Consider the following 55,061-nt stretch of genomic DNA (forward strand, 5'->3'; position numbering starts at 1 on the left):
GGCCAGCCCCCTGGCCCAGCCCCAGCCCAGACCCAGCCCTCAGCCCAGGCCCAGGCCAACCCTCAGGCCAGGCCAGGCCAGCCCCCAGCCTTGGCCAGCCTCAGTCGTCAGCCGCTGGCCCGAGCTACCAGGCAGCCTCCGTCGTCAGCTGCAGTCACAGCCGCCAGCCAGCGGGCACCAGCCACCCCGCCCGCCACCCCGCCCGACCCAATCCCAGCCGCCTGGCATCAGCCCCAGGCATCAGGCACCGACCACTAGCCACCAGACGCGAGCCTCGGACTCGTCGCGGGCCGTGCAGCCGTCCTCCGGCGCGTCAGCGGTGCTGGCGTGCCGACCGGGCAACCAGACAGAGGCGTGCTCTGGCGGAGGTGAGGCCGCTCAGGGCCGGAGCCCCGGCCCGAAGCCCGTCCAGCGCAGCTCCTCCGGCAGGTGGCTCATGTCGTTGTACAGCAGCAAGGCCGGTGGCGAGCCGTCCCGGAACTGGACGACCGTCAGCGCGGTGTTGCCGCAGCTCATCGCCAGCCACCGGTCCGGCGGCGCGCCGAGGGCGTGGCGCACCAGCCAGGCGACCTGGTAGGCGTGCGTGACCAGGACCTCGTGCGACTCGGTTTCGGCCGGGCGTGCGAACCGGGCGGTCAAGGCCTCCGCGAGGCTGGCGCCTGCGGCCGCTTCCGACGCGTCGTAGCCGTCGAAGAAGCCCGCCCAGGCAGGCGGGGGAGAGGCCGGTACGTGCGGCACGTGGTCGACGAGTTCGGGTGCCTCGGTCACCGGGACGGCCGGCAGGTGTTCGCCCAGGATCTGAGCCGTGCGCGCCGCCCTGGCCAGGGGTGAGTGCAGGACGGCGTCGATCGGCGACCTGGCCAGGCGCTCGCCCAGCAGGTGCGCCTGCCGTTCGCCGGTGCCGGTGAGTTCGCCGAACGGGTCCGCCGCGCCATGGCGCACCACGTAGAGGTGCCGAGTCGCCACCGTGAGCCTCCCAGGTCGTCAACATCCGGATGGTAGCAACATCTGAATGACACACCCTTCGGCAAGAGGGGTATCGGATGCGCTGCTGCGGACGGGTGAACTGCGTGGAACTCGTCATGCGGGGCGGGCCCGGTCGTTTGACCATGACTGAGTTGTAGTTGTAGCAACACAGAAATCCGTGTGCGGGGGCGCAGTCGGGGCCGATCGCGAAGGAGACCGGGAGTCGGATGCATCGACTCGATGAAGTGCAGGCCAGGGAACTGACGCTGGCCGCAGTGGGCGCCGTCAACAGGCGTGATCACCTCTGGTCCGTCGACGCCGTGCGGTGCCTCGTGTCGGACGAGCGGACGCGGGTGGTCGCGATCGACACGTGCGCGGCGATCCTGCTGCGCGGTGTTCCGCGCGGGTCGCTCGACCCGTCCGTCCGCATTCCGATCTCCGTGCCGGCGACGCGAGGGGACGCGACCTGCGCGCGGGCCGCCGAGGTGGCCTCGGAGGTGCTGAGCGGGCTGGCGTGCGGTGACGACCGGCGTGTCGCCGGGGTGCTGGGGATCTTGACGGAGGACCAGCAGTTCGACGCGGTGCTGGTGCTGGTGCGCGCCGCGGCGGCGTGGATCGACGCCTACGTGGGCATCGACGGCGACACCGTGGACGCCTACTACGCGATCTCCAAGGCGGAACCCACCTGACGCGCGACCCGGACCACGGAAGTGTTGCCGCCGTTGTGCAGACTCGCCGCGCCGCCCATACGGTCGTCGTGGGAGGTCGGTGATGCGGAGCCAGTACGAATACTTGATGGTGCTGGGTGTGTGCGTGCTCATCACGCTGCCCCTGGAGTGGATGGGACGTGGCGTCTACCGCCGCGGTCCGGCTCTGGTGCGCGCCATCGCGCCCGTGCTGCTCGTCCTCGCCGTCTGGGACGTCGTCGCGATCGTGCGGGGGCATTGGAGCTTCCACCCCGAGGCGACGACCGGGGTCCTGATCGGCGGGGTGCTGCCGGTCGAGGAAGTGCTGTTCTTCGTGGCGATCCCGCTCTGCGCGGTGCTGACCTACGAGGCCGTCAAAGGACATTCGGAACGCTGGTCGCGGGATGGTTGAGGAGTACTCGTTCGCCGCGATGGCGGCGGTTGTCGTGGTGCTGCTGCTGGAGTTCTTCTTGCTGCGCACCGGTTTGTTCAAACGTCCGGCGTACTGGATCACGATGGCGATCGTGCTCGGGTTCCAGGTGCCGGTGGACGGATGGCTGACGAAGCTCGACGCGCCCGTCGTGCTGTACGCGGACTGGGCGATCACCGGGGTGCGGGTGCCGTGGGACATCCCGGTGGAGGACTTCCTCTACGGGTTCGCCATGGTCACCGCCGTGTTGTTGTTGTGGGAACGGGGAAGGCCAGCACGTGAACAAGCTTGAGGTACCGGGGAAGTTCGACCGGGCGGCCCGTGGTTACGACTTCCTCGTCGGGCTGAACCCCGGCTACCACCAGGCGCTGCGCCGGTCCGCGCTCGCGCTCGGCCTGCGTCCCGGCATGCGGGTGCTCGACCTGGGCTGCGGGACGGGCGCCTCGACCGCCGCGCTGGTCGCCGCCGCGCCGGGCGTGGAGATCGTCGCCGTGGACGCGTCGGCGGGCATGATCGCGCGGGCGCGGGAGAAGCGCTGGCCCTCCACGGTGAGGTTCGTGCACAGCCGGGCCGAGGACGTGGACGAGGGCGAGTTCGACGCGGTGTTCGCCGCCTACCTGGTGCGCAACCTGCCCGAGCCGGACCCGACCCTCACCCGGATCAGGGAACTGCTCAAACCCGGCGGAACGTTGGTGCTGCACGAGTACTCGGTGCGCGATTCCGCGGTGAGCACGGCTGTGTGGACGCTGCTGTGCGGGTTCATCGTGCCGGCGGGGTGGCTGGTCACCGGCGACCGCTCGCTCTACACCTACCTGTGGCGCAGCGTGATGGACTTCGACGGGGCGACGGCGCTGCGGGACAGGTTGCGGCGCAACGGCTTCGTCGGCGTGCGCAGCGCGCCGCTGCCGGGCCTGCAACTCGGTGTGGTGCACACCTTCCGCGGCCACGTGCCGGAACAGGAGCAGCGGTGAGGGATCGCAAGGCCGTGCGGATCCCGGCGCCGGCCGGCCGCGCGCAGTTCGACGGAGCGGGACCCGTCGTCGTGGTGGTGGGCGGGGGCATCGCCGGGCTCTCCGCCGCGACGCTGCTCGCCGAACGCGGTGCGCAGGTCGTGCTGTGCGAGCGGGAGGACTACCTGGGCGGACGCGTCGGCGGCTGGAGCACCCGGCTCGCGGACGGCAGCGACGCCACCATGACGCGCGGCTTCCACGCGTTCTTCCGCCAGTACTACAACCTCCGCGCCCTGCTCGACCGCGTCGACCCGGCCGGACGTGCCCTGGTCGCCGTGCCGGACTACCCGCTGCAGCACGCCTCCGGTCACCGGGACGGCTTCGCGAACCTCCCGAAGACCGCGCCGTGGAACGTGCTCGCGTTCCTGCGCAGCAGCCCCACGTTCCGGTGGCGCGACCTGCCCGACGTCAACGCGCGGGCCGCGCTGTCGTTGCTCGACGTGTCGGTGCCGCGGGTGTACGAGGAGCTCGACGGCATCGACGCCGCGACCTACCTGGAGCGCATGCGCTTCCCCGAGGCCGCGCACGCCCTCGCCTTCGAGGTGTTCTCCCGCAGCTTCTTCGCCCACCCGACCCGCATGTCGGCAGCGGAGCTCGCGGTGATGTTCCACATCTACTTCCTCGGTTCCAGCGAGGGGCTGCTGTTCGACGTGGCCGCCGACCCGTTCCCGCACGGGCTGTGGGAACCGCTCAGGCGCCACCTCGCCCTGCTGGGCGCGACGGTGTGCACGGGCACCGAGGTCAGGTCCGTGCTGCCGGGCGAGCACAAGCGGTTCTCCGTCACCATCGGCGACGGGGCGATCGAGGCGGACGCCGTGGTGCTCGCCGCGGACGTCCCCGGCCTGCGCGCCCTCGTCGGTGGCTCACCCGCGCTCGGCGACGCCGCGTGGCGCGAGAAGGTCGGCGCGTTGCGCACCGCACCCCGGTTCCTCGTGTCGAGGTACTGGCTGGACACGCCGGTGGACGCGGACCGGCCCGGGTTCCTCGGCACCGGCGGGCACGACCTGCTCGACAACATCAGCGTGCTCAACCACTACGAGCACGAGGCACGGGCCTGGGCCGCGCGCACGGGTGGCTCCGTGGTGGAGCTGCACGGCTACGCGCTCCCGTCCGATGTGGACGAGGAGGACGCACGCGCCCGGCTCTGGGCGCAGCTCACCGAGGTCTACCCGGAGACCAAGCAGGCAGGGGTGGTCGACGAACGTCACGAGCTGCGCGAGGACTGCCCGCTCTTCCCGGCCGGCGGCTATGCCGGGCGGCCGGGGGTCACCACGCCGGACGACTTCCTCGTGGTGGCGGGCGACCTCGTGCGCATCGACCTGCCGGTCGCGCTCATGGAACGCGCCGCCACCACCGGGTTCGCGGCCGCCAACCACCTGCTGAGCCGCTGGGGCGTCGCGGGCACCGACCTGTGGACGGTGCCGGCCGAGGGCCGCGTCCCGCTGCTGCGCGCGGCCGCCCGGCGCTGGAGGACGCTGTGATCGTCGTGGTGGGAGCCGGTCTGGCGGGCCTGAGCGCCGCACTGGAACTGGCGGCGGCGGGCGTCGAGGTCGCCGTGCTCGAAGCGGGTGACGAGGTCGGCGGCCGCGTGCGGACCGACGTCGAGGACGGAGTGCGGTTCGACCGCGGCTTCCAGATCATGCTGCCCGCCTACCCCGACCTGGCGCGGCTGGGCCTGGACCCGTTTCCGTTGCGGCACTTCAGGCCGGGTGTGTTCGTCCACGACGACGGCAGGCACGACCTGCTCGCCGATCCCCGCAGCGGGCCGTCGGCGTGGGACGGGTTCCTGCGCCAGCGCGTCCTGAGCGCGCGGGACGTGGCTGCCATCGCCCGGTTCTCGGCCCCGGACGCCTTCGGGCCGGTGCGGCCGTTGTTCACCGCGCCGGACCTCACGACCCGCGAGGCGCTGCGGCGGCTGGGAGTGTCCGGCCGCGCGGTCGAGGCGGTGTTCCGGCCGTTCCTGTCCGGTGTGTTCCTTGAACCGGAGCTGAGCACGTCGTCGAGGTTCTTCCACCTGGTGTGGCGCAGCTTCGCCCGGGGCGGTGCCGCGGTGCCGGCGCTCGGCATGGGGGAGCTGCCGAAGGCGATGGCGGAACGCCTGCCCAAGGACGTCGTCCAGCTGGAAACCCCTGTCAGGGCCGTGCACGACAACGGTGTGGAACTGGAGGAGGGCGGCCGCGTCGCCGCCGACGCCGTGGTGGTGGCGACGGACGGCACGACGGCGGCCCGTCTGCTGCCGGGGCTGGTCGAACCCCGCTGGAACGGCGTGACCACGTGGTACTTCCGCCCGCCGCGGTCCCCGCTGCGCGACGGGTGCCTGGTCGTCGACGCGGGCGGCGGCCCGGTCGTGAACACGGCGGTGATGTCGGAGGTGTCGCGCCCGTACTCGCCGCACGCCCCGCTGGTGCAGGCCTCGGTGCTCGGCGACGCGGACGAGCAGGCCGTGCGCACGCACCTGAACCGCTTGTACGGCACGGACACCAGCCGGTGGGAGGTGTTGCGGCGCTACGACATCCCGCGGGCGATCCCGGCGATGACCGCGCCGCACCGGCTGAAGCGGTCCGTCCGCGCGGGCGGCCGCCGGTACGTGTGCGGTGACCACCGCGACACCAGCTCGATCCAGGGAGCACTCCACTCGGGACGCCGGGCCGCGCACGCCGTGCTGGCCGACCTGCGCGGTGCCCGATGACGACGCTGCTGCTGTTCGGTGACCAGCTCGGTCCGCAGTTCCACTCCGGACACGACGAGATCGTGCTGATCGAGTCGGCGGCCGCCCTGCGCCGCAAGCCGTACCACCGGCAGAAGCTGCACCTGGTGCTGTCGGGCATGCGGCATCTCGCCGCCGAGTTCCCCGAGCGCGTCACCCTCGTGCGGGCGAACACCTACCGGGAGGCGATCCGCGACCTGGGCCGGCCGCTGGTCGCCTACCAGCCGGGGTCCGCCGCCGCGCTCGAGATGCTGACCGGGCTAGGGGTGGAGGTGCTGCCCACACCGGGCTTCGCGTTGTCCCGCGACGAGTTCTCCGCCTGGGCGGGGACGCGTGAGCGGTTCCTGATGGAGGACTTCTACCACTACCAGCGCGCCCGCTTCGACGTGCTGATGGAGGGCGAGGCCCCGGTGGGCGGCCGGTGGAACTTCGACGCCGAGAACCGCGAACCACCACCGAAACGCGGGCGGCTCGGCGTTCCGGCGCCCTGGTGGCCGGAGGAGGACGACATCGACGCGCAGGTGCGCGCCGACCTCGACGCGATGGACCTGCCCGCGGTGGGCAGGGACGGCCCGCGCCGCTTCGCCATCACGCGGGAGGAGGCGCTCAACGCGCTGGAAGTCTTCCTGCGCGACCGCTTGCCGCACTTCGGTCCGCACGAGGACGCCGTGCTGGCCAAGGACTGGACGATGGCGCACTCGCTGTTGTCGGTGCCGCTCAACCACGGGCTCCTGCATCCGCTGGAGGTCGTCTACGCGGCGGAGGACGCCTATCGCGCGGGCGACGCGCCGCTGGCGAGCGTGGAGGGCTTCGTCCGGCAGGTGCTCGGCTGGCGTGAGTACGTGTGGCACCTGTACTGGCACCTCGGCCCGGAATACCGGCAGCGCAACAGTTTCCGCGCCACCGCTGAGCTGCCGTCGTGGTGGTCGGAGCTGCGCCCGGCCGAGGTGCGCGCCGCGTGCCTGCGGACCGCGCTGGAAGGCGTGCGCGACCACGGCTGGGTGCACCACATCCAGCGGTTGATGGTGCTCGGGAACCATGCGCTGCAACGTGGTTACGACCCGGCCGCGCTCAACGACTGGTTCGTCACGTCCTTCGTGGACGGTTTCCCGTGGGTGATGCCGGTGAACGTGATCGGCATGAGCCAGCACGCGGACGGCGGCGTGATCGCGACCAAGCCGTACCTCAGCGGCGGCGCCTACCTCAACCGCATGACCGACCACTGCTCGACGTGCTGGTTCGACCCGAAGCGGCGCACCGGGGAACGCGCGTGCCCGTTCACCGCGGGGTACTGGGCGTGGCTCGACCGGCACGAGGACCGGGTGCGCGGCAACCACCGCATGGCACGCGCCGTGCAGGGGCTGCGGCGCCTCTCCGACCTGGACGAGGTCCGGCTGGGGGAACGGGACCGCCAGGTCTACTGACGGTCCACCACTATCCCGACCGCCTCGGCCAGGGACCTCGGCCACCGCACGAACGACGGCAGCGCCACGCCGTCCCACCCGGAACCGGCGACCGCGATCACCGCCCCCGAACGGGTGCCGAGCTCCTCCAGAGGTACGCGCAGCGCCAGGTCCTGCCGGTGCGCCCAGATCAGCACGACCTGGGGGCACAACCGAGCCACCGCGTCGCACAACGCCTCGGCGGGCACCCTCGCGCCGAGGTTTCCCCACCTCAGTTCATGTTCGGACAGCGCCGCGCCGAGCGCTTCCAGAGGAAGCCAATGCTGTTCGTCAGGTGCGCACGACAGCAAGGCCGAAAGCGGTCCCGGACTGCTGGTGCGCGGGATCCCGCGCAGCGCGTGCAGGACGCAGCCGCTCGCCAGGTGCTCGATCTCCACGCCCTGGCCGCTCGTGACGACCAGTTCGCCGAGCTCGACCAGCGCCGGTACGAACACCTCGTCCCACGCGGCCACGACGCCGTGCGCGACGAGGAGCTTCGCGGCGAGGTCGGCCATCGCGGGTTCGTCGAGACGTTTCGCGGCGCCCAGAAAAGCCCGTTGTGCCGTCAGGGCTTCCTCGGGGTCGATCGGGGTGCGCCGGCCGCTGGGCGGAGCCACCGGCTGCTTGCGTGCCAGCACCGCCGCGGCGGACGCCGCGACGCCCTGAGCGGTGAGCGCCACCATCCGGCGCAGCACCTCGATGTCCGCGTCCTCGTAGCGGCGGTGGCCGCCCTCGGTGCGGACGGAAGGCCCCAGGCCGTAGCGCTGGTCCCAGGTCCTGAGCGTGGTGGGGGCGATGCCGAGCATGCCCGCCACGGCTCGTGGCGTGTACGTCACGTCTTACGCGCGCGTTTCGCGAGCAACGCCCTCAACTCACTTTCACCGAGTCCGCCCCAGATGCCGAAGGTCTCGTGGACCTCCAGCGCGTGCGACCGACATTTTTCCATGACAGGGCAGCGCTGGCAGATGGCCTTCGCCGCGGCCTCGCGCTGGTCTCGCGCGGAGCCGCGTTCGTTCGGCGTGTGGAAGAAGTAGGCGCTGTCCATGCCGCGGCACAGACCGGACAGCTGCCAGTCCCACGACTCCACGACCGGCTGAGGCAGACGGGACAGTTCAGGCATGACGAGCACGTCCTCCGGTGAGTCGACCTCGATGGGGACACCATCGTAAAATCGACTCAGAAACGACGCAACTCGGGGGTGTCTAGTCCGGGAACCGACCCTTCCGGCGTAGTTCGTACCGGCGTTCGGCGTAGGCGAGGTCGTCGCGCCACAGCCGTGCCGCGGCCCAGCGCATGACCGGACGCAACGCTCCCGCCGCAGGCTTGGCCAGCGCGAACCCGGGACGGTCCGAGTGCGCGATGGTCGCCTCCACCACCGCTGTGCGGCCGTCGCGGATCGGGGTCGCGTGCGTCTCGACGACGCTGCCCTCACCCTCTCCCTCGACGATGTGCATCACGACGGTGCGCGGCTCGGGGCAGGTGAAGGCGGCGACGACCGGGACGCCGACGCGGCCGGCGAGCCGGAACGTCACCTCCACCAGGAAGCGGTCGTCCTCCTCGGTGGGGGTCTCCAGGACGTGCAGGTTCGCGAACGAGTAGGGGTGGAACCACGCGCCGTGCCACGGGTCGAGGCGGTTCGCGACCACGTCCTCCGGATCGCAGCGGCCGATGAGCGTGGCGACCGCGTCGATCGATCCCGCGGGCGGTCGCTGCGGCAGCACGGGGGCGGACAGGGGCTCCTCGCCCCCGGCCTGGTCGAGGCGGACCCACACCAGCACGCCGTCGTCGTGCGCGGGGAACGGCGTCCAGGCTCCGAACCGGGTGCCGTCGAGCGCGAGGCCGTGCCAGCGGCAGATCAGCTTGCCCTCGGCCACGGCACCGTCGCACAGCGGAGCACCGAGGTGGGGGCACGAGCCGGAACCGGCCATGAGCACGCCGTGGGGCCCGCGCCAGAGCACGACCTCCTGACCCGCGATCGTGCGTCCGCACGGTTTGCCCTTCACGACGTCACGGCTCGCCCCGGCGACGTACCAGTTGCCGGACGGTCGCGCGGTGGCGCGCTTGAGCGCCGCCTCGATCAGCGCGGGCTTGGCGTCCTGCCACGTCGGCCGCTGCTCGCGCCACGGCGGGCTGTCGTAGACCCGCAGCGGGATCCGGTCGCGCATGGTCTTCCTCTCTTCAGGCCGCACGGGCGAACACCGCCCTCGCCAGAGCGGGCAGGGCGACGGCGAGGCGCCTGCCGTTCGACACGACCACGCGGCGCGACAGCACGTCGCAGTCCGCGTGCTCGACGAGGTCGAGGATCCGGCCGTAGAGCCGGTAGGCGGTGAGCACGCACGGCCTGGAGCGCGGCGCGAGCATGCCGATGCCCGGCCAGGCCCGCTCGTAGACCTCGCGCGCCCTGCGCACCTGGTCCCTCAGCGCGGCCCGCACCTGCTGGTCGGCCCGGCCCTCCGCCCGCGCGCGCAGCAGTCGTTCCCGGTCGACGCCGAACGCCGCGAGCTCGTCGGCGGGCAGGTACACCCGGCCGCGGTCGAGGTCCTCGCCGATGTCGCGGATGAAGTTGGTGAGCTGGAACGCGACGCCGAGCGCGGCCGCCGCGGGCTCCGCCTCCTCGCGGGGCACGGTGGTGCCGAGCACCGGGAGTACCTGCAGGCCGATCACGGCGGCGGATCCGTGGACGTACCGTTCGAGGTCGGCGAAAGTGGGGTAGTCGGTGACGGTGAGATCCATCCGCATCGACTCCATGAAGTCCTGGAAATGCCGAACCGGGATGTCGTAGCGGTGCACGGTGTCGACGAGCGCCGCCAGCACCGGGTCGTCCGTCGCCCCGTCCCTCAGCGCGGTCTGCAGCCGCCCGTCGATCGCCAGGAGCTCGGCGGACTTCTCGTCCGGTCCACTGTGGAGATCGTCGACGACGTCGTCCACCCATCGGGCGAACCCGTACAGCGCGTGCACGGCGGGCCGTTGCTCCGCGCTGAGCAACCTGGTTGCCAGGTAATAGGTCCGGCCGTGCTGGGCGTTGAGCTCACGGCAGCGCCGGTACGCGTCGCGCAACGCCGGTGCGGTGACACCCGCGGCGTCCAGTTCGCGTTCAGCCGACATCAGCTGTCCTTTCGCGGAGGAGGTTGCTCCACGCTAAGTCCGGGAGTTGCCCTCCGCACAACGGCGGTGCTCATCATGCAGATACCCCGCCGCGCTGCTTAGCTCGAAAAGCCGAACACCGACCCACTCCCGGGGGAACGCCGATGTCGCTGCTGACCAGCGTGGATGCTCGCACGTCGCAGGTGGACGACTTCCGCGTCCTGCTCGACGGCGCACTGCACGACTTCCTGCTCGCGAGGCAGGACCTCGCTCCTGAGCTCGCCGCCGAGCTGCGGGAGCTGATCCTCGCCGGTGGCAAGAGGATCAGGCCCACGTTCGCCTGGTGGGGATGGCGTGCGGGAGGCGGCTCGCCCCCCGTCGACGCCGTGGTGCAGGCGATGGTGGCGCTGGAACTGCTGCAATGCTGCGCGCTCGTGCACGACGACGTGATGGACCGGTCGGCGACCAGGCGGGGCAAGCCGTCGGTGCACGAGTCCTTCGCGGCGCGGCACCGGCGTGAACGGTGGGCCGCGAGCGCCCGCCAGTACGGCGACTCCGCGGCGATCCTGGTCGGCGACCTCGCGCTCGCGTGGGCGGACGACGCGCTGGTGACCGCCGGCCTGTCCGCCGAGGCGCTGAGCCGCGCCTGGGGACCGTGGCAGGCGATGCGGACCGAGATGATCATGGGGCAGCACCTCGACCTCCTCGCGGTCGCACGGCGCGAGGAGTCGCTGGAGCACGCCGTCCGCGTGGCGGCGCTGAAGACCGCCGCCTACACGGTGGAACGGCCGCTGCACCTCGGTGCCGCCCTCGCGGGAGCCGACGACGACGTCGTGGACTGCCTGCGTGCCTACGGCCACGACATCGGCGTCGCCTTCCAGCTGAGGGACGACCTGATCGGTGTGTTCGGCGACTCCTCGGTCACCGGCAAGCCGGTGGGGGAGGACCTGAGGGAGGGCAAGCGGACGCCGTTGATGTCCATCGCCCTTTCCCGCGCGCAGGGCAAACCCGCCGCGCAGCGGTTGCTCCGCCGATGCCTGGAGAGCGGCACCGTCAGCGAGCGGACCGTCAACGACGTGCGCGCTCTGCTCGTGGAGCTCGGGGCCGTCGCCGCTGTGGAGAAGCACATCGAGAAACTGGCAGGGTCCGGGATGGCGGCGCTGGAACGCGCGGCCATCCCCAGCGACGTGCGTCATGAACTGATGCGCCTCGCTGACCGTGCCGTGACGCGAACGACCTGAGGGGAACGCAGTGGTGCACGTGGTGAAAGGCCGCACGGACCGGGTGGTCGTGGTCGGTGCGGGACTCTCGGGGCTCTCGGCGGCGCTGCACCTGCGCGGCGCCGGGCACGAGGTGACGGTCGTCGAGCGGCAGCCGCACCCCGGCGGGCTCGCGGGCCGGCTCGACGTCGCCGGTCACCGGATCGACACCGGGCCGACCGTGCTGACGATGCCGGAACTGCTGGACGACGCGTTCGCCGCGGTGGGCCACAAGCGCGAGGACCACCTGGAACTGCTGCCGCTGCACCCCGCCTACCGCGCGGCGTTCGCCGACGGCACGGCGCTGGACGTGCACACCGACGCGGACCGCATGGAGCAGGCGGTGCGCGACTTCGCGGGGGACCGCGAGGCCCAGGGTTACCGCGACCTGCGGGCGTGGCTCACGAAGCTCTACGAGGTGGAGCGCGACAGGTTCATCGGCGCGAGCTTCGACTCGCCCCTCGACCTCGTCGGCCCCGACCTGCTGAGGCTCACCCGGCTCGGCGGCTTCGGCTCGCTGGGCAAGGCGGTGGGGCGGTTCCTGCGCGACGACCGCCTCCGGCGCGTGTTCACCTTCCAGGCGCTCTACGCCGGCGTCGCACCGAACGACGCGCTCGCCGCCTACGCCGTCATCGCGTACATGGACACAGTCGCGGGCGTGTGGTTCCCGCGCGGCGGCATGCGCGCCGTGCCTCAGGCGCTGGCCGACGCGGCCGCCGAAGCCGGGGTCGAGTTCCACTACGGCGTCGAGGTCGAGGAGCTCGAACGCGTCGGTCACCGCGTGAACGCCGTGCGCACGGCCGACGCCCGGATCGCCTGCGACGCCGTCGTCCTGGCCACCGGGCCCGCCCAGAGCACCCGGCTGCTGCGTGGCGAACCGCGCCGGATCCTGCCGTTGCGCTGGTCGCCGTCCGCGGTGGTCGTGCACCTGAGCTCCAGCCGGGTGGTGGACGACCTCGCCCACCACACGATCTCCTTCGGCGACAAGTGGAACGGCACTTTCGACGAGATCATCCGGCAGGGGAGGCTGATGAGCGACCCGTCGTTGCTGCTCACCACGCCCACGCTGACCGACCCCGCGCTGGCACCGGAGGGCAGGCACCTGCAGTACCTGCTCGCGCCCTGCCCGAACCTCGACGCCGCCCCGCTGCGCTGGGAGTCCCTGGCCCACCGCTACGCGGAGGAGATCATGGACGAGATGGCGGCGCGCAAGCTCCTCGTCGACGCCGAGCCGCTCGCGGTCGTGACACCGGACGACTGGGCGCGCGAAGGCCAGGCCGCCGGCACGCCGTTCTCCGCCGCCCACACGTTCGGCCAGACCGGCCCGTTCCGGCCGGGGAACCTGCCGTTCCGGGACGGCAACGTCGTGCTGGCGGGCAGCGGCACGACCCCCGGCGTCGGCATCCCCCCGGTGCTGATCTCGGGCAGGCTCGCGGCGGAGCGCCTGCGGCGGTGAGCACCGTCGAGCAGCGGCTGGAACGCGCGATCCTGGACCTGGTCGAGGCCCGCGGACCGGAGAAGTCGATCTGCCCGTCCGAGGCCGCGCGCGTTGTCGGCGCGGACGGGTGGCGCGACCTCATTCACCCTGCGCGCGCGGTCGCACGAGAGCTCGCCGCTCAGGGCCGGGTCGTGGTCACCAGTGGCGATCAGGTCCTGTCACCCGCCGAGGAGTGGCGCGGACCCGTTCGCATCCGCCGCCCGTGAGAGCGCTTTCTCGCCTAGGGTGAGGAGATGAGGCGGGCGCTGGCGTCATCCCTGGCCGCTGTTGTCCTGGTGCTCTCGGGAGGTGCGGCGCACGCCGACCCTCCGAGTCGCATCGCGTGGGCGCCGTGCCAGGACAACCCCGAGGGTGAGTGCGGGACGCTGAGCGTGCCGCTGGATTGGAAGAAGCCCCGGGGTCAGCGCGTCGACCTCGCTGTCGCACGTCATCGCGCGACCGATCCGGCACGACGGCTGGGTGTGCTGGTGGTCGACCCCGGCGGACCTGGAGGTTCGGCGGCGCAGTTCGCGCTCTCCGGCCTGTTCAGCCCCGAGATCCGGGCCCGGTTCGACATCGTCGGCGTCGACCAGCGGGGCACGGGCGGCAGCCTGGCGATCCGCTGCGCCGACCTCCTGCCCGGCGGGCCGTCGACCCGTCCTCAGGACGAGACCGCGTTCGCCGCGTTGCTGCGGCACAACCAGGACGTGCTCACGCGGTGCCGCGAACGCAGCGGGCTGATCTTCGACCACGCCGACGGCGCCACCGTGGCCAGGGACCTGGACGCGGCCCGGCGAGCACTGGGCGAACGGAGGATCAGCTACTTCGGGCTGTCGTACGGCACGGTGTTCGGTCAGGCCTACGCCGAGATGTTCGGCCGCAACCTCCGCGCGATGGTCCTCGACAGCGTCGTCGACCACAGCGCGGACCTCGCGCGGTTCGTGGGAGACCGGGCCGCTGCCTCGGACGACGCGTTCAGGGAGTTCGAGAAGTGGTGTGCGGGCACGGACTCCTGCGTGCTGCACGGGCAGGACGTCCGCGCGGCCTGGGAAGCGGCCCTCGTCCGGGCCGACGGCGAACCGGGCGGGCGGCAGAGGCTGCTCGACGACATGTACTTCGCGTTGCGCGACCCCGACTGGGTCTGGGCGGCGGACCTGGTCACCGGCGGCACGGGGCTGCGCGCCCAGGCCTTCGAACCCAACTACGAGTCGGTGCGCCTGGCCTCGGTGTGCCAGGACTTCTCCCTGCGCGTCAGGAACTTCCGCGAGTACCAGCGGCTGCGGGCCGAGGAGCTCCGCCGATCGCCGATCATGCGCGGCAGCTTCCTCGGCCACGACGAGGCCACCGCGTGCATCGGTGTTCCCGGACCGCCCGCCAACCCGCCCCACCGCCTCGACCTCGGCGACGCGCCGACGATCCTGGTGGTCAACGCGAGGTACGACCCGACGACCCCGCACGCGTGGGCCGTCAACGTCCAGCGGCAGGCGCCGCGCACCACCGCCTTGCTGACCTACGAGGGGTGGGGCCACATCGCCTACCCCCGCAGCGCCTGCACGCGCGGCGGGGTCGACGACTACCTGGTCGAGCTGAGGGTTCCCGCGGTCAGCTGCCCCGCCGTGCCCCGGTGATGAAGTCGCGGTACCAGCGGTAGCTGGCCCGCGGCGTGCGTTCCAGCGTCTGGTAGTCGACGTGCACCAGGCCGAACCGGTGCTTGTAGCCGTGCGCCCACTCGAAGTTGTCGAGCAGCGACCAGCAGAAGTACCCGCGCAGGTCGACGTCCGCCGCCTGCGCCGCCGCGATGTGGTCGCGCAGGTAGGCGATGCGGTCGGTGTCCTCGAAGCCCTCCACGTCGGGGTAGACGCAGCCGTTCTCGGTGACGTAGACCGGCGGCAGATCGGGGTGCCGTGCCTTGAGGTCCGCCAGCGCGGTCGTCATGCCGGCCGGTTCGACGGGCCAGCCCATGCCGGTGCGCGGGACGTCGGGCAGCTGCGTCGTGTCGACGCCGATGTCGTGCGCCGTGCGCTTGGCGGGGTCGGGCTCGCGGTGCGGCGCGTCGGCGACGTGCAGCCGGTAGTAGTAGTTGAGGCCCACGTAGTCCAGCGGCTGCCCGATGATCTCCAGGTCGCCGTCCTGCCGGAACGAGAAGTCGCTGATCCCGGCGAACATCGACGTCAGCTCGTCCGGGTAGGCGGAGCCGAACAGCGGGTCGGTGAACTGCCGGCGCAGCAGGACGTCCTGGCGGTTCGCGGCGGCGACGTCGGCGGGCGAGTCCGTGACGGGCACGGTGGGGGACTGGTTGAGCACGATCCCGAACTCCTGCTCGGGCAGACCGTTCGCCCGCATGGACCGCACGGCGAGGCCGTGGCCCAGCAGGAGGTGGTGCACCGCGGCCAGCGCGCCGTGGCCCTCGCGCGCGCCGGGGGCGTGCCTGCCTTCGCCGTAGCCCACGATCGAGGAGCAGTACGGTTCGTTCAGCGTGGTCCACTTCCTGACCACGTCACCGAGTTCCTCGTGCACGACGGCGGCGTAGTCGGCGAACCTGAGGGCCGTGTCGCGGTTGCGCCAGCCGCCCTCGTCCTCCAGCGCCTGGGGCAGGTCCCAGTGGTACAGCGTGAGGAACGGCTCGATCCCCTTGCCCAGCAACGCCTCGACGAGCCGCCGGTAGAAGTCGAGGCCACGCCGCTCGACCTTGCCGTGCCCGTCGGGCATGATCCGCGACCACGAGACCGAGAACCGGTACGCGTCGACACCCAGGCCGGCGAGCAGCTGGACGTCCTCTGCCCAGCGGTGGTAGTGGTCCGCGGCCACGTCCCCGGTGTCGCCGGACGCGATGGCACCGGGTACCCGGGCGAAGGTGTCCCAGATGGACGGGCCGCGGCCGTCGAGCCGCGCCGCTCCTTCGATCTGATAGGCCGAGGTCGCCACGCCCCAGCGAAAACCGTCCGGAAAGCTCACAGCAGTCTCCAAAAGAAAGTCAGCCCTTGACGGCGCCGGACATGATGCCGCCGACGATCTGACGGCCGAACAACAGGAACACGGCCAGCACGGGCACCGTGCCGATCGTCGCGGCGGTCAGCACCAGCGTGTAGTCGGTGGTGTAGCCACTGGCCAAGGTGGACAGCGCGGTCTGCACGGTCGGGTTCTCCGGCGTGAGGACGACCAGAGGCCAGAAGAAGTCGTTCCACGCCTGCATGAACGTGAACAGGCCCAGCACGGCCGCCGCCGGGCGGGCCGCGGGCAGCGCGACGTGCCAGAACAGCCGCAGCGAGTGGCAGCCGTCCATCCGGCCCGCCTCCAGCAGCTCGTCCGGGATCGCCCGCTCGAAGTACTGGCGCATGAAGAACACGCCGAACGCGGTCACGAGCCCCGGCACGATGACCGCGTGGATCTCACCGGCCCAGCCGAACTCGGCCATCATCATGTAGAGCGGGATGATGCCGAGCTCGGTCGGGATCGCCTGCGTGCCGATGATGAGCAGCAGCAACACGTTGCGGCCGCGGAACTTGAGCTTGGCGAACGCGAAGCCCGCCAGCGTCGAGAACAGCACCACCGAGACGGTCACGGTGCCCGCCACCACGATCGAGTTCACCAGCGCCAGCGCGAAGTCGGTGGTGTCGAAGACGCGGGCGATGTTCGCGAAGAGGTGCCCGCCCGGCACCAGGACCGGCGGCACGCTGTCGATCGCGTCCGGTGTCTGCGAGGACACCACGAACGACCAGTACACCGGGAAGGCCGACCCGGCCAGCACGGCGATCAGCGCGGCGTAGGTCCACGGCCCCGCGACGCGCCGGGCCAGCCTGCGCGCCCTCGTCGCGGGACCGGTGGGCCGCACCGGTGCGGGACGTTCCAGCACAGCGGTCATGGGGTCACTCCGTCCGGATCCGTTTGGTCACCAGGTAGCCGAGACCGGCGACGACGACGGTGGTGATGGCCAGCACGACCGCGATCGACGAGCTGTAGCCGAAGTCGTACTTCGTGAAGCCCTGCTCGTAGAGGTACAGCGCGGCGGTCTGGAACTGCCGGTCGGAGCCGCCCGTCGCGGCCGCGGCGCCGGGGTTGAACAGCAGCGGCTCGGCGAGCAGCCGCATGTTGCCGGTGGTCGCGATGATCGTCGTGAAGATGATCTGCGGCCGCAGCAGCGGAACCGTGATGCGCCAGAACTGCTGACGGCCGCTCGCGCCGTCCAGGGTGGCCGCCTCGTACAGCGTCGACGGGATCGCCTGCATCGACGCCAGGAAGATCAGCGCGTGGTAGCCGGTCCAGCGCCACACCACCATCACGGCGATCGCGATGTGCGAGCTGGCCGTGCCCGCCTGCCAGTCGATCTGCCCGGCGCCGAACAGGTCGAGCACCCAGTTGACCAGGCCGAAGTCCCGGCCGAACAGCTGCGCGAAGATGATCGTCACCGCCGCCACCGAGGTGATGTTCGGCAGGATCACGCCCATCCGGAACAGCGTGCGGGTGCGGACCTTGCGGTTGAGCAGCTGCGCGATGAACAGCGCGAACAGGATCTGCGGGACCGTGGTGAGCAGCCACAGGCTGAGCGTGTTGCCCATGGCGTTCCAGAAGTACGGGTCCGCCATCAGCTTGGCGTAGTTGGCGAACCACACGAAGGTGGCCGCGTCGGACTCGAGCAGGTTGCGGTCCTGCAGCGAGACCCAGATGGTGTAGAGGAGGGGGAACAGCCCGAAGACACCGAAGATCAGGAAGTACGGCGCCACGTACCCGTACGGCGCGAACTTCGTGTCCCAGCGGTGCCTTCTGGCCGTCTTGTCCATCAGGATCATGTCAGCGCGTTACTTCTGGACGTCGCCGACGAACTGGCGCCACGAGTCCTCGCCGTTCTGCTTGCCCTGCTCGACGCGCTGCATCGCGTTGCCGATCGCGGTCTGGATGTCGCCTGCCTTCGGACCCTGGTACTGCGGGTTCAGCTTCTTCGCCGCGTCGGTGAACAGCTTGCCGATGGGGGCGTCGTTGAAGTACGGGTTCTTGTAGTCGACGATCGACGGGTCCTCGTACAGCTTCGGGATCGACGGCAGCAGCCCGGCGCTCTTGAACACCTTGGCCTGCTGCTCGGGCGCGGTCAGCCACGCCGCCAGCTCCACGGCCTTGTCGACGTTCTTGCCCGACTTCGGAACGGTCAGGTACGAGCCGCCCCAGTTGCCGCCACCGCCCGGCACGGACGTGACGTCCCACTTGCCCGCGGCCTCCGGACCGGCCTGGTCCTTGATCTTCGCCATCTGCCAGGCGGGGCACGTCACGGTCGCGAACTGGCCCTGCTTGAAGCCGGTGTTCCAGACGGGCGTGGAGTAGAGCAGCTTCGAGGACAGACCGGACTGCACGCCGTCGACGACGAGGTCCCAGCCGGCCTTGATCTCCTTGTTCTCACCGACGACGATCTTGTCGGACTTGTCGTAGTAGCCGACGGACGCCTGGCCGACGATCGCGTTGAGCACGGTCGGGCCGCCGTCGAACCACTTCACGCCCTCGGGCGCCTTCTCCTGGAACTTCTTGCCGGCGGCCATGAAGTCCTGCCAGGTCGGCCAGAGCGCGGCGACCTGCTCGCGGTCGGCCGGCAGCCCGGCGGCCTGCAGCAGGTCGCGGCGGTAGCAGATGGCCAGGCCGCCGACGTCGGTGCCGTAGCCGATCTGCTTGCCGTCCTTGCTGAGCGAGCCCTCCCACTTCCACGGGAGCCAGCGGTCCTTCAGCTGGTCGCCGCCCTTGGTGTTGAGGTCGACGAACTTGTCCGGCGTGGCCTTGAACTGGTTGATGTAGCCGGTGTCGACCGCCTCGATGTCCGCGGCGCCGCTGCTGGTGGCGAGGTGGGCGGCGAGGTTCTTGTGGTGGTCGGAGTACGACGCGGTGCGGTCGGAGATCTCGACGTCCGGGTGCGCCGCGGCGTACTCCTTGAGCAGCTCGGCATACCCGAAGTTGCCGAACAGCCCGATGGTCAGCTTGGTCTTGCCACCGGACGCGGTGTCACTGCCGCAACCGCTGAGCACCACGGCTGTCGCCAGGGCGGCGCAGCCGAGTACGAGTGCTTTGGGGCGCATTTTCCTGGCCTCCGTCGATTTTTGAGCGCGCTGAACCAAGGAAGTGGTTCTGGCGGGAAGATTTGTGTGGCGCCTATGACAGCGGTGTTACGCGCCTCCAGTCAAGTAACGAAACGATAAACAGATCAACTGGTGCGAGCGTTTGACTAGGAGAAGTGCTGCTCCTAGGGTCCATGTAACCGCTTACGGTGGAACGGGAGGTCCCATGGCGACCGGGCGAGAGATCGCCCAGCTCTGCGGCGTGTCCGTGGCGACGGTGTCGCGCGTCTTCAACCAACCGGAAACGGTGAACGAGGACACGCGTGAACGCGTGCTGCGAGTCGCGAAAGAGCTGGACTACCGGCCCAACGAGTCCGCGCGGGCGTTGTCGACGAAGCAGTCGACGATGATCGGACTGGTCTGGGACACCGACCACCGCAGGCCCGGCTGGCGGCACCCGTACCTTCAGGACCTGCTGATAGGCCTGAAGTCCGCCCTGAGCGCCCACGGCTACCACCTGCTGATGCTCGCGACGAGCGGCGACGCCCGCGAGGTCGGTGCATCGCTCGCGGACCCCGTCGGCTACGTGAACATGACCCGCCGCCACCACCTCGGCGGCCTCGTCCTCATCGACAGCGGCTCCGACGCCGAGGCGTTCGGAGCCTTCGCCCAGTCCGGTTTCCCGTGCGTCGCGCTCGACGTGGCAGTCGAGGGACCCCGGGCCACCTACGTCACGTCCGACAACTTCGGCGGCGCCCAGGAGGCCGTCACCCACCTGCTCGGACTCGGCCACACGCGGATCGCCACGATCACCGGTCCGCCCGGCAACCAGCCGTCCGAGGTCCGCCTGTCCGGCTACCGCGACGCCCTGCGGAACGCGGGCGTCGAGCCCCGCGCCGACTACGTCGTCGCCGGCGACTTCTACCGCACCAGCGGAACCGCTGCCATGCAACGACTCCTGGCGCTGGACGAGCCCCCCACCGCGGTGTTCGCGGCCAGCGACGAGATGGCGGTCGGTGCACTGCTCGCCGCCCGCGCGGCCGGGCTGCGGGTGCCGAAGGACCTGGCGCTGGTCGGGTTCGACGACATCGAGATCGCCTCGGTGGTCGACCCGGCGCTGACGACGGTGGCGCAGGACAAACCGGGGTTCGGGGTGGCGGCCGCGAAGGCGATCATGGCGATGATCACCGGGGGTGGGCGGGAGGAGCCCGTGGTGCTCCCGGCCCAGCTGGTGGTCAGGGATTCCTGCGGGGCGCGCTGAGCGTGCGCCCGGAGGTCTTGTCGGAACCGCTGGTGGCGAGGGCGTGTGCGGGTGTCACCGAACTGTCGTCGGCCACCCGCGATGCGGTGGTGGTGGGGAAGCGTCCGGTGGTGGTGAGCCGGTCGTACTTGTGGATGTCGTCGCCGCTACCGGTGTTCCTGCTGCGGGTGGTGGTCAGGTTTCTGCGGGACGTGTTGAACACCCGTCCGGAGAGGTTGTCCTGACCTTCGGGGCTTGCCGGTGGTCGGGAGTGTCTGCAGATGTGACCGACCTGCCGTCGACCACTCGTGATGTGGTGGCAGGGAAGTGCGTGGTGATGGTGAGCGGTTGGTGCTCGTGGATGTCGTCGGTGCTGTCGGTGTCCCTGCCGCGGGTGGCGGTCCAAGTTCCTGCGGGACGTGTTGAGCGTCTGCCTGGAGTCTCTGTCGGGACCTCCGGTGGCGAGAGGCGTCTGCGGTACGGCCGACCTGCCGTCGGCCACTCGTGATGTGGTGGCAGGGAAGTGCGTGGTGATGGTGAGCGGTTGGTGCTCGTGGATGTCGTCGGTGCTGTCGGTGTCCCTGCTGCGGATGGCGGTCCAAGTTCCTGCGGGACGTGTTGAGCGTCTGCCTGGAGTCTCTGTCGGGACCTCCGGTGGCGAGAGGCGTCTGCGGTACGGCCGACCTGTCGTCGGCCACCAGCGATGTGGTGACGGCAGCGAAGTGCCCGGTGATGGTGAGCGGTTGGTGCGCGGAGATCTCGTCAGCACTAGCGGCCTCCCTGCTGAGGGCGGTGGTCAGTCGACCACCACCGGCGTGGTGGCGGCAGGGGAGTGCCCGCGACGGTGAGCAGGCGGTGCTCGCGGACGCCGCCAACCCCACCGGAGGCGCTACTGCGGGCGCGGGTCCTCTGTGGACGTCGCCGCCGCGATGAGCGCGATCAGCTGGTGCCGGAAGTGCTCGTAGTCGTCGACGGCGCCGAGCAGCGTGTCGGACTCGCGTTCCTCGCGGCGGGCGGCGGCCAGGGCGCGGCGGCCCGCCGGGGTGATCTTCACCGACGTCCGGCGGCGGTCCTTGGTGTCCTGGCTGCGCACGACGTGGCCGCCTCGGTCGAGGTGCTCGATCGTGCGGCTCATGGTCTGGTCGGTGACTCGGCAGAGCAGGGCCAGTTCGCGTTGCGAGCGCGGGCCGTCGGCGAGGTGGTGCAGGGTGATCATGCCGGCGTGGGTGAGGCCGCGGGTCGCCAGGAAGTCCTCGAAGCGCTTCTCGACGACGCGCGCCGCCACGGACAGGAGCCTGCCGGTGGGCCAGGAGGCGACGTCCGCGCCCACCTGGTCCGGGCGGTCGGCCACCGCCAGCTCGTCTCCCTCGGCCACGGCTCCATCATCCCAGACCCGCGCGATCACCCCACGGCGGTCCCGAACGGCATGCTGGTCACGGGCGTGTCGCCCGCGATCGCCGACGCGATGGCGGCGGCCGCGGGCGGGTAGGCGAGCTCGCCCAGGCCGCCGAGCGGGGCGTTCGACGGCACGATGGTGACGTCGATGTCCGGTGTCTGGCCGATCCGCGCCCACCGGTAGTCGCCGAACGACGACTCCGCCACCCCGCCCTCCCGGACGGTGATCTGCGCACCGAGCACTGTGGACAGCGCGTCGATCACGCAGCCCTCCACCTGGGCGCGGACGCCGGACGGGTGCAGCGCCACGCCGACGTCGACGGCCGCGTGCACGCGCAGCACCCGGCGTGACTCCGGCTCGGCGACGGCGATCACCGCGATCGCGGAGCCGTAGTCCTCCAGGCACGCCACGCCGCGCGAGGTGCCGGGGGCGGGCGGCCTGGTCCAGCGGGCCTGCTCGGCGACGGTGTCGAGCACCTTGTGCAGGCGAGAGCCGGCGGGCAGCAGCGAACGGCGCAGCGCGACCTGGTCGAGGCCGGACCTCCTGCCGATCTCGCTGAGGAAGTTCTCCTCGGCGTAGACGAACTGGCCCGCGTAGACGGACCGCCAGAACCCGGTGCGCAGCGGTGCGGGCCGCACGATGACGGAGACGTCGCCGGGCACGGTGTAGGGGAAGTGGTCGCCGCTGGCCTTGATCAGGGCGGGGTTGGCGAAGAACGGCAGGACGGTCAACGGCCAGGTGACGACCTCGTGGGCCCTGCGGATGGGCACACCATCGGAACCGATCTCCGCGGACAGCCTGTGCACGGACATCGGCCGGTAGGAGTCGTTGCGCATGTCGTCGGCCCTGGTCCACAGCACCTGGACCGGCGCGCCCGCCCGCCGTGAGCAGGCCACCGCCTCCAGCACCGGGTCGGGTTCGATGCGCCGGCCGAACGCTCCGCCCGACGCCGTCGTCTCCACCCGCACGGACGTGGCGGGCACGCCGAGCTGGCGGGCCAGCTGGGTGCGCAGACCACCGGGATCCTGCGTGGGAGCCCAGATGGTCAGGCCATCCGGACGGACGTGGGCGGTGGCGTTCATCGGCTCCATCGGCGCGTGCGCGAGCAACGGCATGGAGTAGATCTGCTGAACGCCGTCGATCGGGCTCTGCGCGGGCAACGCGCTGCGCAGGTCCGCGAGCCACGCGCGGCTGTCGGCGGTGGGCGTGCCGCCGCGCCAGGTGATCCGCAGCGCGTCGCGGCCCCGCAACGCCTGGTGGGTCGACCGGGCGATGACCGCGACGCCGCCCTGTCCTTCGGCCGGCGCCGTGAGCGTCAGGACGTCGAGCACGCCCGGCAGGGCGCGGGTCGCGGTGTCGTCGACCGTGTCGGGGACCGCGCCGATCCACGGCGGGCGGGCGACCACGGCGACCAGGCCTCCGGGTGGCCGGGCGTCGATGCCGTACCCGGTGCGGCCGGTCACGACGTCGCGGGCGTCCACGCGTCCGCCTCGGGTCTTGCCCAGCAGCCGCCACTTCTCCGGTGGCGTGAGCTCGACGGGCACGGTGGCGGGATCGAGCGCGGCCGCGGCCCGGACCAGCGCCCGGTAGGGGAGCTTCCCGCGACGCGGATGGCACACCGCGCCGTCCTTCGCGACGCACTCGGCGACCGGTACGCGCCAGCGCCGCGCGGCCGCGGTGACGAGCAGGCAGCGCGCGGTCGCGGCGGCCGTGCGGATCGGTGTGGCGAGCTGCCGCACCGAGGTCGAGTTCGCGACGGCCTGCGAGCCGAAGCGTTCGGTGTCACCGTGCGCCTGCTCCAGCGCGACGTCGCCGGCCTCGACCGCCAGTTCCTCGGCGACCATCAGCGCGACCACGGTCCGCACGCCCTGGCCGGTGTCCGGACGGGGCACGGTGGCGGTGATCCGGCCCGCGTCGTCCAGCCGCACGAAGACGTTCGGCACGAGCCCTTCCGCGGCGAGCGCCGGGACCGGCACCGCGACGACCAGCGCGCCGATTCCCGCGCCGCGCAACAAAGTCCGCCTGCTGATCATCGTTCCTCCCGCATGATCCGGCTCGCGCGGCGCACGGCGTCGCGGATGCGGGGATAGCTGCCGCAGCGGCACACGTTGTCGCGCAGGGCCTCCTCGATCGCCGCGTCGTCGGGGTCGGGATCACGGGCGAGCAGCGCCGCCGCGGCCATGACCTGGCCCGGCTGGCAGTAGCCGCACTGCGCCACGTCGAGCTCCCGCCACGCCCTCTGCACCGGGTGGTCGCCGTCGCGGGACAGCCCCTCGATCGTCGTGATCCGGGTCTGCGCGCTGTCGGCCGCCGTGCGCACGCAGGGCCGCGCCGCCGCACCGTCCACATGGGACGTGCAGGCGCCGCACAGGCCGACACCGCACCCGTACTTGACGCCCGTCAGCCCCAGCTCGTCGCGCAACACCCACAGCAGGGGAGTGTCCCCGTCGACGTCGACCTCGCGCCGTTCACCGTTGACGCGCAACAGATATCGGGCCACCGCGATCCCCTCCTGATTTGCTCAGCGCGCTGAACGTATCACGCCGGGCAATGCATAATGCTCAGCATGCTGAACGAATTGCGGCGGCCCGGCCGCGGTGTCCTCGTGTGGGGAGTGGTGGCAAGTGCCCTGCTCACCGGCCTGGTGTGGCTGCTGGGCCAGCGGCTGCACGGTGTCGCGCTGCTGCCCGACCAGGGAGCGTCCTGGTACTACTGGAAGCTGCCGGATCCGACCTTCTGGACCAGGGCGTCCGCCTGGGTGGGCTACGCGGCGCACCAACTCGTCTCGTGGGGCCTGATCTACTACGCGCAGACCCGGATCCGGCGCTACACCACGGGCCTGCACCGCGTGAACGTCGTCGCCCTCGCCGCGAACGCCGCGTTCATCGGCCTGCACGCCCTGCAGACCCAGCTGTTCTACGACGGTCTCGCCCAGGACGTCTCGATCTTCAGCTCGCAGGGCTCGGTCGTCCTGCTGCTGGTGGTCGTCCTGCTGATGGAGAACCGCCGCCGGGGCCTGGTGCTGACCTGGTCCGCGCCGATCTCCGCCCAGGTCGTCGCGTTCGCGCGCCGCTACCACGGGTACCTGTTCAGCTGGGCCGCGATCTACACGTTCTGGTACCACCCGATGGAGTCGAGCAGCGGGCACCTCATCGGGTTCTTCTACATGTTCCTGCTGCTGGTGCAGAGCAGTCTGATGTTCACGACATCCCACACCAACCGCTGGTGGACGCTGACCCTCGAACTGCTCGTGGCCGTGCACGGCACGCTGGTCGCCGTGATGAACTCCGGCCCCAACGGCATGTGGCCGATGTTCTTCTTCGGCTTCGTGGCGATCTTCGTGCTCACCCAGATGCACGGCGTCGGGCTCAGCACGACGGCACGGTGGTGGATCGGCGGCACGTTCGTGGTCGGCGCGCTCGCGGTCTACTACTGGCGCGGCCTCGGCAGGATCGACGAGGTCGTGCGCATCCCGTTGATCGAGTACCTGCTGGTGGCCGTGCTCGCCCTGCTGATCTGGGCGGGCATCAGACTCGCCCGCCTCGGCCGGTCATGAACGACGGAGCCACCCCAGGAGTCCCGCGGATCAACCGTCCTTCGCGGGACGGCTGGCCGACTCGAGCAACGTCGCCGCGACGTCGCGCAGCTTGATGTTCGCGCGCTGCGACTTGTCCACGAGCATCCTGAACGCCTCGTCCGCGTCGCAGGTGTGCACCGCCATCAGCACGCCCTTGGCCTGCTCGATCACGGCCCGCGACTCCAGCGCCTGCTCCAGCTGCCTGACCCGGTCCTGCGAGTGCCGCCACCGCTGGGCGCTGGTGATCGTCGCGGACGCGGCCGCCGTGAACAGCCGCATGAGCCCTTCGTCGAACGGGTCGAAGGCCGCCGCGGTGTAGCTGTAGATGTTGAGCGTCCCGATGTGCCGCGCCTCGGAGTCGTCCGAGGCGGGCAGGACGACCGGGACCGACAGGTACGCGCGGACACCGGCCTCTTTGGCGGCGGCCTCGAACTCCGGCCACAGCTCGCTGTGCTCACCGATCACCGCCCGCACGGGCTTCAGCTCGAGCGCGGCCTCCAGGCAGGGCCCGCGGCCGGACTCGTACTGCTCGGTGTCGAGCACGACCAGGCGCCGGTCCGTGGCCGCCGCGGTGTGCGGCTGGTCCGCCGTCACCACGGACGCGGTCACCGCGTCGGCGTCGGGCACGGCCCTGGCCGCGGTCTCCGCGACCCTCTGCAACGCGTCGTCGAGCGACTCCTCGCCGGTGAACGCGTCCCGCAGCCCGGCCAACGCCTCCGCCGCCTCGTCCAGGCGTGACACCGGGTCCGGGCGATGGTCGTCGACCGATCTCATCGATCCCGTCTGCACGTGGTCGGCCATGCCGCGGCGCCCCTTCATCGGCTGCTGGAGTCCCGCCGCCGGCTGCTCGACGCGCGTCCAGTGCATCGTACGGCCACCGGTGACACGGGAGCCCGCGACCGCCGGTCCGGAACCGGGGCCGGCGACGGGTTGCTGCAAGGTCTCAACTTCCCGCGCCGGCCTCGGCCGGACCGCCCGAGGGCGTCCTCCGTGCGAACACGCGCGCGTGTTCGGCGTTGTGTCAGTACCCCGTCGCTTCACCGCCCACACCGGCTGCTGCCGATCAATGTGGGGCGGTGAGCTGCCCGGACGGCCTGTTCGCCGTCCGGGCCGAGATCGACTGCCTCCACTTCGCCGCCGCGGGGAGACGAAGTTCACGCCGAACGTGCCGGGACGGCTCGGTGACCACTGTGGACACCGCGTCGGTGTGCGCGGGTCACAAGGCGGAAAGCGGTTGCCGCGGTGACCGACGTCTACACGCCGGCGACGGGTTCGCCGAACCAGCGCGTGAGGTGGTGGTCGAGGTCCTGCTGGTGCTCGCCGACCCAGGCCACGTGGCCGTCGGGACGCAGCAGCAGTGCCGGGACGTCCAGCGCGGCGGTGGCGTCCGCGACGAGGGTGACCCGGTCCGGCCAGCCGTCGGCGGTCAGGCTTCCGGTCCGGTCGAGCACCAGGCCACGGCCCCCGCGCAGGTGGTCGTAGAGGTGGCCTTCCGCCAGGGTGGTGTCGCGCAGGCGGCGGCCGAGCAGGTCGGGTCCGGGCCCGAAGTCGTAGCGGACGCCGATCGCGGTGATCTTCTCGATCAGCCGCCGGTTCACCTCGTTGATGTCCATCAGTTCGGTGAGCAGCCTGCGCACGGCCCGTGCGCCCGGCTCGTCGGACGCCAGCGCCACCTGGGCGCGGGTGTTGTCGAGGACGTCCGCGGCGACCGGATGGCGTTCGGCGTGGTAGGTGTCCAGCAACATGCCGGGTGCCCAGCCGCGGACCTGCGCGGCGAGCTTCCAGCCGAGGTTGACCGCGTCCTGGATGCCGAGGTTCAGGCCCTGGCCGCCGGCGGGCGGGTGGATGTGCGCGGCGTCGCCGGCGAGCAGCACCCGTCCGGTCCGATAGCGCTCGGCCAGCCGGGTGGCGTCGCCGAAACGGGACAACCAGCGGGGGGAGTGCACGCCGAAATCAGTTCCGGCGATCGTCCGCAGCCGGTGCGCGAAATCGTCGATGGTGGGGGGTTCCGCGCGGTTTTCGCCGGCTCTCTCGGCCGAGATCACGACCCGATAGATTCCTTCGCCGAAAGGGCTGAAGCTGAACGCCTTGTCCTTCTCGCGGATTTCGGCGACCTTCGCGGCGATCTCCTCTTGTGGCGCGTCCGCCGCCATCTCACCCATCAGCGTGTCGTTGCGGGAGGGTTCGCCGGGGAATCCGACGCCGAGGAGTTTGCGCACGGTGCTGCGCGCGCCGTCGCAGCCGACCAGATAACGCGTCCGCAGCGTCTCCCCGCCGGCCACCTCGACCGTCACGCCCTCGTCGTCCTGCTCGATCCCCGTCACCGCGCGACCGGGCCGGACCTGCGCGCCCAGTGCGATCGCGTGATCGCGGAGCAGACCTTCGACGACCGGCTGCGGGATCCCGAGCAGCGACGTGCAATCGGAGTCGAGGCCTTCCGGCGTGGGTTTCGGGATGCCGGCGAAGGAGCCTCCGACCGGGCGCTGCCTGCCGCGTTCCAGAAAGCGGTCCAGCAACCCCCGCATCGCCAGGACCTCGAGGCTGCGAATGTGCAGACTCACTATCCGCACGAACGACGAAGCGGGCTCCGGCTCCTTCTCCAGGACGAGCACCCGGACGTCGTGGAGCCGGAGTTCGGCGGCCAGCATCGCACCGGTCGGCCCGCATCCGGCGATGACGACGTCGAACATGAACCACCCTTTTTCGCAGGCCTGGGCATCGGCCGGTCAGTCTCGACGGCGAAGGGAGACGCCGCAACCGAAATATCCGAGCGGAAAATGCGCCTCGCCCGATTGCTCGCGCGGTCTGTGCGGCCAGACGGCCCATCGGTCTGATCTTGTCGGCCGACCGCCGGCGCCCACGTTTTCCTCGTGACACGAAAGGGTATTCGCCGGTCCCCTATCAGCAGGACGGTGTGACGTGGCGAGACCGCCATCAAAGGACATGTGGTGTCCCACGGTCGGTGTGGAGGAGGAGTTCCTCCTCGTGGACCCGGAGACGGGGGTCCCGGTGAACCGGGCGGACGAGGTCGTCGCGGTGGCGCGCGAGGAGCTCGGCCTCGAACTGGAGCGCGAGCTCACCGGCGCCCAGGTCGAGATCAACACGACGGTGTGCCGCGACGTGGAGCAGGCCCGGCGTGAGCTGATCGAGGCCCGTCGTTCGGTCGCGCAGGCCGCGCGCACGGCGGGGTGCCGGGCCATCGCCGTCGGGGCGCCGCCGCTGGGCGACGCGACCGGCGAGGTGACGGACAGCCTGCGGTACCGGAGGATCGCGCGCGAGTTCGGTGCCCTGGCTGAACAACAGCTCATCTGCGGCTGTCACGTCCACGTGGCCGTGCCCGACCGCGAGACCGCGGTCCAGGTGTGCAACCACGTGCGCCCGTGGCTGCCCGTGCTCGCCGCGGTGACCGCGAACTCGCCGTTCTCCGGTGGCGAGGACACCGGTTTCGCGAGCTGGCGTTCGACGGTGTGGTCGCGCTGGCCCGTGTCCGGGCCGCCGCCGGTCTTCACGTCGTGGCAGCACTACGAGGAAGTCTGCGACACGATGATCAAGGCGGGCACCGCGCTCGACCGGGCGATGATCTACTGGGACGTGCGGCCCGCCACCGAGCTGCCGACCGTCGAGGTGCGGGTCTCGGACGTCGCGGCGACCGTGGACGAGGCGGTGCTGCTGGCGGCGCTCGTCCGGGCTCTGGTCGCCCAGGCGGTCGTCGACGTGGATCGCGGTGTGGAGGCGGAGCCGGTTCCCCAGGAGACGTTGCGGCAGGCCTGCTGGGGCGCGGCCAACGAAGGCCTGCGCGGCAGCACGCTGGACGTGCTCTCCGGTGAGCCGAGGCCGCTGCGCAGCCAGCTGGACGACCTGGTGACCCGGTTGGCGCCGGTGTTCGAGGCCAACGGTGATCTGCCTGCGGTGCAACGGGGTCTGCGGCTGCTGGACGGCCCGGGAACGGGTGCCGACCGCCAGCGCCAGGCGTTCCGGACGGGGCAGGTGGGATCGTTGCTGGGGATGCTCGACATCGACAACGCCGACCGCGCCGACCCCCGGGACACGGCTGCCTCCTGAGACGCGATCCGGTGGTGCGTACGATCTTCGATGATCGTGATGGTCCGAGTGGAGAAGATCGCGTCCGAGGTCAAGCAGTGAGCCTGTGGCGCATGGCGAGAGGGCGGCCATGAGGGCGTTCGGCATGCAGGAGCAGACCGCGGACGCGGCGGGCACCGACGGAGATCTGCGCGCTCTGTTCGGGCGGTCCACCGCGGTGTTCGCGACGTTCACGGGCGCGGCGCACGCGGTGGAGACGGCCGACCCGGCCTTCCTCGCCACCTTCGGCGAGGACGGCGCGAGTCTGTCCGACCTGCTGGACGAGGTGTACCGGACGGGCGAACCACGCGACCGTCGTGACGTGCGGGTCGTGCGGGGCAGCGGCCCGGACGCGCGCGAGGCGTTCTTCGACCTCACGTGCGAGCCGCGCCGCGACCCCGGCGGTGACGTGCTCGGAGTGCGCGTGATCGGCGTGGAGACCACCCAGGTCAAGCATGCCCAGCGGTTGATGGCCGAGCACCGCGCGCTGCTGGAGCAGATCGCCCGTCAGGCACCGCTGACCGAGGTGCTCGACGGGATGGCCCGGTGCATCGAGGAGCTGGCGCCGGAGGAGCTGTTCGTGTCCGTCCTGCTCGCCGAGCCCGACGGCCTGCACCTGCGGCACGGTGCCGCGCCCAGCCTGCCGGACTTCTACAACGAGGCCATCGACGGCATCGCCACCGGTGAGGGCGTCGGCTCCTGCGGAACGGCCGCCCACCGGCGTGAACCGGTCATCGTCACCGACATCGCCACCGACCCGTTCTGGGACGACTTCCGCGCTTTGGCGGAACAGGCGGGACTGGGCTCCTGCTGGTCGACGCCGATCCTCGCCCGCGACGGCGGCCTGCTGGGCACCTTCGCGATGTACCACCGGACCGCGCGCGTCCCGCAGGAGACAGACTTCGCCCTCATCCGGGTCTTCGCCGGCACTGCGGCGCTGGCCATCGAGCGCCACCACAACGAGGTGGCGCGGCAGGCCGCCGAGACGCAGGCCGAGTCCGCCCGCGCGGCGCTGGCGGAGGCGGTGCGCGCGGAACGGGAACTGCGCGCCGAGGCCGAGCAGCGGGCGGAAGCGGCCGCGGAGCTGACCGCTCAGATGCGCGCCGCCGCGGCCGTGCAGGCCAAGGCACCGCATCCCGAGCTCTGCCAGCTGGGCGGCAGCAGCGGGTGCGCCCTGCCCGCCGAGATCAAGGTCGCCGACTCGTGGGGCGACTCGGCCTGGGGCTGCGCCGTGCACGTGGAAGAGGTCCTCATCCACGTGCGTTCGGTCTTCGTCGCGAGCGAGGAGCTCGGTGGCTTGGCCGCCTACCTGAACCGCTGACGTCACAGGGGATCGCCGACCTCACACGTGGGTGTCCGAGGTCTCTTCGTGCCGCGCCTGTGCTTTCCGCCGCCGTTTCCGGTCGAGCAGCCACATGACCGGGGACGCGGAGAAGCCGTGCAGGACGATCGAGCCGATCACGACGAGCCCGACGATCTGCCACAGCGCGTCCTGCTCCGCGAAGTCGCCGTTCTGCAAGGCGTACACGAGGTAGAACAACGAGCCGACCCCGCGCACCCCGAAGAACGCGATGACCGTCCGTTCGCGTGGACCGGTGCTGCCGCCGAGCAGGCCGACCCATCCCGCGAGCGGCCGCACGAGCAGCAGCACCGCCGCGGCGACGAGGACCTGCCGCCAGCCGATGCCCGCCAGCAGCCCGGTGGCGGCGGCACCGCCGAGCAGGAAGACGATCAGCACGGTGAGCATGCGTTCGGCCTGCTCGACGTAGCGGTGCAGGACTTGGTGGTAGCCGTGGCGGCGTTCGCCCGCCCGGATCGCGCACGCGCACACGAACACCGCGACGAACCCGTACCCCTCCACGAGCTCGGTGATCCCGTAGGCGAGGAAGGTGGCCGCGAGGGCCACGAAGCCCTCCGCGTGCTCGGCCAGGCGGAACTTCTCCGACGGTGCCGAGAAGAACAGCTTGCCCAGCGCCCAGCCGATCAGCAGGCCGATCGCGATCGCCGACGCGAGCCGCCAGAGCACGTCCACGGCGAGCCAGTGCCCGAGCCACCGCGACGGCGCCGCTCCGGCCACGCTGATCGCGATGGCGGCGTAGGTGAACGGGAACGCCAGCCCGTCGTTGAGGCCAGCCTCCGAGGTGAGCGCGAACCGTGCCTCGTCCTCGTCGGAGTCGGGGTGCTCGGCGGGTTCGGCGACCTGCACCTCGCTCGCCAGCACCGGGTCGGTGGGCGCGAGCACGGCCGCGAGCAGGACGGAAGCCCCGACGCTGAAGCCCAGCGCACCCCAGCCGAGCAGGGCCACGGCCACTATGGACAGAGGCATGGTGATGGCGAGCAGCCGCCAGGTGCTCGCCCAGCCGCGCAGGCTGACCTGGCGGTTCAGCGCGAGGCCCGCGCCCATCAGCGAGATGATCACGCAGATCTCGGTCAGGTGCAGCAGTACACCGCTGTGCGCGACGGGATCGGGGTCGGGCAGCGACCCGGCCACCGTGAACGTCAGGGCGCCCGCGCCGAGGAAGAGCATCGGCATGGAGATCGGCGCGCGGGCGAGCAACCGGGGGAGCAGTGCGGCGGCGAGCGTCGCCAGGCCCGCGCCGGCGTACAGCAGCGGTCCTGGATCCACCATCTGCCTTCCGTTGAACCGTAGGAGGTCTGAACAGGTACCCGTCAGTCCACAGGGCAAACCGCCGCTCAGCGGCCGGGGCCGCGCAGGTACCGGGTCACCATGTCCACGAGCTCGTTCTCGAACGTCTCCATCGCGACCGGTTGCTGGAACGCGGCGAGCCGGTGGGTGTTCAGCTCCACGGTGAACACGACGAGGTCGACCGCGGCGTCCAGGTCGCGCACGTCGACGTCGGGGTGCCGCGCGAACACGTCGCGGACCTGGGCGACGCGCTGCTCGCCGTGCCGCGTGATCGTCTCGCGCAGCTCCGCGGAGAGCTGGCCCTCCTCGATCATGATCCGCAGCAGCCGGGGGTCGTCGCGGTGGTTGTCGATCGCGTCGCGCACCAGTGCCCGCACGACGGACTCCAGGGTGCCCGGCGAGAGGTCCAGCTGGTCGGCGGGGGTCCACGTGCCGCGGTCGATGTGGCGGACCATCAGCTCGGCGAGGACGGCGTCCTTGTTCGGGAAGTACTGGTACAGCGAGCCGATGGAGACGCGGGCCCGTTCGGCGATGCGGTTCGTGGTCCCCGCCGCGTAGCCGTGCTCGGAGAAAACGTGAGCAGCCGCGGTCAGGATGCGGTCGCGGGTGAGTTCCGCGCGCACCTGCCGGGGCTTGCGACGTGGGTCGATGTCGCGGTGGCCCGACGCCATGACGCACTCCTCCCCGCTGTCCGAAAGCGAGTATCCAGGACCTGAGCAAAAGCTCATAATAGTGCGATGAGCTGGGAAAACAATAGTCCTGCGCGGCTTGGCACGGCAGCGGAGGTCGAGGCCGTCGTCGGCCGTCCGGCGTCGATGATCATGGCGAAGCAGCTCGGCGCGCTCGACGAGGGATGCGTGGACCTGCTCGCGCGCAGCCCGATCGCCGGGTTCGGCTACCGGGGTGCGGACGGCGTGAGCAGGACGACGTTCGTCGGCGGCACACCGGGTTTCGCGCGGGTGCACTCGCCGTCGCGGATCTCGTTCGCCCTGTGCGAGGAGGCCGACGGCCCGGCGTCTCTGGTCTTCCTCCTGCCGGGGGTCGGGGAGACCCTGCGGGTCAACGGTGTCGCGCGCGGTGGCGGCTTCGACGTGGCCGAGGTGTACGTCCACTGCGCCCAGGCGGTCCTGCGTTCCGGGCTGTGGCGACCGCCGGGTGACACGCCGGTCGCTCCCGAGGTCGGTGACGGTCCGCTCGCGCTGCCCGGTGTCGCGGACTTCCTGGCGGCAGCGCCGTTCCTGGTCTTGTCCACATGGGACTCCGGCGGCGGCAGCGACACCAGTCCGCGCGGAGACCAGCCTGCGGTCGCGCGGATCGTGGACGGCCGCACGCTCCTGATCGCCGACCGGCGCGGCAACAGGCGCGCCGACACGCTGCGCAACCTGCTGGAGGACGACCGGCTCTCGTTCGCCGCGCTCGTACCGGGACGCACCGGCGTCCTGCACGTCCGGGGCCGGGCGGCGATCACCGTGGACCCCGGTTTGCTGGAACCGCTGGCGTTGCGCGGAACGCCGCCGCACGCCGCATTGCTCGTCGACGTCGAAGACGCCGACCTGAGTGCGAACGACGCGGTGGCACGAGCCCGGTTGTGGACCTCGGCCACCCCCGGCGACGTGCCCGACCTGATGGCGCTGGCGAGCCGGCACCTGGCCGCGAACTCCACGAGCGGCGGACTTCGCGGCTTCTTGCTGAAGATCGCGAGCAGGATCCCCTCGCGCTGGATGCGGGCGGTCGTCGACGTCGCCTACCGCTCGGGTCTGCGCAAGGAGGGCTACGAGGTCGCGGCCGTCCAGCCCCCTGCCGCGACCGAGGATCCGCTGCGGGAGGTGCGCGTCGCCGAGGTGCGCCACGAGACACCGAGCGCCGTGACGCTCGTGCTGGAGGACGACCGGCCGTTCGAGTTCCGGCCCGGCCAGTTCTTCACGCTCGTCGCCGACGTCGATGGCGGCCAGGTGCGCAGGCCCTACTCGGCCTCGTCGGCGCCGGGGTCGCGGCGGCTGGAGGTCACGGTCAAGCAGGTGGGCCGGTTCTCCCGGCACGTCCGCACGCTCGTGGCCGGCGACCGGCTGTTCGTGCGCGGTCCGTCGGGCACGTTCCACGCGGAGCCCGGCCACGAGGTGGTGCTGCTCGCGGCGGGAAGCGGCGTCACGCCGATGATGAGCATCATCCGCACAATGCTCGCCGAGCCTGGCGACCGCGTCTTCCTGCTCTACAGCAACAAAACCGCGGAGGAGACCATCTTCGCCGCCGAGCTCGCGAGGCTGGTGGAGCAGCACCCCGGCCGGCTCGCCGTCACGCACGTGCTGACCTCCCGCGATGGACGGCTCGACGGCCCGCGGATCCGGAACTGGGCGGCCGGCCTCGGGCTGTCGTCCACCGCGCGGTTCTACCTCTGCGGTCCGGAACCCCTGATGGACACGGCGCGGCAGGCACTGGACGAGCTGGGCGTCCCCGGCGACCGCGTGCACGCCGAGAGCTACACCAGTGCGTCGGCGGCAGCGGGATCCGCTGCACCGCAACGGATGCTCGTCCAGCGCGACGGGCGCGCTCTCGGCACGGCGGTGGTCGAGCCGGGCCAGACGTTGCTCGACGCCGGTCTCGCGGCCGGGCTGCCGATGCCCTACTCCTGCACGGTGGGCAGCTGCCACGAGTGCGTGGTGAAACTCCTCGCGGGCAAGGTCTCCCGGCAGCAGGAGGGCGGCGAGGTCCTCACGTGCACCAGCTCGCCACTGACCGACGTGACCCTGGCCGTGGGACCGTTCGACGAGAACGAACCCCAGGCCTGATTCGGGGTTCAGACCGCTGCGCCGGTGCCGAAACCCCGCGGGTGTTTCCCGTTCGGGCACGCAACGGGAAACACCTCCCGTCGTCCAGGCGATCCGGCTGAAGGTGGGCGGCGTGACCGCCGCGAAGTACTGCGTCTTCTGCGACATCGGCGCCGGCAGAGCCCGGGCCGATGTCGTGCGTGAATGGCCCGACACCATCGCGATCCGCGCCGAGCCGGGGGTCAGCGCCGACGGCCACGTGCTCGTCATCCCCCGAGTGCACGTGGCCACCGCCCTCGACGACTGCACGATCGCGGGAGTGGTGGCGTCCCGTGCCGCCCAGCTCGCGGTCGAGCTCGGCTGGGACGCCCTCAACATGATCGACAACGTCGGCCGGGCCGCTTCTCAGACCGTCATGCACTACCACCGGCACGTCGTCCGGAGGCGGGTGGGCGACGGCCTGTTGCTCCCCTGGCCACAGCAGGCGGGGGAGCAGGAGTGAGCCGGAGCTGACTCAGCCCGGCAGCGGCAGCGAGGCCAGCGGGACGTGGTGCTGTCCCGCGTGGACGTCCCGGTCGCGCAGTCCGCCCTGGGGGACGGGCCGGGGGAACGAGATCTTCACGACGTTCAGCGCCGGGATCCGGAAGATCTGCACGTCCTCGGCGGGCACGGCGTACAGCCGGGCGATGGTCTCCTCGCTGAGCACCGCCGCCCGCGCGTACCCCGTCTCGTCGCGCAGGAACACCTCCATCGTCACCCAGAACGGCCCGGCGTTCTTGGAACGGACCTCCAGCGCGAGGTCGCCGAACGTCTGCGGGGACTCAGTCATGGGCGGGGGCCTTCCGGTGCTCGATGCGGAACATCTCGGTGGGGGAGCGGGTGTCGACGACGTGGTGGAGCACGAACTCGTAGACGGGGCCGCGCTCGGTCTCGGCGGGTGAGGTCGCGAACGCCAGGCTGGGCAGGTAGGCCATGTCCGGTGTCGGCAGGTGCAGCATCAGGGGGTTGGCGACCTTGGCCACGGCGGTCGCGAGCTCCTGGGTCTGGGCGCGGACCAGGAGCATGACGCCGATCTCGCGGGGCGGCCGGCTCGCCGGGTCGAGCTCGCCCAGCACGGCGTCGTAGCCGTAGCGGCGCAGGTCGAACGAGTACCGCGTGCCGTCCAGGCCGAGGGTCTGCGCGACACGTCCGGTGAAGACCTCGACGAACAGGTCGGTCCACGCCTCGATGTTCGCGAGGATGTGCTCGTCGCGGATCGCGGTGAACGACATCGTCTCGTAGCCGGTGATCCTGGCGCCCTCCAGCTTCACCGTGTGCTGGGCGGCCGGGTGGAACAGCGAGCCCTCGACGCGGACGCGCCGGTCGTCGAGTGCGGTGTAGGTGGCCGCCTCGACGTCGAGTTCGCCCGCGGGTTCGCGCATCCGGAACGGGTTCACCGTCTCGTAGAGCATGTGCGCCGCGACGGAGATGGGCGTGCAGGCGGCGTCGGGGTCGAGCGGCTCGATGGTGAAACCGGTCTGGTCGATCGTGGCGAGCACACCGCCCGTGCGGGGGTTCGTCGTGCACTGCCCACCGCATTCGACGATCTTCGCCGCGTGCCAGACCGGTCCGGCCGGCATGCCCATCATCAGCGGGTACGCGGCGGCGACAGCGGTGTCGGTGGCCCGGCCGGCGAGCACCACGTCGGCGCCGCCGCGCAGCGCCTCCTCGATCGGTTCGTGGCCCATCATCCCGACGACGTGGGTGCAACCCTCCACAGTGGCCTCGTCGAGGGCGGTGGCCGGGGCCAGCGGGTGCACCGCGCCCGCCCGCAGGCGTTCGTTCAGGAAACCGGCCTGCTGCTCGCTGTAGATCGTCGCCACGGCCAGGTCGAGTCCCTCCTCGCGCAGGAGGTCGTCGACGATTCCGGCGACCCAGTCGACGCCCGAGTCGGTGCCGCTCGTGCCGCAGGACCCGACGATCAGCGGGATCCCGGCCCGTGCCGAGGCCCTCAGCAGGATCCGCAGGTCCCGGGCGACCGCGGCGGCGGTCGTCTTGGCGGTGCCCGACCCCAGGTAGTGCGGGCCGGAGTCGGTCGAGCCGGCGTCGACGGAGATGACGTCGGCACCGAGCTCGAGGCCGCGGTCCACTGTGGACTGCGTGAACCCGGCGCCGAGCATGCCCGTGGGGGACAGGACGCGGACGGCTTCCATTGGTGTCCTTTCTGCGTGGTCAGAGAGAAGTCGCGTGACGCCGGCTCAGCACGGAGACGCGCATGACCACCGCGGCGGCGATGGCGGCGAGCAGGGCGATGTCGAGGAGCATGTAGCGCCACCCCGTGACGTCGACCATCGCGCCGACGAGGCCGGGGCCGGCGAACCCGCCCGCCGCCCAGCTCACCGTGTAGAGGCCCGTGTACACGCCGATCACGCGGGCGGACGGCGCCAGGTTCCACAGCACGACGGCCGCGTTGATCAGGAACCCGGACGCGCCGGCGGCGGCGACGCAGAAGGCCGCGACGGTGGCTGCGGGGGTCGGCACGACTGTGCCGAGGGCCAGCGCGCCTCCGAAGACGACCATGCCGATGGTCATCGTGCGGATGCGCCCGATGCGTTCGGCGAGCAGCGCCGCGGGGTAGGCGGCGGCGAGGAACGCGACGCCGCTGGGGAACGTCAGCGAACCGGCCGTGCCGCGCGACAGCCCGAGAGTCTCCATGCCGTACGGCGTGAACAGGGACCGGGACGAGAACCAGGCGGACGCGAACAGCAGGATCGCGACGACGACGAGGAGCCTGCTGCGGTCGTGATCGGCCACGATGTCCTTGACGACGTCGCGCAGCCGCACGGCCGGTTCGTCGGCGGAGTCCTCGGTGAGCGCGAGCTGGTAGGCCCGAGACCTGTTGTCCCGCACCCGCAGGACGAGAACCGCGGTGCACGCCAGCATGAGCACGGCCGGGACGGTGAAGGCGAGCCTCGGGTGGTCGTCGACCAGCAACGCGCTGATGAGCGCGGACAAGATGACCGTGAGGCCGGACGCGATCTTGACCACCGCGTTGGCCCTGCCGCGCCGTTCCGGCTCGATGAAGTCGGGCAGCAGCGCCTGGGCGATCGGCTTGAAGCTGTTGCCCACCAGCGAGTACACGAAGATGACCGCGATCAGCGCCGGCAACGCCGTCGCGAGCGGGATCAGGGTGAACAGCACCGCGGCGAGCGGCATGCCGACCGCCAGGTAGGGGATCCGGCGGCCCCACCGCGTGCGGGTGTTGTCCGAGCGGTTCGCGATCCACGGCTGCACGAAGATGCCCAGCAGGTTGTCCATGCCCATGAGCAGGCCGACGACGGCCGTGCTCGTGATGTGCTCGCGGAGCAGCGGCGGCACCTGGGAGTCGTAGAAGTCCCAGGTCGCCTCCTGCGCGAACACGGCCAGGGCGACGAAGAACGTGATGCGCCGGGCAAGCCGCCGATCCGCCGGCGTGGCGAGTGATGTCACGGAAGCCTCCGTTGGCTCTGGACTGCGTCACGGCCGGTTCAACGTAGGATGCTATAGCAAAATGGTCAAGCAATAGCTTCGCTGTTCGTCGTAGTATCTGTGCTCGTGACGGCCGACGAAGATCCCCGCGAGACGCTCGCCGACCGCGCCTACCGCTCGGTCCAGGACGCCATCGCGGCCGGTGAGCTGGCGCCCGGCGAGAAGATCACCGAACGCGGGCTCGCCGAGCGGCTGTCGATGAGCCCGACGCCGGTGCGCGAGGCCATCCGCCGGCTGGAGCAGGACGGCCTGATCGAGAGGACGGGTCCGCGCACGGTCGTCGTCGCGGACATCGGCGCGTCCGCCGTCGAGGACCTGGCCGAGGTCGAGATCGCGCTGCGAGGCCTCATCGCCCGGTTCGCCGCCCGCCGCGCGAGCACGGCCCAGCTCGACGCGCTCGACGCCCTCCTCGACGAGGCCGACGACCTGCTGATCGTCATCAAGCAGCGCGACGCCGACGGACGGCCCGTCGAGAAGCACCTCAACGCGCTGCTGGACACCATGCAGCGGTTCAACGACGCCGTCGCGGCGTGCGCGGGCAACGCCGTCCTGGTCCGGCTCCTGGACCAGACGAGGGTGTTCACCCAGGCCGAACGCCGCACCCGCACGGTCGAACGGGTCCTCGCGAACCACCAGTACGGCCTGGACCGCTACACGACCCACCGCTCCCTCGTCCGAGCCCTGCGCGCGGGCGACTCGGCCGCCGCCGAACGGATCGCCCTCGACGACGTCCGCGGCGGGCTCGAGGACCTGCGGCGCGAACCCGGGCAGGTCTCCGCGCGCTGAGCGCGGTTTGCGGGGGCGGGCGGCACGGGTACGCATCCCGGATCGGCCGGAAGGAGCGAGTCCGTGGAGACGCCACCCGTCGTGTCGCCCGAGGAGTGGGACGCGGCCCGCCAGGACCTGCTGCGCGAGGAGAAGGAACACACCCGCCAGAAGGACGCGCTGGCAGCGCGACGCCGCCGGCTGCCGCGGGTCCGCGTCGGGAAGCGGTACACCTTCGGGGGACCGGAGGGGGACGTCGACCTGCCCGGCCTGTTCGCCGGGCGGCGCCAGCTGATCGTCTACCGGCACTTCTTCGAGCCCGGCGTTGCCGACTGGCCGGAAGGCGGCTGCAGCGGCTGCGCCATGTTCACCGACAACCTCGGCCACCTCGCCCACCTCAACGCCCGCGACGTCACGTTCGTGATGGTCTCCGCCGCTCCGCAGAAGGACATCAGTCGCTACCGCCACCGCATGGGCTGGGACGGCATCCCCTGGTACACGACCCGGGACGACTTCTCGGAGGACTTCGGCGTCGCCGAGTACTTCGGCCTCAACGTCTTCCTCCGCGACGGCGCCGAGGTCTGCCGCACCTACTTCACCAACGCGCGTTCCGCGGAGCAGATCGGCAACGTCTGGAGCCTGCTCGACCTCACACCGCTCGGCCGCCAGGAGGAGTGGGAGGACTCGCCGCAGGGCTACCCGCAGGAGCCGCCGTACCGGTGGTGGCGCCGCCACGACGAGTACGGCACCGCCGAGGACGCCGGCTGACCGGCGCCCACGAGGTTCCGGATCTCCGCCTGTAGGCTTCGCGCGGCAGACGCGAACGTCAAGCAGTCGGCGCATCGCAGTCCTTAGCTGCACGGCCAGGGTGACCGGTGAGATCACCGCGGTCCGTCGACCGTCGACTGCTTGAGGAGAACTGAGTGACTGCGGACGCAGGGCACGCCCAGAACCTGTCCGACCTGATGCGGACCAACGCGGAGCCCTTGATCGAGAAGTGGGTGGACGCGGTCGCGGCGCTGCTGCGCGGACGGTCGACGCGAACGGAGCTCGAACGGGACTTCAGGGAGTTCTTCGCGGCGCTGCTGCCCCTGGTGGGCCACGACGGCCGGGACATCAGCGGCCGGGAGTTCGGCGACATGCGCTCGTTGCTGGACGAGTACTCGCGCGCCAGGGTCCGGGCGGGCTTCACGCCGACCGAGACGGCGTCGAGCCTGTTCTCCCTGAAGCGCGTGGTCTTCGAGCTCACCGAGAACAGCGACGACCCGCAGGTGTACCGGCAGCAGACGGCCTTCTCCGGGCTGCTGGACGCGCTCGGGCTGCTGACCTTCGAGTTCTACGCGCAGGCCCGTGACGAGATCATCCGGGAGCAGTCGGAGCAGCTCCTGGAGCTCACCACCCCGGTGGTGAAGATCTGGGAGGGCGTCCTCGCGGTGCCGCTGGTCGGCACCCTCGACTCGGCCCGCACCCAGGTGGTGATGGAGAAGCTGCTCGAAGCGCTGGTGGAGACCGGCTCCGAGCACGCGATCATCGACATCACCGGTGTCTTCGCGGTCGACACCCAGGTCGCGCAGCACCTGCTCAAGACCGTGGTCGCGGCCCGGCTGATGGGCGCGGAGTGCATCGTGTCCGGCATCCGCCCGCAGATCGCGCAGACGATCGTGGCGCTCGGCATCGAGTTCGGCGACATCGTCACCAAGGCCTCCCTCGCCGACGCGCTGCGGCACGCACTGCGCCGTGACGACGTCGACGTCGTCCGCAGCCAGGCCCTCTGATGGAACGCGTGCCGATTCTCAAGATCGGCGGCGTGCTGCTCGTCTCCATCCAGATCGACCTGCAGGACCAGAGCGTGCTCGCTCTGCAGGAGGACCTGGCGGAGAAGATCTGCGCGACCGGCGCCCACGGCGTGGTCATCGACATCTCGGCGGTCGAGATCGTCGACTCGTTCATCGGGCGGATGTTCGCCACGATCGCGTCCATCTCCCGCCTGTTCGACGCGGACACCGTCGTGGTGGGCATGAGGCCGGCGGTGGCGATCACGCTGGTGGAGCTCGGTCTCACTCTGGGTGGTGTGCGCACGGCGCTCGACCTCGAACGCGGGATGAAGATCCTGGGACAGCTCGGTCGCGGACGGGACTTCTGATGCCGCCCCGGTCCGAAGGGCCGGAGGAAGTGCCCATCAGCGGTGACGACGACGTCGTCCGCGTGCGCCAGCTCGTGCGCACGTACGCGCAGCAGACCAAGCTGTCGCTGGTGGACCAGACGAAGCTGGTCACGGCGGCCAGCGAGCTCGCGCGGAACACGCTCATCTACGGCGGCGGGGGTTTCGCCCGCGTCGAGGAGGTCAGCGACGGACGCCGCGCGGGCGTGCGGGCCTCCTTCCACGACGAGGGACCCGGCATCCCCGACCTGACGCTCGCGCTCGCCGACGGCTGGAGCAGCGGCAGCGGACTCGGGCTGGGCCTGAGCGGCGCACGCCGCCTGGTGGACGAGTTCGAGCTGGACACGGAGGTCGGCCGCGGCACGGTCGTGACGGTGGTCAAGTGGAAGAGATGACCACGGCCAACTGCCTTCCGCTGGTGCGCGACGAGGTCTGGCTGCCCGTGGAGGAGACCGCCCAGGTGGGCAGGATCCGCCGCGCGGCCACGTCGCTGGCCGAGCGGCTGGGGTTCGGCGCCACGCGCACGGCCGAGATCGGCCTCGCCGCCACCGAGATCGGGACGAACCTGCACAAGCACGCCCAGCAGGGCGTCGTGCTGATCCGCACGGTGCGCGGAGAGCGGGACGCGGCGGTGGAGATCCTCGCCGTCGACCGCGGCCCCGGCATCGCCGACATGGCGCTGGCGTGGGAGGACGGCCAGTCCACGACCGGCACGCTCGGCGTCGGGCTCGGCGCGGTGGCGCGGCTGGCGACGTCCTGCGCGATGAGTTCGCGCCCGGGCCGGGGAACCGCGCTGGTGGCGCGGTTCGCCCCGAAGCTGGACTGGGCACCCGAATGGGGTGAGGAACGAGCGGCAGGGGTGACCAGGCCGATCAACGGCGAGGACGTGTGCGGCGACGCCTACGCGGTCTGCCGGAGCACGGACCGGATGATGCTGATGATGTGCGACGGCTCCGGGCACGGTCCGCTGGCGGCGGCCGCGTCCGACGCCGCGGTGCGGGTGTTCCGCGAACAGCCGTTCCTGCCGCCCGACCAGGTGGTCGCCCGCCTGCACACGGCGTTGCGCGGCACGCGGGGAGGCGCGGTGGCGGTCGCGGACGTCGACCTGGTCCGCCGGACCGTGCGCTTCTGCGGACTGGGCAACATCGCCGCGGCGGTGCTGGCGGACGGCCGCAAGCAGGGCATGATCTCGGTGCCCGGAGTCGCGGGCCACCAGGCACGCACGATCCGCACGTTCGACTACCCGCTCCCGGAGCGCGCCGTCGTGGCCATGCACTCCGACGGTCTTACCGAGCGCTGGGGCCCGGACCACGGCAGCGACCTGCTCGCGGACCCGCCGGTGCTGATCGCGGCGACGCTGCTGCGCGAGGCGGGCGTGCGCCACGACGACGCCTGCGTGCTGGTGGCCCGACCGGCATGACCACCACCGACCTGCTGAAGCTCGTGATCGCCGACGAGCGCGACGTGTTCCTGCTCCGCCAGCGGGGCAGGCAGGTCGCGGCGGCGGCCGGGCTCGACGGGCAGAACCAGATCCGCGTGGCGACGGCGCTGAGCGACGTCGGCCGGGAGCTGGTGCGGCAGGAGGTCGCCACGACCGCGGTCTTCCGGCTGCGGCGCGGGCAGGCCCCCGCGTTGCTCGTCGAGCTGTCGTGGCAGGGGCCGGTGAGCGACACCGGTCCCGGCTGGGACACCGCCCGCAGGTTGATGAACGACCTGGTCATGAGCACCACCGGCGTCACGATGGTGAAGAAGGTGCCGCAGGCCGTCGCGCTCGACGAGAGCCTGCTCCAGGCGCTGCGCGAGGACAAGGGCACCACCGCGCTCGACGAGCTGCGCGCCCAGAACCAGGAACTGCTCGAGACGCTGGAGAACCTGGAGGCCAAGAGCACGGAGCTCGAACGGCTCAACGCCGAGCTGGAGGAGACCAACCGCGGCGTCATGGCTCTCTACCAGGAGCTGTCCGACGAGCTGGAACAGACGAACCAGGGCGTGGTCGCCCTCTACGCCGAGCTGGACGCGAAGTCCGCGGAGCTGCGGGACGCGGCCGCCGCGCGGATCCGGTTCTGGTCCAACATCAGCCACGAGCTGCGCGCCCCGATCAACTCGGTGGTCGGCTTGACCCGGCTGCTCGGCGGACCGGGCGGCGACCCCATGACCGACGACCAGCGCCACCACGTGGACCTGATCAACGAGTCCGCCGCGACGTTGCTGGCGCTGGTGAACGAACTGCTCGACACCGCGAAGGCCGAGTCGGGCAGCCTGCGGCCGCGGATGGCACCCGTCGCGCTCGACTACGTGATCGCACAGCTGCGGTCGGCGGCGCGGCCGTTGCTGCGCTCCGACGAGGTGCGGCTGGTGGTGGACACGCTGCCCACGTTGCGGCCGTTGGTCACCGACGAGACGATGCTCGTGCGGATCCTGCGCAACGTCCTGTCCAACGCGGTCAAGTTCACCCAGCGCGGCGAGATCCGCTTCACCGCCGAGGCCGGCCCCGGTCCCGACGAGGTGCGGTTCGTGGTCACCGACACGGGCATCGGCATCCCGCCCGCCGAGCAGGACCGGGTGTTCGAGGAGTTCTACCAGGTGCCCAACGCGTTGCAGATCGGTGCGAGCGGCACCGGTCTCGGCCTGTCCTACGCGCGCAAGCTCGCCGAGATCCTCGGCGGGAGCCTGGAGCTGAACAGCACACCCGGCATCGGCACGCAGGTCGTGCTCACCCTGCGCACCGCGGAGGACGAGTTCGTCCAGCCCGCGCCCGTCGCCTGCGCGCTGATCGCGGACGGCGACGAGAAGTGCCGCACGGAGCTGCGTGACGCCCTGGCCGGCATCGCCGCCGAGGTGGTCGAGACCGAGGACGGCCGCACCGCGCTGAACCTGGCGAAGTCGCTGCGCCCGGACCTGGTCCTCGTGAGCGCGAGCGCTCCGGTGATGAGCGGCAGCGCGGTGCTGTCGGTGCTGCGGCTCGACCCGGAGCTCGCGGGGGTACCGGTGGTCATCGTGTGCGGCGACGACCCCGGTGGTCTCGCGCGCAGCGTGCACAGCCTCGGAGCCGCGATGCTGCACGAGGCCCGCATCTCCCCGGAAACGGTGAGCCGGGCGGTCAGGGACGCCCAGCTGACGGCGCGCGGAACGGACGGCTGATGAACCCGACAGCCATGGGCGGAGGGCCGGCCAGGGTCCTCGTGGTGGACGACCTGGAGGCGAGCCGGTTCATCGCCTGCAGCTGGCTGCGCCGCAGCGGCCACACGGTGGTCGAGGCGACCACGGCGGCGGAGGCGCTCACCGCGCTGGAGGCCGACTCGTTCGACCTCGTCCTGCTCGACGTGCACCTGCCGGACATGAGCGGCTACGACGTGACGGAGCGGATCAAGGCTGATCCCCGCACGCGCTCGATCCCGGTCGTGATGCTCTCGGCGACCTACATCGAGCCCGAGGACAAGGTTCTCGGGCTCACCCGCGGCGCCGACGCCTACCTCACCGAACCCGTCGATCCCGGCGAGCTGCTCGCCAACGTCGAGGCGGCGTTGCGCTACCACCGCGCCCGTGCCCTCGCCGAACACCTCGCCGCCCGGCTGACCAGGCTGACCACGGCCACGTTCGCGGTCAACGCCGCGACCACGTTCGAGACACTGGCCGAAGCCGCCGCGATCGGGGCCGCGGACGTGCTCGACACGGAGGCGACCGCCGTTCTCACCGCCCCGTCCGGTGCCGTCTGCGTCGTGACGGCGGGCAGCGGGACCGGGGCCCGTCCGCAGAACGCGGACGTCGAGCAGTGGATGGTGGCGCTCAGCCCGGGAGTCGGCGTCACCGTGGTCGAGGCCGGTGCGGTGCCGTGGCACCCGTTGGCGGTGGCGGTGGTCGCGCGCACGAAGCCGCGCCGCCCGCCCATCGGGATCGTGGTCGGGTCTCGGGCCGTGACCGGTGACGACGACCGGAACCTGCTGCGCCAGCTCGCCCAGGCGACCGCGCTGGCCGCCGAGGGCCTGCACACGTTCGCCGAGGAGCATTCGCTCGCGCTCACCTTGCAGCGCAGCCTCCTGCCCCGCGCGTTGCCGCACCGCCCGGAACTGCCGATGACGGCCCGGTACGTGCCCGCGTCGAGCAACGCCGAGATCGGCGGCGACTTCTACGACGTGATCGAGCTCGGCGGGAACCTGCTGATCGCCATCGGAGACGTGTGCGGCCACTCGATCGAGGCCGCGACGGTGATGGGGGAGGTGCGGCACACCCTGCGCGCCTACGCGGTGGAGGGCCACCGGCCGGCCGAGATCCTGCGCCTGGTCGACGCCCTGCTCGAACGGTTCCACCCGATCGGCGGCCTCACCACCATGTGCCTGCTGGAGGTCGACCTGGAGGCGGGCACGATGGCCGTCGCGAACGCCGGTCACGTGCCGCCGCTGATCGTCGACGACCAGGGCGCTCGCTACGTCGACGTGCGCGGTCCGTTGCTGGGCATCGGGCTGGAACGGCCGGAGGCCACCGTGCTGCCGCTGCCGCCCGCGACCACCGTGCTCCTGACGACCGACGGTCTCGTCGAACGGCCGGGAATCGACCTGGACGAGGGCATGGAGAAGCTGCGCGCGACCGTGTCGGACACCGAGGACATGGACGATCTCGCCGATCGCCTGCTCGCCGAGCTGGGGCAGGGCAAGCGGGACGACATCGCGCTCCTGCTGCTGCGACGTCTCGGGTGACGGCTCGCGTGGTGGACCTGCCGGTGACGCGGGGCATGTGCATGGCCTCGTTGCGCCGCGATCTCACCGCCGCCCTGGACGGACTCGGCGAGGACCACCTCTACGACGTGCAGCTCGTGGTGACCGAACTCGTGGCGAACGTGCTGGACCACACCTCCAGCAGCACCGGCCACCTCCGGGTCCTGCTGCGCCAGGAGCCCTGCGCGGTGACGGTCGAGGTGGACGACGAGTCCGCGGTGCGGCCGGTGTACGGCCGTTCCAGCCTGGGGGAGCACCGGGGCAGGGGAATGGTGCTGGTGGACGACATCTCGCGCGAGTGGGGCTGCCGTCCGCGCGGTGAGAGAGGCAAGACCGTGTTCGCCCTGGTGGAGTGCACCGGAATCTGACCCGGCCGGCGCGGTTACCCCGGTTCGGCCGGGGTATCTCGGGCCATGGCCACCACACCGTCAGCGTCCCGCGGCGAGCCGTCCTGGCCGCCGGAAGGACGAGAACCACTTCCCGCAAGCGGAAGAACCGTCACCGAGCACCTCGAGAACGGCGCGGTCGTGACGTACTTCGACCCCTCCCCGTCCGGCGGGCCGCCGTTCCGGCGTGCGGTCGCGGTCGGGCCGGAGATCGTCGACCCCGTCACGGACCTGTGCTGGATCCCCCTGATGCGCACAGACCTGACGCTCGACATGGTGATGTGGCCGCTGGTCGTGGACATCGCTCCGCAGTAGGCCCCGCGGGCGGGGCGACGTGGTGCCGCCCCGCCCGCGGCCTCACCGCGTGACCGCTCCGCTCACGGGCTCCAGCAGCGCCAGCATCTCCGGCAGGTCGAAGTGCCGGGCGACGTCGAGCGCGGACCTCGGCCCGAGAGCGGGGTCCGCCCCCGCGTCGAGCAGCAGGCGGACGATGCTCTCGGAGCGCCGGAACACCGCCGCTCCCAGGGCGGTCTGTCCCCGGTCGTTGACCCGGCCGGTGTCGGCGCCCCGCTCCAGCAACGCCCGGACCGCGTCCGTGTGGCAGTGGTACGCGGCCAGGATCAGCAGGGAGTCGCCCGCACCGTTGGTGAGGTTGACCGGTATCCCCGCGTCGATCGCCTCGGCCAGTCGTGCCGTGTCACCGGCACGGGCGAGGTCGAACATCGAGCGCAGGAAGGCGAGCTCCTCCTCGGTGAGCGTCTGCTGGCCGCTCATGCGATGGCCGTGGGGAAGCGGTCCCACACGCGGTGGGCGCCGAGCAGCGTCGTCACCTCCGCGAGGACCTTCGACGGGCTGTCGTCGACCACGATCCCCGGTCCCGTGCCGCAGCCGGCGGCCTCCACCGCCGCGCGTCCGGTGCCCCACGCGCCGATGGCCTTGGCGTGGCGGAAGCACTCCTGGATCATGAGGGTGACGCGCGGGTCGGTGGCGTTGCCCGCCACCAGCAGCGCGTCGAACTCGATCGAGCGCGCGGTGAGGAACGTCCGCTGCGCGACCAGGTCGCTGTCGCCGAGCGGCCCACCGGTCGGAGCGATCAGAAGCGGCACCATCCCGCCCGCCAGGACGGTCTCGCGCACCGTGCGCACGCCGTCGAGGTCGGCCGGGTCGACCACGATTCCGATGATGCGGCCGTCCGTCGGCCACGTCTGCCCGACCTGCGAGAGGGCGGGACTCGGCGTGACCTTCTTCAGCTTGGCCTGGGCCGGCACCGGAAGTCCCAGCCCCTTGGCCACCTCGGCGCACAGGACGGGGTCGACGTTGGCCAGCACCAGCAGCTCGCGTTCCTTGATCGCCTGCTCGTAGCACTTGCCCAGCTCGAAGGTGAACGCGCTGACCACGTGTTCCTTCTCGACCGGCGACAGGCTCTGCCAGAACAGCCTCGGCTGGGTGTAGTGGTCCGCGAACGACTTCGGTGCCTCGCGCACCTTGACGGCCCGCGGCAACGGCTGCGCCACCTCGACGAGCGGCCGGTCCCCGGCCTTCGCGACGAACGGGTTGCCGCCGTCGAGGGTGTTCGGCCGGTAGGGGGCGACGCCCGCGTGCACGGCTTGCTGGTGGAACCCGTCGCGGAGCATGTCGTTGACCGGCACGTGCGGGCGGTTGATCGGGATCTGGTTGAAGTTCGGTCCCGCGAGCCTGGTCAGCTGGGTGTCCAGGTAGGAGAACAGCCGGGACTGCAGCAGCGGGTCGTCGGTGACGTCGATGCCCGGCACCAGGTTGCCGAGGTGGAACGCCACCTGCTCGGTCTCCGCGAAGTAGTTCTGCGGGTTGCGGTTGAGCGTCAGCATCCCGACCGGCTGCACCGGTGCGAGCTCCTCCGGCACGATCTTCGTCGGGTCGAGCAGGTCGATGCCCTCGAAGGTCTGCTGCGGGGTGTCGGGCATGATCTGCAGGCCGAGCTCCCACTGCGGGTACGCGCCGGACTCGATGGCGTCGGCGAGGTCGCGGCGGTGGAAGTCGGGGTCGAAGCCGCTGGCCATCTGCGCCTCCTCCCACACCAGGGAGTGCACGCCCAGCTTCGGCTTCCAGTGGAACTTCGCGAGCACGGTCTCGCCCTCGGCGTTGACGAGGCGGAACGTGTGGACGCCGAAGCCCTCCATCGTGCGGTACGAGCGGGGGATGCCCCGGTCGGACATGTTCCACAGGACGTGGTGGGTGGCCTCGGTGTGGGTCGACACGAAGTCCCAGAACGTGTCGTGCGCGCTCTGCGCCTGCGGGATCTCACGGTCCGGGTGCGGCTTGCCCGCGTGGATCACGTCCGGGAACTTGATCCCGTCCTGGATGAAGAAGACGGGGATGTTGTTGCCCACCAGGTCGAAGTTGCCCTCCTGGGTGTAGAACTTCGTCGCGAACCCGCGGGTGTCCCGCACGGTGTCCGCCGACCCGCGTGAGCCCAGCACTGTCGAGAACCGCACGAACACCGGCGTCTCCACGCCGTCCCCGAGGAACCCGGCCATGCAGACGTTCGAGGCGGTGCCGTAGCCGACGAACACGCCGTGCGCGCCGTACCCGCGTGCGTGGACGACTCGCTCCGGGATGCGCTCGTGGTCGAAGTGCATGACCTTCTCGCGCAGGTGGTGGTCCTGCAGCAGCGTCGGCCCGCGCTCGCCGGCCTTCAGCGAGTGGTCGGTGTCGCGCAGCCGCGCCCCGGCGGAGGTGGTCAGGAACTCGCCCTGCTGGCCCTGGGACAGCTTGGGTGCCCCGGTCGGGGCGCCGGTGGGCGACACCGTCTCCGGCCCTGTCTGGTCGTGCTTGGGCGGCAACGGCCCCCGCGGCTCTGTGGGCTCCTCGAGCGACGGCGGCTCACTGGCCGGGGCACCGGGGATCGGCGGGTTCACCAGTTCGGTGACCTTGTCCACCGCCTTCTCCACCGCCGCCTTCACGACCTTGCCTGGCTTCTTGCTCGCCACTGCTTCCTCCTACCGCACAGGAATGTCAGAGAGGCAGTACCCGGTGATTCGCGGATGCCAACCATTAGGCCCACAACCGTTTGGCTGGATTTCGAAGGGGTAGCCGATCGCGTCCGAAAGGGCTCACGTTCAAGGGAGTCGTCATGTCTCGAACCGAAACGGCGCGGCGTGGCACGATCCAGACCGCCGCGATGGCCGTGGCCGCGGTGTTCACCCTGGTGGGCATTGCCGGGTTCATCCCCGGCCTGACCACGAACTACGACGCGCTGGAGCTGGCCGGCCACGAGTCCCAGGCGATGCTGCTGGGTCTGTTCGCGGTGTCGGTCTTCCACAACATCGTCCACCTGGCCTTCGGCGTGGCCGGATTCCTGATGGCCCGCACGGCCGGAGGCGCGTACTGGTACCTCGTCGGTGGCGGAGCCGTCTACCTGGTGCTGTGGCTGTACGGGTTGGTGATCGACCACGACAGCGCCGCCAACTTCGTTCCGTTCAACACGGCCGACAACTGGCTGCACCTGTTCCTGGGTGTCGGCATGGTCGCGCTCGGTCTGGCGCTCGGTCGCGGTCGCGTCGCGCGCACGCGCTGATTCCGCGTATTCCTGCTGACGAAGAAATGGTGGGCATCGCACTTGCGATGCCCACCATTTCACGGTTTCTCAGCTCGCCGGTTGGAGCAGGACCTTCTGGGCTCCGTGGAGCTTCTTCTGGAACATCTCGTAGGCGCGCGGCGCCTCGTGCAGCGGCAACCGGTGGGTGGCGAAGTCGTCGACGCCGAGAGGGTCGTCGGCGCCGGAGAGCAACGGCAGGATGTCGTCGACCCAGCGGCGCACGTTCGCCTGTCCCATGTGGAGCCTGACCTGCTTGTCGAACAGCTCCATCATGGGCATCGGGTCGATCATGCCGCCGTACACGCCGGACAGCGAGATCGTGCCGCCCCGCCGCACCGCGTCGATGGCCGCGTACAACACGCTCAGCCGGTCGATGCCCGCCTTCTCGGTGATCAGCGCGCCGGCGGCCTTCGGCAGCGCCGCCACCAGGTTGTGCGCGATCCTGGCGGCCGGCGCGCCGTGCGCCTCCATGCCCACCGCGTCGATGACGGAGTCCGCGCCCCGGCCCGAGGTGAGCGCGCGGACGGCGTCGCCGATGTCGTCGTGGTCGCGCGTGTCGAGCACCGTCGCCCCGTGCGCCTCGGCCCGCGCCAGGCGTTCGGACACGAGGTCGATGCCGATGACCTGCCCGGCGCCCTTGTGCAGGGCGACGCGGGCGCACATCTGCCCGATCGGCCCGAGACCGAAGATCACGACGGAGCCACCCGCCGGGATCTCGGCGTACTCGACCGCCTGCCAGGCCGTGGGCAGCACGTCGGACAGGTAGACGAACCGGTCGTCCGGCGGGCCGTCCGGAACCTTGATCGGCCCGTACTGCGCCTGTGGCACCCGCAGGTACTCGGCCTGGCCGCCGGGCACCTGCCCGTAGAGCTTCGTGTAGCCGAGCAGCGCGGCGCCCTTGCCCTGACTGGTGACCTGGGTCGTCTCGCATTGCGACTGCAGGCCGCGCTCGCACATGAAGCAGTGGCCGCAGGAGATGTTGAACGGGACGACGACCCTGTCTCCCGCCTTGAGCGAGGTGACCTCCGCGCCGACCTCCTCGACGATGCCCATCGGTTCGTGCCCCAGGACGTCGCCCTCGGTCATGAACGGGCCGAGCACCTCGTACAGGTGCAGGTCCGACCCGCACACACCGGTGGAGGTGACCCGGATGACGGCGTCCGTCGGAGACTCGATCCGCGGATCGGGCACCGTGTCCACCCGGACGTCGCGCTTGCCGTGCCAGGTGACCGCCTTCATCGGCGCTCCTTCCTGAAAAATCACAGTTGTGGGGCGGGTGCCCTCGTGCCCGCCCCGCAAACACGCGAAGTCACGTTGTTTCAAGGCGTTGTAGCAGGCCGATTCCACGTTCGTGATGTTGCTCAGGACGCGGGGCGTGTACGCGCCCCAAGACGACACCGCGCTTCTGCTCGAAGCGCTCCACGCGGCAGCGATCCCCAGGGGCGCCCGCGTTCTGGACATCGGGACAGGCACGGGCGCCCTCGCGCTGGCCGCCATGCGCGCGGGCGCCTCCGATGTGACCGCTGTGGACGTTTCCCGCCGTGCCGTGTGGACGGCGCGGATCAACGCGCTGATGAACCGGACACCGATCCGCGTCCGCCAGGGCAACGTGCTCGACGTCGTGAAGGACGAGAGCTTCGACCTCGTGCTGGCCAATCCGCCGTACGTGCCCGCGAACTGCATCGCGCGAGGACCGGCACGGGCGTGGGACGCCGGGCTGGACGGTCGCGAGCTCCTCAACCCCTTGTGCGCCCGGTCCTTCGACCTGCTCGCGCCCGGCGGGGTGCTGCTGATGGTCCATTCTGCACTGTGCGGAGTGGACCTGACGTTGCGGCAGCTGCGCGACTGCGGGCTGAAAGCCTCTGTCGTGCAACGGCGCCGGGTGCCGTTCGGGCCGGTCATGCGGTCCAGGACGGCGTTCCTGGAACGGCACGGCCTGATCGAGCCCGGACAGCGTGACGAGGAACTGGTGGTGATCCGAGGTGACCGAACCCCGCTCGCGCAGGGTGACGATCGTGCCGAACGGCCCCATGCTGGTTGAGGGGCCGGTCGAGCTCGTCACCGACGACGGCGTGACGCACACGAGCGACCGGTTCGTGGTCGCCGTGTGCGCGTGCCGACGCAGCAAGCGCTATCCGTTCTGCGACACCAGCCACCGCCGCCGCGTCCGCAGCGACGACTCGCCCGAGTCCCAGGACGACAGCAGATGAGCGGCGAAGCGTGACTCGAGGTGTTCCGTCGCCTGGATGCCGAACACGACGTCCGCCCTGAGCGACGGTTCCTGCTCCAGCAACGAACCGATGACGTCGTTGCGCATGATCTGCTCGTGCACGGCGTCGGCCTCGATGTGCTCGGTGAAGAACTCGACACAGCGCGGGTCGGCGTCCATGCGCTCCAACGCTTGAGCCATGCGGCGGGCACTCGGCGCCGTCGTGATCTCGGCGGCGGCGAAGTGGCCGACCAGGGCTCCGCGCAACGACCTGTGCAGGCCGAACAGCGACATCATGTTGACGATCGCGATGGCCGGCGCAGGCACGTCGTCGAGGTAGTGCAGGTAGTCGGAGGACATCCCCGCGCCCTCCAGCAGGTCGGCGTAGAGCCGGGAGTGCATGCGGTCGGCGCGCCCGCCGCCGAACTCGTCGAACTCCACCGCCACCAGCGCGGCCTTCGCCCTGCCCCGCAGCCGGGGGATGACCCACGCGTGCGGGTCGGCCTCTTTGTGGTGGTACACCGAACGGTGCGCGAAGTACTCGCACATCTGGTCCCACGTCCCGTCGTCGCGCAGGTGGTGTGACACCCCGCTGCCGGGAACGTGCTCGACCAGCAGCTCCGCGAGGGTTCCTTCGAGATCGTCGCCGCCGTCCACGTCGGACCGCAGCCGGGTGAGGAAGGCGTCCTCGACGCGCGCGCGGAGCCGCAGCAGTTCCGGGTCCCACTCCCAGGCGGGGTGCACGCCGTCGAAACCGCCGTAGTGCAGCTCGTACAACGTGTGCAGGGCGATGGTCAGGTCCTCGCCGTACGGGTCGGCGTCGGTGAACTCGACGGCCCGTCCGTCCGGTTCGCCGTTCAGGGTGGCGACGACCTGCTCGGACAAGGGGCCGCGTGGCGATGGTAGTTGCACCCAGGAGTCATACCCGCGCGGTGACCAGCTCACGCACGAGTGCGAGTTCACCGCGTTCCTCCAGCGCGGGCGTCACGTGCTCGACCAGACCATCCAGCAGCTCGGTGGCGGGCACGCGGCACTCCCGCCACGGATCGACCCCCGCGCCGTCGACGCCGTACCTGGACGCCGCCCACACGGCGGCGGCGAGCACGTCGTCGCGCACCGCGGGAGGTTCCGCGCCTTTCTGGACGTCCTCGAAGGCGGCGTGGACGAGCGCACGGGACAGCGCGGCCTGCAGCACCGCGCCACCGACCTCCGCGGCGGCGTCCGCCGCGCGGAACTCCACGGTCGGCAGCCGGGAGGCCAGCCGCACGAGCCAGAACGACTGCGCCGCGTCCACGAGCGTCCCGCACGTCACCATCCTGGAGACGTGGTCGTCGTAGTCCCGCGCGTCGCGGAACAGCGGGGGCACCCCCGAGCCGGGGAACCTCGACTGCAGCACCATGCGCCAGCTCGCGTAGCCGTGGTCGGGGGAGTTGGCGGACACGGCCAGCAGGGTCGGCAGCCACGGCCGCACGTGGTTCAGCACGGCCACCGCGGTCTCGCGGTCCGGCACACCGACGTGCACGTGGCAGCCGCACGCCTCGTAGTCCTCCACGACGCCCGCGTACGCGTCGAGGACGCGGTGGAACCGTGCGCCGTCCGCGACGACCGAACGCGTCGAGGCTTTGACCGGCGTGCCACGGGAAACCAGCTCCACGCCCTCCGCACTGGCGGCTTCGGCGAGCATCGCGCGTGCCTGCGCGAGCGCCTCGCCCAGAGCGGCGACGCTGGTGCAAGGCCCGGTCGCGGCCTCGACCTGGGTCCCGGCCAGCTCCGCGTGGAACTTCGTCAGCTCGGTGTCCCGCACCCGCGCCAGCACGGCGTGCGCACGCATCACCGTTCGCCGGGACGCCGCGTCGACGAGCAGGAACTCCTCTTCCACCCCAACGGTGTCAGCACACGCATCCCGCAAGTGCCCATCTCCGCTCTCCCATGGACGTCGTCGTCCGTGTACCCGCGCGGGATAGGGGTGAACCACAACGGGGTACTCGGCCCGGTATGGACGACAAGACGATCGATGCTCTCGGCAAGCTCCGCAAGGCGTTCGAGACCACCGAACGCGCGCGAGGCCACCTGTACTCGTTCCACCAGCTCACCGGCACCGCCGACTTCGAGCTCGGTGACGCGGTCACGGCGCTGCGCGAGGCGGGGCACGAGGAGCACGCGAACCGCGTGCAACGGGAGCTGCTCGGCCGCAACGTCCTTCCTGGACGGTGGACCTTCCAGATCGTCGAGGAGTACGACGACATGTACCACGACGTCTTCCGCGACGTCGAACGCGCTGTGCGCGACGACCTGGCGGGCGGCGAGCGGCACGGCCTGGAGAAGCAGCTCAAGCGCGAGCGCCAGCGGCTCAGCGCCACCGCGTACTCGGAGAACCCGGGCAAGACCGGCCGGTGACCCCTCGCGACGGGTGAGTGAAAACGTGTTTTCGGCCGTTCACACCTCGATTCGTAGATCATGACCTATCGGGTGATCTTGCCCGCGTCCGGCCGTGCGGATCCGGCGCGGCGTTCTTACGGTCCTGCCAGCGGTCGCCAGACCGCCGCACCACCAGGGTTCGCCGCGCGCTCACCTGTCCAGCGGTGAACCCTGTCCATGCCGCGGACGAAACCCTCGTCGGACAGGCGCCCTCGCGGGCGGGAGCGGGACGAGGTGCAAAAGGGACATGCGTCATCTCCGTGGCAACATCACCAGTCGCGTCGTGCTCATCGCCTTCTCCGCGACGGCTCTCGTCACAGCGGCCGGCACGGTCGCCTCAGCCTCGGCCCCGGTCGACTGGGACCGCATCGCGCAGTGCGAGAGCGGGAACAACTGGTCGACCAACACCGGCAACGGCTACTACGGCGGACTCCAGTTCAGCCAGTCGACCTGGCAGGCCAACGGCGGCTCGGGTCACGCCCACCAGGCGTCGCGCGAGGAGCAGATCCGCGTCGCGGAAAGCGTTCT

57 protein-coding genes (1 of these 57 running past the window's edge) are annotated in these 55,061 nt (G+C 71.1%); 32 read left to right on the forward strand and 25 right to left on the reverse strand.

Annotation, left to right across the window (positions count from 1 at the left end):
- Window positions 1–378 precede the first annotated feature (378 nt).
- The gene (locus ORI60_RS42690; protein ID WP_266043701.1) at window positions 379–966 is read right to left on the reverse strand and encodes a histidine phosphatase family protein; all 588 of its coding nucleotides are present in this window, start codon (window positions 964–966) and stop codon (window positions 379–381) included.
- Between the two features lie 227 nt (window positions 967–1,193).
- Between ORI60_RS42690 and ORI60_RS42695 the strand changes: the two genes are divergently transcribed.
- The 7 genes from ORI60_RS42695 to ORI60_RS42725 all read left to right on the forward strand — a co-directional run bounded on the left by ORI60_RS42695 (window position 1,194) and on the right by ORI60_RS42725 (window position 7,223).
- Complete coding sequence (locus ORI60_RS42695) at window positions 1,194–1,655, forward strand: hypothetical protein (protein WP_266043702.1); 462 nt, start codon at window positions 1,194–1,196, stop codon at window positions 1,653–1,655.
- An 82-nt stretch (window positions 1,656–1,737) separates the two neighbouring features.
- Window positions 1,738–2,064 carry a lycopene cyclase domain-containing protein gene (locus tag ORI60_RS42700; RefSeq protein ID WP_266043703.1) on the forward strand — a complete coding sequence of 109 codons (327 nt, stop codon included), beginning with the start codon at window positions 1,738–1,740 and terminating at the stop codon, window positions 2,062–2,064.
- The gene (locus ORI60_RS42705; RefSeq protein ID WP_266043704.1) at window positions 2,057–2,374 is read left to right on the forward strand and encodes a lycopene cyclase domain-containing protein; all 318 of its coding nucleotides are present in this window, start codon (window positions 2,057–2,059) and stop codon (window positions 2,372–2,374) included. Before ORI60_RS42700 ends, ORI60_RS42705 begins: the two co-directional genes overlap by 8 nt.
- On the forward strand, window positions 2,361–3,053 hold the full coding sequence (locus ORI60_RS42710) for a class I SAM-dependent methyltransferase (protein ID WP_266043705.1): 693 nt from the start codon (window positions 2,361–2,363) through the stop codon (window positions 3,051–3,053). The genes ORI60_RS42705 and ORI60_RS42710 overlap by 14 nt, the downstream gene beginning before the upstream one ends.
- The gene (locus ORI60_RS42715) at window positions 3,050–4,573 is read left to right on the forward strand and encodes an FAD-dependent oxidoreductase (protein ID WP_266043706.1); all 1,524 of its coding nucleotides are present in this window, start codon (window positions 3,050–3,052) and stop codon (window positions 4,571–4,573) included. Before ORI60_RS42710 ends, ORI60_RS42715 begins: the two co-directional genes overlap by 4 nt.
- Window positions 4,570–5,781: an NAD(P)/FAD-dependent oxidoreductase gene (locus tag ORI60_RS42720; RefSeq protein ID WP_266043707.1), complete on the forward strand. Its 1,212-nt coding sequence runs from the start codon at window positions 4,570–4,572 to the stop codon at window positions 5,779–5,781. Before ORI60_RS42715 ends, ORI60_RS42720 begins: the two co-directional genes overlap by 4 nt.
- Window positions 5,778–7,223, forward strand: a complete 1,446-nt coding sequence (locus ORI60_RS42725) for a cryptochrome/photolyase family protein (protein ID WP_266043708.1) — start codon at window positions 5,778–5,780, stop codon at window positions 7,221–7,223. Before ORI60_RS42720 ends, ORI60_RS42725 begins: the two co-directional genes overlap by 4 nt.
- On the opposite strand, the gene ORI60_RS42730 is transcribed toward ORI60_RS42725, so the two are convergent.
- The 4 genes from ORI60_RS42730 to ORI60_RS42745 form a co-directional block, all read right to left on the reverse strand.
- Complete coding sequence (locus ORI60_RS42730) at window positions 7,217–8,077, reverse strand: MerR family transcriptional regulator (protein WP_266043709.1); 861 nt, start codon at window positions 8,075–8,077, stop codon at window positions 7,217–7,219. The two genes, ORI60_RS42725 and ORI60_RS42730, sit on opposite strands and share 7 nt — an antisense overlap.
- Entirely contained in the window at window positions 8,074–8,361 is a 288-nt protein-coding gene (locus ORI60_RS42735) for a WhiB family transcriptional regulator (protein ID WP_266043710.1), read from the reverse strand. Before ORI60_RS42735 ends, ORI60_RS42730 begins: the two co-directional genes overlap by 4 nt.
- An 82-nt stretch (window positions 8,362–8,443) precedes the next feature.
- Entirely contained in the window at window positions 8,444–9,406 is a 963-nt protein-coding gene (locus ORI60_RS42740; protein ID WP_266043711.1) for a DUF5914 domain-containing protein, read from the reverse strand.
- A 13-nt stretch (window positions 9,407–9,419) separates the two neighbouring features.
- Complete coding sequence (locus ORI60_RS42745; protein WP_266043712.1) at window positions 9,420–10,346, reverse strand: phytoene/squalene synthase family protein; 927 nt, start codon at window positions 10,344–10,346, stop codon at window positions 9,420–9,422.
- Between the two features lie 143 nt (window positions 10,347–10,489).
- Here ORI60_RS42745 and ORI60_RS42750 point away from each other — a divergent pair, with 143 nt between their 5' ends.
- From ORI60_RS42750 to ORI60_RS42765, 4 genes are read left to right on the forward strand one after another with little or no spacing between them, the layout of a single operon-like run.
- Window positions 10,490–11,566, forward strand: coding sequence for a polyprenyl synthetase family protein (locus tag ORI60_RS42750; protein WP_266043713.1), 1,077 nt, complete (start codon window positions 10,490–10,492; stop codon window positions 11,564–11,566).
- A gap of 13 nt (window positions 11,567–11,579) precedes the next feature.
- The gene (crtI, locus tag ORI60_RS42755) at window positions 11,580–13,040 is read left to right on the forward strand and encodes a phytoene desaturase family protein (protein WP_266043714.1); all 1,461 of its coding nucleotides are present in this window, start codon (window positions 11,580–11,582) and stop codon (window positions 13,038–13,040) included.
- A complete protein-coding gene (locus tag ORI60_RS42760) occupies window positions 13,037–13,288 on the forward strand; it encodes a DUF3253 domain-containing protein (protein ID WP_266043715.1) in 252 nt (83 codons plus the stop codon). Before crtI ends, ORI60_RS42760 begins: the two co-directional genes overlap by 4 nt.
- Window positions 13,289–13,315: 27 nt before the next feature.
- On the forward strand, window positions 13,316–14,689 hold the full coding sequence (locus tag ORI60_RS42765; protein WP_266043716.1) for an alpha/beta hydrolase: 1,374 nt from the start codon (window positions 13,316–13,318) through the stop codon (window positions 14,687–14,689).
- Here the strand turns inward: ORI60_RS42765 and ORI60_RS42770 are convergent.
- The 4 genes from ORI60_RS42770 to ORI60_RS42785 are packed head-to-tail and all read right to left on the reverse strand — an operon-like array spanning window position 14,664 to window position 19,114.
- Window positions 14,664–16,016 carry a GH1 family beta-glucosidase gene (locus tag ORI60_RS42770; RefSeq protein WP_266043717.1) on the reverse strand — a complete coding sequence of 451 codons (1,353 nt, stop codon included), beginning with the start codon at window positions 16,014–16,016 and terminating at the stop codon, window positions 14,664–14,666. The two genes, ORI60_RS42765 and ORI60_RS42770, sit on opposite strands and share 26 nt — an antisense overlap.
- Before the next feature lie 19 nt (window positions 16,017–16,035).
- Window positions 16,036–16,923, reverse strand: coding sequence for a carbohydrate ABC transporter permease (locus ORI60_RS42775; protein ID WP_266043718.1), 888 nt, complete (start codon window positions 16,921–16,923; stop codon window positions 16,036–16,038).
- 4 nt (window positions 16,924–16,927) lie between these two features.
- Window positions 16,928–17,848: a carbohydrate ABC transporter permease gene (locus ORI60_RS42780; RefSeq protein ID WP_266043719.1), complete on the reverse strand. Its 921-nt coding sequence runs from the start codon at window positions 17,846–17,848 to the stop codon at window positions 16,928–16,930.
- Between the two features lie 9 nt (window positions 17,849–17,857).
- Entirely contained in the window at window positions 17,858–19,114 is a 1,257-nt protein-coding gene (locus ORI60_RS42785) for an extracellular solute-binding protein (protein WP_266043720.1), read from the reverse strand.
- 205 nt (window positions 19,115–19,319) lie between these two features.
- Between ORI60_RS42785 and ORI60_RS42790 the strand changes: the two genes are divergently transcribed.
- Window positions 19,320–20,354, forward strand: coding sequence for a LacI family DNA-binding transcriptional regulator (locus ORI60_RS42790; protein WP_266043721.1), 1,035 nt, complete (start codon window positions 19,320–19,322; stop codon window positions 20,352–20,354).
- Here ORI60_RS42790 and ORI60_RS42795 read toward each other — a convergent pair.
- The 4 genes from ORI60_RS42795 to ORI60_RS42810 all read right to left on the reverse strand — a co-directional run bounded on the left by ORI60_RS42795 (window position 20,329) and on the right by ORI60_RS42810 (window position 24,229).
- Window positions 20,329–20,556, reverse strand: coding sequence for a hypothetical protein (locus ORI60_RS42795; RefSeq protein ID WP_266043722.1), 228 nt, complete (start codon window positions 20,554–20,556; stop codon window positions 20,329–20,331). The two genes, ORI60_RS42790 and ORI60_RS42795, sit on opposite strands and share 26 nt — an antisense overlap.
- Before the next feature lie 666 nt (window positions 20,557–21,222).
- Window positions 21,223–21,708 carry a MarR family winged helix-turn-helix transcriptional regulator gene (locus tag ORI60_RS42800; protein ID WP_266043723.1) on the reverse strand — a complete coding sequence of 162 codons (486 nt, stop codon included), beginning with the start codon at window positions 21,706–21,708 and terminating at the stop codon, window positions 21,223–21,225.
- A gap of 26 nt (window positions 21,709–21,734) precedes the next feature.
- A complete protein-coding gene (locus tag ORI60_RS42805; protein ID WP_266043724.1) occupies window positions 21,735–23,762 on the reverse strand; it encodes a xanthine dehydrogenase family protein molybdopterin-binding subunit in 2,028 nt (675 codons plus the stop codon).
- Window positions 23,759–24,229: a (2Fe-2S)-binding protein gene (locus tag ORI60_RS42810; RefSeq protein ID WP_258949683.1), complete on the reverse strand. Its 471-nt coding sequence runs from the start codon at window positions 24,227–24,229 to the stop codon at window positions 23,759–23,761. The genes ORI60_RS42805 and ORI60_RS42810 overlap by 4 nt, the downstream gene beginning before the upstream one ends.
- Before the next feature lie 66 nt (window positions 24,230–24,295).
- Here ORI60_RS42810 and ORI60_RS42815 point away from each other — a divergent pair, with 66 nt between their 5' ends.
- Window positions 24,296–25,285 carry a hypothetical protein gene (locus ORI60_RS42815; RefSeq protein ID WP_266043725.1) on the forward strand — a complete coding sequence of 330 codons (990 nt, stop codon included), beginning with the start codon at window positions 24,296–24,298 and terminating at the stop codon, window positions 25,283–25,285.
- Window positions 25,286–25,315: 30 nt separating this feature from the next.
- On the opposite strand, the gene ORI60_RS42820 is transcribed toward ORI60_RS42815, so the two are convergent.
- Together ORI60_RS42820 and ORI60_RS42825 are read right to left on the reverse strand one after the other, a co-directional pair.
- Window positions 25,316–26,245: an ANTAR domain-containing protein gene (locus ORI60_RS42820; protein ID WP_266043726.1), complete on the reverse strand. Its 930-nt coding sequence runs from the start codon at window positions 26,243–26,245 to the stop codon at window positions 25,316–25,318.
- Between the two features lie 314 nt (window positions 26,246–26,559).
- Window positions 26,560–27,996 (reverse strand): FAD-dependent monooxygenase, encoded by a 1,437-nt coding sequence (locus tag ORI60_RS42825; RefSeq protein WP_266043727.1) that lies wholly within the window; start codon window positions 27,994–27,996, stop codon window positions 26,560–26,562.
- Window positions 27,997–28,249: 253 nt separating this feature from the next.
- On the opposite strand from ORI60_RS42825, the gene ORI60_RS42830 reads away from it, so the two are divergent.
- Window positions 28,250–29,368 (forward strand): carboxylate-amine ligase, encoded by a 1,119-nt coding sequence (locus ORI60_RS42830; RefSeq protein ID WP_266043728.1) that lies wholly within the window; start codon window positions 28,250–28,252, stop codon window positions 29,366–29,368.
- Window positions 29,369–29,453: 85 nt separating this feature from the next.
- Complete coding sequence (locus ORI60_RS42835) at window positions 29,454–30,707, forward strand: GAF domain-containing protein (RefSeq protein WP_266043729.1); 1,254 nt, start codon at window positions 29,454–29,456, stop codon at window positions 30,705–30,707.
- A gap of 21 nt (window positions 30,708–30,728) precedes the next feature.
- Here the strand turns inward: ORI60_RS42835 and ORI60_RS42840 are convergent, their stop codons facing one another.
- Together ORI60_RS42840 and ORI60_RS42845 are read right to left on the reverse strand one after the other, a co-directional pair.
- A complete protein-coding gene (locus ORI60_RS42840; RefSeq protein WP_266043730.1) occupies window positions 30,729–32,015 on the reverse strand; it encodes a cation:proton antiporter in 1,287 nt (428 codons plus the stop codon).
- 65 nt (window positions 32,016–32,080) lie between these two features.
- Window positions 32,081–32,704 (reverse strand): TetR/AcrR family transcriptional regulator, encoded by a 624-nt coding sequence (locus ORI60_RS42845; RefSeq protein ID WP_266043731.1) that lies wholly within the window; start codon window positions 32,702–32,704, stop codon window positions 32,081–32,083.
- Window positions 32,705–32,770: 66 nt separating this feature from the next.
- Between ORI60_RS42845 and ORI60_RS42850 the strand changes: the two genes are divergently transcribed.
- Entirely contained in the window at window positions 32,771–34,819 is a 2,049-nt protein-coding gene (locus tag ORI60_RS42850; protein WP_266043732.1) for a 2Fe-2S iron-sulfur cluster-binding protein, read from the forward strand.
- Window positions 34,820–34,931: 112 nt separating this feature from the next.
- Window positions 34,932–35,300, forward strand: coding sequence for an HIT family protein (locus ORI60_RS42855; RefSeq protein ID WP_266043733.1), 369 nt, complete (start codon window positions 34,932–34,934; stop codon window positions 35,298–35,300).
- Between the two features lie 12 nt (window positions 35,301–35,312).
- Here the strand turns inward: ORI60_RS42855 and ORI60_RS42860 are convergent, their stop codons facing one another.
- Genes ORI60_RS42860 through ORI60_RS42870 form a run of 3 tightly spaced genes read right to left on the reverse strand, consistent with a single transcriptional unit; the run spans window position 35,313 to window position 38,266 of the window.
- Window positions 35,313–35,627 (reverse strand): DUF4387 domain-containing protein, encoded by a 315-nt coding sequence (locus ORI60_RS42860; protein WP_266043734.1) that lies wholly within the window; start codon window positions 35,625–35,627, stop codon window positions 35,313–35,315.
- Entirely contained in the window at window positions 35,620–36,990 is a 1,371-nt protein-coding gene (locus ORI60_RS42865; protein WP_266043735.1) for an acyclic terpene utilization AtuA family protein, read from the reverse strand. The genes ORI60_RS42860 and ORI60_RS42865 overlap by 8 nt, the downstream gene beginning before the upstream one ends.
- A 19-nt stretch (window positions 36,991–37,009) precedes the next feature.
- Window positions 37,010–38,266: an MFS transporter gene (locus ORI60_RS42870; protein WP_266043736.1), complete on the reverse strand. Its 1,257-nt coding sequence runs from the start codon at window positions 38,264–38,266 to the stop codon at window positions 37,010–37,012.
- Window positions 38,267–38,371: 105 nt separating this feature from the next.
- Between ORI60_RS42870 and ORI60_RS42875 the strand changes: the two genes are divergently transcribed.
- From ORI60_RS42875 to ORI60_RS42920, 10 genes are all read left to right on the forward strand, one after another.
- A complete protein-coding gene (locus tag ORI60_RS42875; RefSeq protein WP_266043737.1) occupies window positions 38,372–39,091 on the forward strand; it encodes a GntR family transcriptional regulator in 720 nt (239 codons plus the stop codon).
- Between the two features lie 63 nt (window positions 39,092–39,154).
- On the forward strand, window positions 39,155–39,838 hold the full coding sequence (locus ORI60_RS42880) for a DUF899 family protein (RefSeq protein ID WP_266043738.1): 684 nt from the start codon (window positions 39,155–39,157) through the stop codon (window positions 39,836–39,838).
- Between the two features lie 155 nt (window positions 39,839–39,993).
- Window positions 39,994–40,845, forward strand: a complete 852-nt coding sequence (locus tag ORI60_RS42885) for an STAS domain-containing protein (protein WP_266043739.1) — start codon at window positions 39,994–39,996, stop codon at window positions 40,843–40,845.
- A complete protein-coding gene (locus tag ORI60_RS42890) occupies window positions 40,845–41,213 on the forward strand; it encodes an STAS domain-containing protein (protein ID WP_266043740.1) in 369 nt (122 codons plus the stop codon). The genes ORI60_RS42885 and ORI60_RS42890 overlap by 1 nt, the downstream gene beginning before the upstream one ends.
- Window positions 41,213–41,626 carry an ATP-binding protein gene (locus tag ORI60_RS42895; protein WP_266043741.1) on the forward strand — a complete coding sequence of 138 codons (414 nt, stop codon included), beginning with the start codon at window positions 41,213–41,215 and terminating at the stop codon, window positions 41,624–41,626. The genes ORI60_RS42890 and ORI60_RS42895 overlap by 1 nt, the downstream gene beginning before the upstream one ends.
- Entirely contained in the window at window positions 41,623–42,651 is a 1,029-nt protein-coding gene (locus ORI60_RS42900; protein ID WP_266043781.1) for an ATP-binding SpoIIE family protein phosphatase, read from the forward strand. Before ORI60_RS42895 ends, ORI60_RS42900 begins: the two co-directional genes overlap by 4 nt.
- Entirely contained in the window at window positions 42,648–44,372 is a 1,725-nt protein-coding gene (locus tag ORI60_RS42905) for a hybrid sensor histidine kinase/response regulator (protein ID WP_266043742.1), read from the forward strand. Before ORI60_RS42900 ends, ORI60_RS42905 begins: the two co-directional genes overlap by 4 nt.
- On the forward strand, window positions 44,372–45,925 hold the full coding sequence (locus ORI60_RS42910) for a fused response regulator/phosphatase (protein WP_266043743.1): 1,554 nt from the start codon (window positions 44,372–44,374) through the stop codon (window positions 45,923–45,925). Before ORI60_RS42905 ends, ORI60_RS42910 begins: the two co-directional genes overlap by 1 nt.
- Window positions 45,922–46,311 carry an ATP-binding protein gene (locus ORI60_RS42915; protein WP_266043744.1) on the forward strand — a complete coding sequence of 130 codons (390 nt, stop codon included), beginning with the start codon at window positions 45,922–45,924 and terminating at the stop codon, window positions 46,309–46,311. Before ORI60_RS42910 ends, ORI60_RS42915 begins: the two co-directional genes overlap by 4 nt.
- A 45-nt stretch (window positions 46,312–46,356) precedes the next feature.
- Window positions 46,357–46,644 carry a hypothetical protein gene (locus ORI60_RS42920; protein ID WP_266043745.1) on the forward strand — a complete coding sequence of 96 codons (288 nt, stop codon included), beginning with the start codon at window positions 46,357–46,359 and terminating at the stop codon, window positions 46,642–46,644.
- 42 nt (window positions 46,645–46,686) lie between these two features.
- On the opposite strand, the gene ORI60_RS42925 is transcribed toward ORI60_RS42920, so the two are convergent.
- Window positions 46,687–47,103, reverse strand: coding sequence for an ankyrin repeat domain-containing protein (locus tag ORI60_RS42925; RefSeq protein ID WP_266043746.1), 417 nt, complete (start codon window positions 47,101–47,103; stop codon window positions 46,687–46,689).
- Window positions 47,100–49,298, reverse strand: a complete 2,199-nt coding sequence (locus ORI60_RS42930) for a catalase (RefSeq protein ID WP_323056003.1) — start codon at window positions 49,296–49,298, stop codon at window positions 47,100–47,102. Before ORI60_RS42930 ends, ORI60_RS42925 begins: the two co-directional genes overlap by 4 nt.
- Before the next feature lie 143 nt (window positions 49,299–49,441).
- Here ORI60_RS42930 and ORI60_RS42935 point away from each other — a divergent pair, with 143 nt between their 5' ends.
- A complete protein-coding gene (locus tag ORI60_RS42935) occupies window positions 49,442–49,885 on the forward strand; it encodes a DUF4383 domain-containing protein (protein WP_266043747.1) in 444 nt (147 codons plus the stop codon).
- Window positions 49,886–49,954: 69 nt separating this feature from the next.
- Here ORI60_RS42935 and ORI60_RS42940 read toward each other — a convergent pair whose 3' ends face one another.
- A complete protein-coding gene (locus tag ORI60_RS42940; protein ID WP_266043748.1) occupies window positions 49,955–51,145 on the reverse strand; it encodes a zinc-dependent alcohol dehydrogenase in 1,191 nt (396 codons plus the stop codon).
- A 112-nt stretch (window positions 51,146–51,257) separates the two neighbouring features.
- Between ORI60_RS42940 and ORI60_RS42945 the strand changes: the two genes are divergently transcribed.
- Together ORI60_RS42945 and ORI60_RS42950 are read left to right on the forward strand one after the other, a co-directional pair.
- On the forward strand, window positions 51,258–51,947 hold the full coding sequence (locus tag ORI60_RS42945) for a HemK2/MTQ2 family protein methyltransferase (protein WP_266043749.1): 690 nt from the start codon (window positions 51,258–51,260) through the stop codon (window positions 51,945–51,947).
- Entirely contained in the window at window positions 51,937–52,116 is a 180-nt protein-coding gene (locus ORI60_RS42950) for a CDGSH iron-sulfur domain-containing protein (protein WP_266043783.1), read from the forward strand. Before ORI60_RS42945 ends, ORI60_RS42950 begins: the two co-directional genes overlap by 11 nt.
- Here the strand turns inward: ORI60_RS42950 and ORI60_RS42955 are convergent.
- Together ORI60_RS42955 and ORI60_RS42960 are read right to left on the reverse strand one after the other, a co-directional pair.
- On the reverse strand, window positions 52,038–53,000 hold the full coding sequence (locus ORI60_RS42955) for an iron-containing redox enzyme family protein (protein ID WP_323056004.1): 963 nt from the start codon (window positions 52,998–53,000) through the stop codon (window positions 52,038–52,040). The genes ORI60_RS42950 and ORI60_RS42955 overlap by 79 nt on opposite strands.
- 34 nt (window positions 53,001–53,034) lie before the next feature.
- Entirely contained in the window at window positions 53,035–53,994 is a 960-nt protein-coding gene (locus tag ORI60_RS42960; RefSeq protein ID WP_266043751.1) for a carboxylate-amine ligase, read from the reverse strand.
- A gap of 116 nt (window positions 53,995–54,110) precedes the next feature.
- Here ORI60_RS42960 and ORI60_RS42965 point away from each other — a divergent pair, with 116 nt between their 5' ends.
- Window positions 54,111–54,512, forward strand: coding sequence for a hypothetical protein (locus ORI60_RS42965; RefSeq protein ID WP_266043752.1), 402 nt, complete (start codon window positions 54,111–54,113; stop codon window positions 54,510–54,512).
- A 268-nt stretch (window positions 54,513–54,780) separates the two neighbouring features.
- A protein-coding gene (locus tag ORI60_RS44685) for a transglycosylase family protein (RefSeq protein ID WP_323056005.1) crosses the window boundary here: on the forward strand, window positions 54,781–55,061 show its beginning. Its footprint extends 301 nt past the window's final position; only the first 281 of its 582 coding nucleotides appear in the window; its start codon is at window positions 54,781–54,783; its stop codon lies beyond the right edge, outside the window.

It is taken from the genome of Lentzea sp. NEAU-D7 (genome assembly GCF_026242055.1).
Taxonomy (GTDB): domain Bacteria; phylum Actinomycetota; class Actinomycetes; order Mycobacteriales; family Pseudonocardiaceae; genus Lentzea.

What these genes read in the sequence shown, in the direction of transcription:
- ORI60_RS42830 (WP_266043728.1), top strand. Translation starts at nt 28,250, where the DNA reads ATGTGGTGTCCCACGGTCGGTGTGGAGGAGGAGTTCCTCCTCGTGGAC.
- ORI60_RS42780 (WP_266043719.1), bottom strand. Translation starts at nt 17,848, where the DNA reads ATGATCCTGATGGACAAGACGGCCAGAAGGCACCGCTGGGACACGAAG.
- ORI60_RS42745 (WP_266043712.1), bottom strand. Translation starts at nt 10,346, where the DNA reads ATGTCGGCTGAACGCGAACTGGACGCCGCGGGTGTCACCGCACCGGCG.
- ORI60_RS42700 (WP_266043703.1), top strand. Translation starts at nt 1,738, where the DNA reads ATGCGGAGCCAGTACGAATACTTGATGGTGCTGGGTGTGTGCGTGCTC.
- ORI60_RS42935 (WP_266043747.1), top strand. Translation starts at nt 49,442, where the DNA reads ATGTCTCGAACCGAAACGGCGCGGCGTGGCACGATCCAGACCGCCGCG.
- ORI60_RS42695 (WP_266043702.1), top strand. Translation starts at nt 1,194, where the DNA reads ATGCATCGACTCGATGAAGTGCAGGCCAGGGAACTGACGCTGGCCGCA.
- ORI60_RS42740 (WP_266043711.1), bottom strand. Translation starts at nt 9,406, where the DNA reads ATGCGCGACCGGATCCCGCTGCGGGTCTACGACAGCCCGCCGTGGCGC.
- ORI60_RS42735 (WP_266043710.1), bottom strand. Translation starts at nt 8,361, where the DNA reads ATGCCTGAACTGTCCCGTCTGCCTCAGCCGGTCGTGGAGTCGTGGGAC.
- ORI60_RS42840 (WP_266043730.1), bottom strand. Translation starts at nt 32,015, where the DNA reads ATGGTGGATCCAGGACCGCTGCTGTACGCCGGCGCGGGCCTGGCGACG.
- ORI60_RS42895 (WP_266043741.1), top strand. Translation starts at nt 41,213, where the DNA reads ATGCCGCCCCGGTCCGAAGGGCCGGAGGAAGTGCCCATCAGCGGTGAC.
- ORI60_RS42805 (WP_266043724.1), bottom strand. Translation starts at nt 23,762, where the DNA reads ATGATCAGCAGGCGGACTTTGTTGCGCGGCGCGGGAATCGGCGCGCTG.
- ORI60_RS42865 (WP_266043735.1), bottom strand. Translation starts at nt 36,990, where the DNA reads ATGGAAGCCGTCCGCGTCCTGTCCCCCACGGGCATGCTCGGCGCCGGG.
- ORI60_RS42825 (WP_266043727.1), bottom strand. Translation starts at nt 27,996, where the DNA reads ATGTTCGACGTCGTCATCGCCGGATGCGGGCCGACCGGTGCGATGCTG.
- ORI60_RS42785 (WP_266043720.1), bottom strand. Translation starts at nt 19,114, where the DNA reads ATGCGCCCCAAAGCACTCGTACTCGGCTGCGCCGCCCTGGCGACAGCC.
- ORI60_RS42750 (WP_266043713.1), top strand. Translation starts at nt 10,490, where the DNA reads ATGTCGCTGCTGACCAGCGTGGATGCTCGCACGTCGCAGGTGGACGAC.
- ORI60_RS42765 (WP_266043716.1), top strand. Translation starts at nt 13,316, where the DNA reads ATGAGGCGGGCGCTGGCGTCATCCCTGGCCGCTGTTGTCCTGGTGCTC.
- ORI60_RS42705 (WP_266043704.1), top strand. Translation starts at nt 2,057, where the DNA reads ATGGTTGAGGAGTACTCGTTCGCCGCGATGGCGGCGGTTGTCGTGGTG.
- ORI60_RS42910 (WP_266043743.1), top strand. Translation starts at nt 44,372, where the DNA reads ATGAACCCGACAGCCATGGGCGGAGGGCCGGCCAGGGTCCTCGTGGTG.
- ORI60_RS42905 (WP_266043742.1), top strand. Translation starts at nt 42,648, where the DNA reads ATGACCACCACCGACCTGCTGAAGCTCGTGATCGCCGACGAGCGCGAC.
- ORI60_RS42900 (WP_266043781.1), top strand. Translation starts at nt 41,623, where the DNA reads ATGACCACGGCCAACTGCCTTCCGCTGGTGCGCGACGAGGTCTGGCTG.
- ORI60_RS42845 (WP_266043731.1), bottom strand. Translation starts at nt 32,704, where the DNA reads ATGGCGTCGGGCCACCGCGACATCGACCCACGTCGCAAGCCCCGGCAG.
- ORI60_RS42725 (WP_266043708.1), top strand. Translation starts at nt 5,778, where the DNA reads ATGACGACGCTGCTGCTGTTCGGTGACCAGCTCGGTCCGCAGTTCCAC.
- ORI60_RS42890 (WP_266043740.1), top strand. Translation starts at nt 40,845, where the DNA reads ATGGAACGCGTGCCGATTCTCAAGATCGGCGGCGTGCTGCTCGTCTCC.
- ORI60_RS42815 (WP_266043725.1), top strand. Translation starts at nt 24,296, where the DNA reads ATGCTGAACGAATTGCGGCGGCCCGGCCGCGGTGTCCTCGTGTGGGGA.
- ORI60_RS42925 (WP_266043746.1), bottom strand. Translation starts at nt 47,103, where the DNA reads ATGAGCGGCCAGCAGACGCTCACCGAGGAGGAGCTCGCCTTCCTGCGC.
- ORI60_RS42850 (WP_266043732.1), top strand. Translation starts at nt 32,771, where the DNA reads ATGAGCTGGGAAAACAATAGTCCTGCGCGGCTTGGCACGGCAGCGGAG.
- ORI60_RS42860 (WP_266043734.1), bottom strand. Translation starts at nt 35,627, where the DNA reads ATGACTGAGTCCCCGCAGACGTTCGGCGACCTCGCGCTGGAGGTCCGT.
- ORI60_RS42965 (WP_266043752.1), top strand. Translation starts at nt 54,111, where the DNA reads ATGGACGACAAGACGATCGATGCTCTCGGCAAGCTCCGCAAGGCGTTC.
- ORI60_RS42920 (WP_266043745.1), top strand. Translation starts at nt 46,357, where the DNA reads ATGGCCACCACACCGTCAGCGTCCCGCGGCGAGCCGTCCTGGCCGCCG.
- ORI60_RS42775 (WP_266043718.1), bottom strand. Translation starts at nt 16,923, where the DNA reads ATGACCGCTGTGCTGGAACGTCCCGCACCGGTGCGGCCCACCGGTCCC.
- ORI60_RS42790 (WP_266043721.1), top strand. Translation starts at nt 19,320, where the DNA reads ATGGCGACCGGGCGAGAGATCGCCCAGCTCTGCGGCGTGTCCGTGGCG.
- ORI60_RS42940 (WP_266043748.1), bottom strand. Translation starts at nt 51,145, where the DNA reads ATGAAGGCGGTCACCTGGCACGGCAAGCGCGACGTCCGGGTGGACACG.
- ORI60_RS42950 (WP_266043783.1), top strand. Translation starts at nt 51,937, where the DNA reads ATGCTGGTTGAGGGGCCGGTCGAGCTCGTCACCGACGACGGCGTGACG.